General features: G+C 59.7%; 59 protein-coding genes (1 of these 59 running past the window's edge). 20 read left to right on the top strand and 39 right to left on the bottom strand.

What is annotated here, in order from left to right:
- The 28 genes from HMPREF1249_RS06795 to HMPREF1249_RS06650 form a co-directional block, all read right to left on the bottom strand.
- Nucleotides 1-98 carry the start of a DUF3798 domain-containing protein gene (locus HMPREF1249_RS06795; RefSeq protein WP_021776058.1) on the bottom strand. It extends 1,102 nt beyond the left edge of the window, so only the first 98 of its 1,200 coding nucleotides appear in the window; it begins with the start codon at nt 96-98; its stop codon lies beyond the left edge, outside the window.
- 271 nt (nt 99-369) lie between these two features.
- Nucleotides 370-765, bottom strand: coding sequence for a cupin domain-containing protein (locus HMPREF1249_RS06790; RefSeq protein ID WP_021776044.1), 396 nt, complete (start codon nt 763-765; stop codon nt 370-372).
- Complete coding sequence (locus HMPREF1249_RS06785) at nt 762-1,118, bottom strand: carboxymuconolactone decarboxylase family protein (protein ID WP_008521278.1); 357 nt, start codon at nt 1,116-1,118, stop codon at nt 762-764. Before HMPREF1249_RS06785 ends, HMPREF1249_RS06790 begins: the two co-directional genes overlap by 4 nt.
- A gap of 16 nt (nt 1,119-1,134) precedes the next feature.
- Nucleotides 1,135-1,683 (bottom strand): flavodoxin, encoded by a 549-nt coding sequence (locus HMPREF1249_RS06780; RefSeq protein WP_008522937.1) that lies wholly within the window; start codon nt 1,681-1,683, stop codon nt 1,135-1,137.
- Nucleotides 1,680-2,177 carry a flavodoxin gene (locus HMPREF1249_RS06775; protein WP_021776027.1) on the bottom strand — a complete coding sequence of 166 codons (498 nt, stop codon included), beginning with the start codon at nt 2,175-2,177 and terminating at the stop codon, nt 1,680-1,682. Before HMPREF1249_RS06775 ends, HMPREF1249_RS06780 begins: the two co-directional genes overlap by 4 nt.
- A gap of 106 nt (nt 2,178-2,283) precedes the next feature.
- Nucleotides 2,284-2,571, bottom strand: coding sequence for a cyclic nucleotide-binding protein (locus tag HMPREF1249_RS06770; protein WP_231286740.1), 288 nt, complete (start codon nt 2,569-2,571; stop codon nt 2,284-2,286).
- A gap of 83 nt (nt 2,572-2,654) precedes the next feature.
- Nucleotides 2,655-3,545: a LysR family transcriptional regulator gene (locus tag HMPREF1249_RS06765; protein WP_008521286.1), complete on the bottom strand. Its 891-nt coding sequence runs from the start codon at nt 3,543-3,545 to the stop codon at nt 2,655-2,657.
- Between the two features lie 56 nt (nt 3,546-3,601).
- Nucleotides 3,602-4,393 (bottom strand): ABC transporter permease, encoded by a 792-nt coding sequence (locus HMPREF1249_RS06760; RefSeq protein WP_021776038.1) that lies wholly within the window; start codon nt 4,391-4,393, stop codon nt 3,602-3,604.
- Nucleotides 4,390-5,349 carry an ABC transporter permease gene (locus HMPREF1249_RS06755; protein WP_008521288.1) on the bottom strand — a complete coding sequence of 320 codons (960 nt, stop codon included), beginning with the start codon at nt 5,347-5,349 and terminating at the stop codon, nt 4,390-4,392. The genes HMPREF1249_RS06760 and HMPREF1249_RS06755 overlap by 4 nt, the downstream gene beginning before the upstream one ends.
- Nucleotides 5,346-6,104 (bottom strand): ABC transporter ATP-binding protein, encoded by a 759-nt coding sequence (locus HMPREF1249_RS06750; RefSeq protein ID WP_008521289.1) that lies wholly within the window; start codon nt 6,102-6,104, stop codon nt 5,346-5,348. Before HMPREF1249_RS06750 ends, HMPREF1249_RS06755 begins: the two co-directional genes overlap by 4 nt.
- A complete protein-coding gene (locus tag HMPREF1249_RS06745) occupies nt 6,104-6,949 on the bottom strand; it encodes an ABC transporter ATP-binding protein (RefSeq protein ID WP_008522938.1) in 846 nt (281 codons plus the stop codon). The genes HMPREF1249_RS06750 and HMPREF1249_RS06745 overlap by 1 nt, the downstream gene beginning before the upstream one ends.
- 84 nt (nt 6,950-7,033) lie before the next feature.
- Nucleotides 7,034-8,590 carry an ABC transporter substrate-binding protein gene (locus HMPREF1249_RS06740; RefSeq protein WP_008522939.1) on the bottom strand — a complete coding sequence of 519 codons (1,557 nt, stop codon included), beginning with the start codon at nt 8,588-8,590 and terminating at the stop codon, nt 7,034-7,036.
- 373 nt (nt 8,591-8,963) lie between these two features.
- Nucleotides 8,964-9,383, bottom strand: a complete 420-nt coding sequence (locus tag HMPREF1249_RS06735; RefSeq protein WP_021776039.1) for a nuclear transport factor 2 family protein — start codon at nt 9,381-9,383, stop codon at nt 8,964-8,966.
- Between the two features lie 165 nt (nt 9,384-9,548).
- Entirely contained in the window at nt 9,549-10,934 is a 1,386-nt protein-coding gene (locus HMPREF1249_RS06730) for an alanine/glycine:cation symporter family protein (RefSeq protein ID WP_008521295.1), read from the bottom strand.
- A gap of 364 nt (nt 10,935-11,298) precedes the next feature.
- Entirely contained in the window at nt 11,299-12,603 is a 1,305-nt protein-coding gene (grdB, locus tag HMPREF1249_RS06720; RefSeq protein WP_021776026.1) for a glycine reductase complex selenoprotein B, read from the bottom strand.
- Nucleotides 12,604-12,630: 27 nt separating this feature from the next.
- Nucleotides 12,631-13,107, bottom strand: a complete 477-nt coding sequence (grdA, locus tag HMPREF1249_RS06715) for a glycine/sarcosine/betaine reductase complex selenoprotein A (protein ID WP_008522944.1) — start codon at nt 13,105-13,107, stop codon at nt 12,631-12,633.
- Nucleotides 13,108-13,126: 19 nt separating this feature from the next.
- Nucleotides 13,127-14,419: a glycine/sarcosine/betaine reductase component B subunit gene (locus HMPREF1249_RS06705; protein WP_008522946.1), complete on the bottom strand. Its 1,293-nt coding sequence runs from the start codon at nt 14,417-14,419 to the stop codon at nt 13,127-13,129.
- A 144-nt stretch (nt 14,420-14,563) separates the two neighbouring features.
- Nucleotides 14,564-14,965 carry a GrdX family protein gene (locus HMPREF1249_RS06700; protein WP_008521306.1) on the bottom strand — a complete coding sequence of 134 codons (402 nt, stop codon included), beginning with the start codon at nt 14,963-14,965 and terminating at the stop codon, nt 14,564-14,566.
- A gap of 268 nt (nt 14,966-15,233) precedes the next feature.
- Nucleotides 15,234-15,563 carry a thioredoxin family protein gene (locus tag HMPREF1249_RS06695; RefSeq protein WP_008521310.1) on the bottom strand — a complete coding sequence of 110 codons (330 nt, stop codon included), beginning with the start codon at nt 15,561-15,563 and terminating at the stop codon, nt 15,234-15,236.
- A 106-nt stretch (nt 15,564-15,669) separates the two neighbouring features.
- Complete coding sequence (locus HMPREF1249_RS06690) at nt 15,670-17,010, bottom strand: sodium-dependent transporter (protein ID WP_008522947.1); 1,341 nt, start codon at nt 17,008-17,010, stop codon at nt 15,670-15,672.
- A 764-nt stretch (nt 17,011-17,774) separates the two neighbouring features.
- Nucleotides 17,775-18,572, bottom strand: a complete 798-nt coding sequence (locus HMPREF1249_RS06685) for a TIGR00282 family metallophosphoesterase (RefSeq protein ID WP_008521315.1) — start codon at nt 18,570-18,572, stop codon at nt 17,775-17,777.
- A gap of 9 nt (nt 18,573-18,581) precedes the next feature.
- Nucleotides 18,582-20,138, bottom strand: coding sequence for a ribonuclease Y (gene rny / locus HMPREF1249_RS06680; RefSeq protein ID WP_008521316.1), 1,557 nt, complete (start codon nt 20,136-20,138; stop codon nt 18,582-18,584).
- Between the two features lie 213 nt (nt 20,139-20,351).
- The gene (locus HMPREF1249_RS06675) at nt 20,352-20,831 is read right to left on the bottom strand and encodes a regulatory protein RecX (protein WP_008521317.1); all 480 of its coding nucleotides are present in this window, start codon (nt 20,829-20,831) and stop codon (nt 20,352-20,354) included.
- 1 nt (nt 20,832) lies between these two features.
- On the bottom strand, nt 20,833-22,908 hold the full coding sequence (gene recG / locus HMPREF1249_RS06670) for an ATP-dependent DNA helicase RecG (protein ID WP_021776051.1): 2,076 nt from the start codon (nt 22,906-22,908) through the stop codon (nt 20,833-20,835).
- Complete coding sequence (locus tag HMPREF1249_RS06665) at nt 22,905-23,372, bottom strand: DivIVA domain-containing protein (RefSeq protein WP_008521319.1); 468 nt, start codon at nt 23,370-23,372, stop codon at nt 22,905-22,907. Before HMPREF1249_RS06665 ends, recG begins: the two co-directional genes overlap by 4 nt.
- Nucleotides 23,359-23,829 (bottom strand): hypothetical protein, encoded by a 471-nt coding sequence (locus tag HMPREF1249_RS06660; RefSeq protein ID WP_008521320.1) that lies wholly within the window; start codon nt 23,827-23,829, stop codon nt 23,359-23,361. The genes HMPREF1249_RS06665 and HMPREF1249_RS06660 overlap by 14 nt, the downstream gene beginning before the upstream one ends.
- 34 nt (nt 23,830-23,863) lie before the next feature.
- Complete coding sequence (locus tag HMPREF1249_RS06655) at nt 23,864-24,556, bottom strand: YggS family pyridoxal phosphate-dependent enzyme (protein WP_008521321.1); 693 nt, start codon at nt 24,554-24,556, stop codon at nt 23,864-23,866.
- Entirely contained in the window at nt 24,550-25,512 is a 963-nt protein-coding gene (locus tag HMPREF1249_RS06650; protein WP_021776023.1) for a secretion protein HlyD, read from the bottom strand. Before HMPREF1249_RS06650 ends, HMPREF1249_RS06655 begins: the two co-directional genes overlap by 7 nt.
- A 251-nt stretch (nt 25,513-25,763) precedes the next feature.
- On the opposite strand from HMPREF1249_RS06650, the gene HMPREF1249_RS06645 reads away from it, so the two are divergent.
- From HMPREF1249_RS06645 to grdD, 4 genes are all read left to right on the top strand, one after another.
- Complete coding sequence (locus HMPREF1249_RS06645; protein WP_021776049.1) at nt 25,764-27,914, top strand: glutamine synthetase III; 2,151 nt, start codon at nt 25,764-25,766, stop codon at nt 27,912-27,914.
- A gap of 154 nt (nt 27,915-28,068) precedes the next feature.
- Nucleotides 28,069-29,256 carry a methionine gamma-lyase gene (gene megL / locus HMPREF1249_RS06640; protein WP_008521325.1) on the top strand — a complete coding sequence of 396 codons (1,188 nt, stop codon included), beginning with the start codon at nt 28,069-28,071 and terminating at the stop codon, nt 29,254-29,256.
- Between the two features lie 201 nt (nt 29,257-29,457).
- The gene (gene grdC / locus HMPREF1249_RS06635) at nt 29,458-30,978 is read left to right on the top strand and encodes a glycine/sarcosine/betaine reductase complex component C subunit beta (RefSeq protein WP_008521327.1); all 1,521 of its coding nucleotides are present in this window, start codon (nt 29,458-29,460) and stop codon (nt 30,976-30,978) included.
- 14 nt (nt 30,979-30,992) lie between these two features.
- The gene (gene grdD / locus HMPREF1249_RS06630) at nt 30,993-32,147 is read left to right on the top strand and encodes a glycine/sarcosine/betaine reductase complex component C subunit alpha (protein ID WP_008521329.1); all 1,155 of its coding nucleotides are present in this window, start codon (nt 30,993-30,995) and stop codon (nt 32,145-32,147) included.
- A 173-nt stretch (nt 32,148-32,320) separates the two neighbouring features.
- On the opposite strand, the gene HMPREF1249_RS06625 is transcribed toward grdD, so the two are convergent.
- The 11 genes from HMPREF1249_RS06625 to HMPREF1249_RS06580 form a co-directional block, all read right to left on the bottom strand.
- Nucleotides 32,321-32,518 (bottom strand): cold shock domain-containing protein, encoded by a 198-nt coding sequence (locus HMPREF1249_RS06625; RefSeq protein WP_008521330.1) that lies wholly within the window; start codon nt 32,516-32,518, stop codon nt 32,321-32,323.
- Between the two features lie 173 nt (nt 32,519-32,691).
- Nucleotides 32,692-33,033: a YcbK family protein gene (locus tag HMPREF1249_RS06620; RefSeq protein WP_021776037.1), complete on the bottom strand. Its 342-nt coding sequence runs from the start codon at nt 33,031-33,033 to the stop codon at nt 32,692-32,694.
- A 97-nt stretch (nt 33,034-33,130) separates the two neighbouring features.
- The gene (locus tag HMPREF1249_RS07895) at nt 33,131-33,298 is read right to left on the bottom strand and encodes a YvrJ family protein (protein ID WP_008522956.1); all 168 of its coding nucleotides are present in this window, start codon (nt 33,296-33,298) and stop codon (nt 33,131-33,133) included.
- 30 nt (nt 33,299-33,328) lie between these two features.
- Nucleotides 33,329-33,541 (bottom strand): DUF2922 domain-containing protein, encoded by a 213-nt coding sequence (locus tag HMPREF1249_RS06615; RefSeq protein ID WP_008521334.1) that lies wholly within the window; start codon nt 33,539-33,541, stop codon nt 33,329-33,331.
- A 40-nt stretch (nt 33,542-33,581) separates the two neighbouring features.
- Nucleotides 33,582-33,797: a DUF1659 domain-containing protein gene (locus tag HMPREF1249_RS06610; RefSeq protein ID WP_008521336.1), complete on the bottom strand. Its 216-nt coding sequence runs from the start codon at nt 33,795-33,797 to the stop codon at nt 33,582-33,584.
- Between the two features lie 154 nt (nt 33,798-33,951).
- Nucleotides 33,952-34,506, bottom strand: a complete 555-nt coding sequence (locus HMPREF1249_RS06605) for a biotin transporter BioY (RefSeq protein ID WP_008522957.1) — start codon at nt 34,504-34,506, stop codon at nt 33,952-33,954.
- Between the two features lie 135 nt (nt 34,507-34,641).
- On the bottom strand, nt 34,642-35,250 hold the full coding sequence (locus HMPREF1249_RS06600; protein ID WP_021776033.1) for a CD3072 family TudS-related putative desulfidase: 609 nt from the start codon (nt 35,248-35,250) through the stop codon (nt 34,642-34,644).
- Nucleotides 35,251-35,264: 14 nt separating this feature from the next.
- A complete protein-coding gene (locus HMPREF1249_RS06595) occupies nt 35,265-36,545 on the bottom strand; it encodes an ABC transporter substrate-binding protein (RefSeq protein ID WP_021776055.1) in 1,281 nt (426 codons plus the stop codon).
- Nucleotides 36,546-36,604: 59 nt separating this feature from the next.
- Nucleotides 36,605-37,423: a carbohydrate ABC transporter permease gene (locus tag HMPREF1249_RS06590; RefSeq protein ID WP_008522958.1), complete on the bottom strand. Its 819-nt coding sequence runs from the start codon at nt 37,421-37,423 to the stop codon at nt 36,605-36,607.
- 10 nt (nt 37,424-37,433) lie between these two features.
- Nucleotides 37,434-38,306, bottom strand: coding sequence for a carbohydrate ABC transporter permease (locus HMPREF1249_RS06585; protein ID WP_008521341.1), 873 nt, complete (start codon nt 38,304-38,306; stop codon nt 37,434-37,436).
- Nucleotides 38,303-39,334, bottom strand: coding sequence for an ABC transporter ATP-binding protein (locus HMPREF1249_RS06580; protein ID WP_008522959.1), 1,032 nt, complete (start codon nt 39,332-39,334; stop codon nt 38,303-38,305). Before HMPREF1249_RS06580 ends, HMPREF1249_RS06585 begins: the two co-directional genes overlap by 4 nt.
- Nucleotides 39,335-39,572: 238 nt before the next feature.
- Here HMPREF1249_RS06580 and HMPREF1249_RS06575 point away from each other — a divergent pair, with 238 nt between their 5' ends.
- The 16 genes from HMPREF1249_RS06575 (at nt 39,573) to HMPREF1249_RS06505 (ending at nt 55,848) form a co-directional block, all read left to right on the top strand.
- The gene (locus HMPREF1249_RS06575) at nt 39,573-41,741 is read left to right on the top strand and encodes a Tex family protein (RefSeq protein WP_021776030.1); all 2,169 of its coding nucleotides are present in this window, start codon (nt 39,573-39,575) and stop codon (nt 41,739-41,741) included.
- Nucleotides 41,719-42,627: a radical SAM protein gene (locus tag HMPREF1249_RS06570; protein ID WP_008521346.1), complete on the top strand. Its 909-nt coding sequence runs from the start codon at nt 41,719-41,721 to the stop codon at nt 42,625-42,627. The genes HMPREF1249_RS06575 and HMPREF1249_RS06570 overlap by 23 nt, the downstream gene beginning before the upstream one ends.
- Nucleotides 42,624-43,616: a radical SAM protein gene (locus tag HMPREF1249_RS06565; RefSeq protein WP_008521347.1), complete on the top strand. Its 993-nt coding sequence runs from the start codon at nt 42,624-42,626 to the stop codon at nt 43,614-43,616. Before HMPREF1249_RS06570 ends, HMPREF1249_RS06565 begins: the two co-directional genes overlap by 4 nt.
- Complete coding sequence (locus HMPREF1249_RS06560) at nt 43,597-44,151, top strand: lipoate--protein ligase family protein (RefSeq protein WP_021776040.1); 555 nt, start codon at nt 43,597-43,599, stop codon at nt 44,149-44,151. The genes HMPREF1249_RS06565 and HMPREF1249_RS06560 overlap by 20 nt, the downstream gene beginning before the upstream one ends.
- A gap of 12 nt (nt 44,152-44,163) precedes the next feature.
- Nucleotides 44,164-44,424, top strand: a complete 261-nt coding sequence (locus HMPREF1249_RS08120; protein ID WP_021776036.1) for a hypothetical protein — start codon at nt 44,164-44,166, stop codon at nt 44,422-44,424.
- A 422-nt stretch (nt 44,425-44,846) separates the two neighbouring features.
- The gene (locus tag HMPREF1249_RS06555; protein WP_231286741.1) at nt 44,847-46,289 is read left to right on the top strand and encodes an FTR1 family iron permease; all 1,443 of its coding nucleotides are present in this window, start codon (nt 44,847-44,849) and stop codon (nt 46,287-46,289) included.
- Between the two features lie 75 nt (nt 46,290-46,364).
- Nucleotides 46,365-46,970 carry an iron transporter gene (locus tag HMPREF1249_RS06550; protein WP_008521352.1) on the top strand — a complete coding sequence of 202 codons (606 nt, stop codon included), beginning with the start codon at nt 46,365-46,367 and terminating at the stop codon, nt 46,968-46,970.
- Nucleotides 46,971-47,209: 239 nt separating this feature from the next.
- Entirely contained in the window at nt 47,210-48,349 is a 1,140-nt protein-coding gene (locus tag HMPREF1249_RS06545; RefSeq protein ID WP_231366889.1) for a Fe-S-containing protein, read from the top strand.
- A gap of 13 nt (nt 48,350-48,362) precedes the next feature.
- A complete protein-coding gene (locus HMPREF1249_RS06540; RefSeq protein WP_008521354.1) occupies nt 48,363-49,649 on the top strand; it encodes an ABC transporter permease in 1,287 nt (428 codons plus the stop codon).
- Nucleotides 49,639-50,847, top strand: a complete 1,209-nt coding sequence (locus HMPREF1249_RS06535) for an ABC transporter permease (protein WP_008522970.1) — start codon at nt 49,639-49,641, stop codon at nt 50,845-50,847. The genes HMPREF1249_RS06540 and HMPREF1249_RS06535 overlap by 11 nt, the downstream gene beginning before the upstream one ends.
- Nucleotides 50,848-50,849: 2 nt before the next feature.
- Nucleotides 50,850-51,542: an ABC transporter ATP-binding protein gene (locus tag HMPREF1249_RS06530; RefSeq protein ID WP_008522972.1), complete on the top strand. Its 693-nt coding sequence runs from the start codon at nt 50,850-50,852 to the stop codon at nt 51,540-51,542.
- Nucleotides 51,543-51,552: 10 nt separating this feature from the next.
- Complete coding sequence (locus tag HMPREF1249_RS06525) at nt 51,553-51,966, top strand: FMN-binding protein (protein WP_008521357.1); 414 nt, start codon at nt 51,553-51,555, stop codon at nt 51,964-51,966.
- Nucleotides 51,967-52,010: 44 nt separating this feature from the next.
- Nucleotides 52,011-53,213, top strand: a complete 1,203-nt coding sequence (locus HMPREF1249_RS06520) for an ABC transporter permease (RefSeq protein WP_008521358.1) — start codon at nt 52,011-52,013, stop codon at nt 53,211-53,213.
- A gap of 314 nt (nt 53,214-53,527) precedes the next feature.
- Complete coding sequence (locus HMPREF1249_RS06515) at nt 53,528-53,944, top strand: DUF4418 family protein (protein WP_008522974.1); 417 nt, start codon at nt 53,528-53,530, stop codon at nt 53,942-53,944.
- A 103-nt stretch (nt 53,945-54,047) separates the two neighbouring features.
- Nucleotides 54,048-55,151 (top strand): ABC transporter permease, encoded by a 1,104-nt coding sequence (locus HMPREF1249_RS06510; protein ID WP_231366888.1) that lies wholly within the window; start codon nt 54,048-54,050, stop codon nt 55,149-55,151.
- A 1-nt stretch (nt 55,152) separates the two neighbouring features.
- Nucleotides 55,153-55,848, top strand: coding sequence for an ABC transporter ATP-binding protein (locus HMPREF1249_RS06505; RefSeq protein ID WP_008521361.1), 696 nt, complete (start codon nt 55,153-55,155; stop codon nt 55,846-55,848).
- Nucleotides 55,849-55,892: the final 44 nt, after the last annotated feature.

Here is a 55,892-nt window from a genome sequence, read left to right as displayed (position 1 = left end):
CAGATGCCGATATGGTAGGCCGCTTCCTGAGCCGCAAAAGCGCCCGTCCCCCAAACGGATAATCCAGCCAGTGCCAATAACGCTAAACAACGCCTCATCTCTTCCATCCTCCTTCGCGGTCTATGCCGCGGGTTAAATCCGGCAGATGCCGGAAATAAAAGCATGGTTATTATACTATTATTTTATAAGTTGAGGCAGCCAACACCCACACCATCAACTCAAGCGTATAAAACGCGCTGCGCCGGGCTGACGTCCGGTGCAGCGCTGAGGCGAGAGGAAAGAACGGCGGCTTTTCAAATCGCCGCACCCCGGCAAACCCGAGAAGCGACGCATCCTAGCGCAAAACGCCCTGCTCCGCGCTCATGCCTTTTATCCCTTTACGTTACTATACTGCTTTTCGTCCACAGGTTCAAGCCACTGGGTGGACGTTTCTGTTCCGGGAACTTCGATGGCCAAGTGGCAGAACCAACTCGTCCGAGCCGCGCCGTGCCAGTGTTTGACGCCAGCCGGGATAACGACCACGTCGCCGGGGGCAAGCGGCCGAGCCGGTTTTTCCCACTCTTGGTACCAGCCTTTCCCGCTCAAGCACAGAAGAACCTGACCGCCGCCTGAAGACGAGCGGTGAACGTGCCAGTTGTTCCGACAGCCCGGCTCGAACGTGACTTGGGCGATGACCGGTTCCGAGCGCGTCAGCATATTCAGGTACGACTTGCCGATGAAAAACCCGCCGAACGGGTTGACTTCGCCCAACGGGAAGACTCTCATGCCTTCGCAGTCCCTTCATCTTCGCCGGGACGCCAAATATCCTTAGCCAGCCGAAACGCGGCCCACGCCCGAGGCCAGCCGCAATAAAAGGCCATATGGGTCAGAGCGGCGGCGATCTCGCGCCGGCTTACCCCGTTGTCGCGGGCTCTTTGCAGGTGATACTGGAGCGACGAGTCGCTGATCCCGCCCGATACCAGCGCCGTGACTGTCACGAGGCTGCGGTCCCGCGCCGAAAGGTCGGCCTCGTTCGCCCACACCTGTCCGAACAGAACATCGTCGTTCAGCGCGGCAAACTGCGGAGCAAATTCGCCTAGCCCGTCCCGTCCGGCGGTCACTTTTTCCGAACGCGTCATCTTTATTCCTCCGCTTTTATTTCTTATTCAGCCAGTCGGCCACTTTTGCTGCAGCTTCCTGCGCCTGACTCCCGTAGATTTCAAGGCCGTCAAGCACCTGCGCGTTTGGCTCCAGCGCCCTGATCTTTCCGACCGTGTCACAAATCCCCGATCCACTGTGGGTGCAGAACGGGGCGATGACCTTGCCCGACAGGTCGTACTGATCTAAGAAGCTGTAAACGATCATCGGCATGTCACCCCACCAGATAGGATAGCCCAAGTAAATCACGTCGTACTCGCCCAAGTTCTTGATCTCGTTGGCGATCGCCGGACGGGCGGCGGCGTTCTTCTCTTTTTTCGCCAACTCCGTGGCAGCGCCGTATTCGTTCGGGTACGGCTGAACCGGCTCAATTCGAAAGATATCAGCCCCGGTTTGCTTTTGAATTTCCTGAGCGACAGTCTGGGTGTTCCCCGACCGGGAGAAGTAGACCACCAGCCCCTTTTTCCCCTCGGCGGCGCCGGCCGCGCGGCCAAGGCTCACAGAAACCAGAGCCAAAAGAGCCAACGTTAAGAGAACTTTTTTCATTCCTTTGCGCCTCCTTCAGCGGCAAATCCTATTTTTTGAAGCCACGCGCTCAGTTCGCCTTCGGCTCGGGAGCCGCCGTCCTCGTACAGCGCCAGCATTTCGAGGATCTGCCCGGTGCAGAGCTTTTTCACGTCCCGATCGGCGTTGCCTTTGCCCCCGCCGCCATGGGTGAGGAACGGGGCGACGGTCTTCCCTTCCAGACTGTAGCGGTTCAAAAACGTCCTAACTGGCGTCGCGACGGTGCTCCACCAGTTCGGCGAGCCCAAGAAAATCGTGTCGTACTGGCTCAGGTCGCGGTCCAGCGCCTCAATCGGCCTCAGAAAGCCGCGCTGAAGCTCGTCTTTGACGACCCTCGTCAACGCTTCGTATGGCTCGGTGTACGGCGAGACCGGCCGGATTTCTTCCAAATCGGCGCCGGTCAGCTTCTGAAGAATCTGCGCGACCCGACGGGTGTTTGACGACTGAGAAAAATAAACGATGAGGCTTTTCTTCATGATCCTTCCTCCTTCTCTCCGGCGATTTCTCACGAAAAAGCCGACTGTCACTTGCCCCAATACTAAAAGGCGTTTTCCTGATCCCCCAGCCCGCCCCTGAGCCGGTCTAAAAAGGCAAGCTGTCTTTCCTCCTCGCGAACTGCCCGAAGCGTTTCTTCCCGCCGGCTCTCCAGCATGGCGAGACAAAGCGAGCGGCCAGCCCCCCTTCACGGAGACTCCGAGCGTACAACTTAGCTTCGCCCCGGCTGAACCCGGCCTGCAGGAGAAGAGCCTGAACGCCGTCCCCTTCTGAGTCTGGTTCGTCAAGCCCCTCCGGTTTGATATGCCAGCTTTGGAAGTCCTTGACGAGCTCTGCTGGAATGCCGTACCGCTTCAGCGCGTCGGAAGGCTCCATCAGCCCGCCCCCTTCGAAAAAAATGAAGACGCCCCTTTCGGAGCGCCTTCATTCTATGGTCCGGGCTAAGATATGCTAAATGCTTAGTTTTTATCACAAGATATGCTTTTAATGCATTGGTCGGTGAAGTCGATGAACGCCCGCACAGCAGGGGAGAACTGCCGGTCGTTCTTCCACGCCAAAACTGACTGGGCAGTCAGCCGGGGCGAGAGCGGGACAAAACGAAGGCCCTCGTACTGGGCGGCCAACCGAACGGCAATCGCCGCGCCGAGGCCGCTGCGCACCATCACGGCGGCGTTGTAGAGCAGGTTGAAGGTCGTCACGGTTTCCAACCGACTGTACCGGCTTCCGAACCACGCCCGCAGCTCGTTCTGTACAGCCGTCCGGGACGTCACTAGCAGCGGAACCGACGCCAAGTCGTCGGGAGAAACGGCCTCCTGAGCGGCCAACGGCGAGTCGTCGCGGGCCAAGACGCCCCATTCTTCCTGACAGGGTAGCCGGATGAACTCGTACCGGGCGACGTCTACCGGCTCAAGCAGCAGGCCGATGTCAAGAAGCCCTTTTTCGAGCCGGTCTTTAATGTCATCGGCGTTGCCGCTGAACAGCGAGTAACGAACCTGTGGGTTCTGCCGCCTGAATTTGGCCATCAGCACCGACAGGCACGACATGCTCAGTAGCTCGCCGCAGCCGAAAGCGACTTCTCCGGCAATCGTCCGCCGGTCGAGAAGAAAGTCCCGTTTCGTCCGCTCCGCTAGGTCAATCATCTCCTGAGCCCGGCTCTTCAGCAGCAAGCCATCGTCGGTCAGGACGATGCGGTGACTGGTTCGGATGAACAACTTGGCGCCCAGTTCCTCTTCCAGCGCGGCCATCTGACGGGAAAGCGTCGGCTGAGTCACGTGGAGCAGGTCGGCGGCGTGGGTGATATTTTCCTCTTTCGCCACGGCGAGAAAGTATTTCAGCGTTCGCAGTTCCATCTTTTTCCCTCCTCAGCTGAATACTAACACCGATTGGGACGCCGGAAAACTCGGAGCTAAAGGCTTTCGGCGATCCCGTCGCTGAGTGAGCGAAGCGCCAGCAGGGTGAAAAGGATCATCAGCCCGGGCGGCAGCCAAATCCACGGCGAGTCGAGCAACACCGAAAGGGACTGGCCGTCGCTGAGCATCGTCCCCCAGCTGGCGGTAGGCGGCATGATTCCAAGCCCTAAAAAGCTCAGCGACGACTCGGCCAAAACAGCCGACGCGACGGCGTTGGTGATGTTGACCGCCAGAGGGGCCGCCACGTTGGGCAGGATATGGAACGCCGCGATTCGCCAGGACGGGTACCCGCTGACGGACGCGTAGACGAGGTACGGCTCGTGCCGAATGTTGATCGTGGCGGCGCGCATGACCCGGGCGGTCGCAGGCCACGAGATCAGCCCTAAAAGCAGGACCATTTTCCCCGCGCCGCTACCGAAAACGGCCAAGAACACCAGCAGCAGCATCACGTCGGGGAACGACATGAACACGTCGGTAACGCGCATGAGAAACGAGTCGACGAACCCGCCGAGCCAGCCGGACAGCAGGCCGATTGAAACGCCGACGAGCGAACTGACCGTCACTGCGCCGAGCGCAACGCCGCAGCTCACTCGGGCGGCGTAGATGAGCCGGCTCAGCACGTCGCGGCCGATCAGGTCTGTTCCGAGCAAAAACTGAGCCGTCGGGGCCGCTCGGAACGGCCCGACCAAAAGATTGGGGTCGTACGGGGCCAACAGGGGCGCGGCCAGTGCGGCCAGCGATAAAAGCCCGAGAAAGAGGGCGCTGAGCCATATTTTTTTACGTCTCATCGCGGTTCCTCCTCCGAGCCATCCCGATCGACCCAGTGAGTCAGGACGTCCACAGCCCAGTTGGTGAGCACCACGCAGCAAGCCACGACCAAGTTGACGCCCAGAATAACCGGATAATCACGACGGCCGATGGCGTTCATCAAAAGCGTTCCCATGCCGGGCCACTGGAATATTTTTTCGGTAATCGCCGCGCCGCCGACCAGCGACGGGATCTCAAGGCCCAGCAGGGTCAGCAGCGGAACTGTCACGTTGGGAAGACAGTGACGCCACAGTCGTCGCCGCTCGGACAGCCCTCTGGCCCTCGCCGAAGCCATGTAGGGCGACCCTATCGCCTGAGCGGTCAGCGAGCGGACGTACCGCAGCAACCGAGCCAAGACGCCGAACGCGATCACCGTCGCAGGAAGGGCCAAGTGCCGCAGCCGGTCGGCCAGACCGCCGGCCCCGGACAGGTCGTGGGTGCCGCCGCTGGGAAGCCACCCCAGCTTGAGGGTAAACGCCCACAGCAGGATCAGCGCCAACAGAAAGTTAGGCCACCCGAGCCCCACCATGACGAGCCAGTTGGTGACGCGATCGACGGCCCCGCCGGGCCGGCGGGCCGACCAAATCCCCAAGGGCAGGGCGAGAGCGGCCCCGACGGCCAGCCCAACGCCCATGAGCAAGAGAGACGCCTTCATGGCCCGGCCGATCAAGCCCGACACCGGCGCACCGCCCTGAAAGCTGCGGCCCATATCGCCGCGCAGCAGCCGGCCAACCCAGACGACGTAGCGCTCTGCCACGGGCTTATCAAGCCCCAGCGCCTGCCGGCGTCCTTCGAGAAACTCCTGCGTCGCCCTCGGGCCGGTCAGGTAGTCGATCGGGCTGCCAGGAGCCAGAGCCACGATCGAGAAGTTGAGGACCGTCACGCCGAGAAGCAGCAATACCGACGTCCGCAGCCGCCGCCAAAACCATTTATTCATCGCCGAGTCTCCGCGCCGCCTGAGATGCCCAAGGCGCTTTCCAGCAACAGTTTCGTGTACGAGTGGGCCGGATGATCGACCACCTGTTCGCGCTCCCCTTCCTCAATGACGGTTCCGCCGTACATGACCGCGATCCGGCCGCACAAAAAGTCGACCGCCGCCAGATCGTGGGCCACGAACAGGCAGGTCAGCCCGTGGCGCTGCCACAGCTTTTTAATGCAGTTCAGCGTCTGGGCCTGAGCCGGCGCATCAAGCGAGCTGATCGGCTCGTCCAGCACGAGCAGTCGAGGCGTCATCACAAGCGACCGGGCCAGAGCCACCCGTTGGGCCTGACCGCCGGAAAGCTGGCGCGGCTTTCGGTTCCACAGCTCTTCTCCAAGTCCCAGTTCGGTCAGGCTCTCGGCCGCCCGATCGCGGCGCCGACGGCTCGGCAGTTTTGAAAAAAGCGTCAGCGGCTCGGTCACCGCGTCAAGAACCGTCATCGTGGGCGTGAGCGACCGGTGCGGGTTCTGAAAAACGCACTGCACCGCCCACGGCTCCCCCCGGTCGAAGTTCAGCGTCAGAGCTCCCTCGTCGGGCCTCTCAGCGCCCGTCGCCAACCGGCAGAAGGTGGACTTGCCGCAGCCCGACTGGCCGACGAGGCCGGTAACCCGGCCCTCTTCCAGCGTCAAGTTCACGTTCCGCAAGGCCCAAAAGTTCCCGCTTCCCCGCCGGTACAGCTTCCCGACGCCTCGGGCGCTCACTAAAGCGGTCATCAGTTCGCCTCCGTCTCTTGGGACAGCCGCGCCCACGCGTCAACCGGCAGCAGACCGTCCCGGTACTGGCCGACTTTCGGCGCGGCGGCCAACAGCGCCGCCGTGTAGGGATGGGACGGGCTCCTAAAGACGCGGCTCGCCGAGCCGCTCTCAAGTATTTTTCCGCCCCTCATCACCGACACGTCGTCGGCAAACTTACGGCACAGCGCCAGCTGGTGGGTAATGAACAGGCAGGCTGTCCCCAGATCGTCGCGAACCCGGCGCAGAATATCCAGAATCTGACAGGCCACCACCACGTCGAGGGCCGTCGTCGGCTCGTCACACAGCAGGACGCTCGGCCGTCTCATCAGGGCCATGGCGATCATGACCCGCTGAGCCATGCCGCCGGAAAGCCGACCCGGCCGGCCGCGCATGACGCCAGACGGGTCGCTCAGCCCCAGCCCGCCGAGCAGCTTTTCAGCCCCCGTCCAAGCGTCCGCCGTCTTTTCCCCGTCCAAGACGACCGAAGGCTCGATCAGCTGGTCGCCTACGTCCATACGCGGGTTTAACGCCGACCGAGGATCCTGAGGGATCAGCGCGACGGTCCGGCCCCGAACGGCCCGCCACTCTTCCTCTGACGCGCCGCGCATCTCGCGGCCCTGGACGCGCAGCGATGCGCAGGACGCCGAAAGCGGCGGGTCGATCAGCCCCATCAAGGCGGCGGCCGTCATGGACTTCCCGCACCCCGACTCGCCGACCAGAGCGGTAATCCTGCCCCGCCGCAGCGTCAGGCTGACGCCGCCGACCAGCGCGCGGCCAGCCACGTCCTTGACTGTCAAATCCCGAAGAACGAGCACCTCTTCCATCATGCCGCCTCCTTTCGACTCGCTTTCAGCCGCTGAAACGGAGAAAGGGCCGCCGGCAGGCGGCCCTTCGACCCAACGGGTTAATTAGTCCTCTTTCTCCCACTGGTACAGATCGGCGAACATGCCGTAGTCGTGCGGCTGGCCGACCTTCATCTTGTTGCTCACCGCGTACAGGTCCTTGGCGGCGTACAGGGACATCATGGGCATATCGTCCCACAGCAGTTTCTGCAGGTCCGCCGCCTCGGTTTTCAAGGCCGCGTCGTCCGTCTCGGTCATCATCTTGGCGACCAGATCGTCCATCTTCTGGGTAAAGTACCGGTTGTAGTTCCCCTTGGTGATGAAGAACTGCAGGTCGTATGTTGGGTTCAGCGGCACCAGCGTGTCGGCCATGATGATCATGTCGAACGCGCCTTCCTTGGCGCGGCTCATCACCGTCGGGAAGTCGAACTTGAGCATATCGACCTTGACGCCGATCGCCGCGAGGTTGGCCTGAATGACCTGAGCGACCTGCTCGCGAGTCGTGTTGCCGGTCGGCACGGTGAACTCCAGCGACTTGTTGAAGTCAAATCCGGCGTCCTGAAGCATTTTCTTTGCCTTCTGAGGATCGTAGGCCGGCGCCAATTTGGCGTCCCGGTACGGAGAGGCGCTGGTGAAGAAGCTGGCCGTGGGCTCGCCCTGTCCGAGAAGAACCTGCTTCACGATCGTCTCCCGGTCGATCGCGAGGGAGATGGCCTGACGGATCTGGGGGCTCGACAGCCGGTCGTTGTTCAGGAAAAGGAGTTGCACCGTCCCGGGGCCGCCGCTGATCGTGCGGACGTTCTTGAGCGACTTCACCTTTTCGTAGTCGGTGCTGGGAATCATCCCGTTCATCGGGACGTTCATGTCGATATCGCCGGCGGCAAACGCCACTGTCAGTTCGGGGCCCGACATGACCTTGAAGGTCACGCCGTCAACCTTCGGAGCGCCGAGGAAATACCCCTTGTTGGACTTAAGCTTGAGGAAATGATCCTTGTCGAACTGGACGAACGTCATCGGGCCGCTGGTCACTGTCGGGTGAGCCAGCTCGGCTTCTTGCTTGTAAGTCGCCGGGCTGAAATTCTTCCACAGGTGGGCAGGAACCGGCAACAGGGCGCGCAGGATATTGTCGTTGAACATGTTGAACGACATACCCTGCTTGCAGATGAACTCGACCGTGCGGCCGTCAATCTTCTTCACGCCGGTCATTTCGGCGCCCTTCGGCAGCACGCCGTGCTCGTCAAACCCTTCCAGCACGCTGTAATACTGGGTCACCATCGAATTGACCTTCGGGTCGGTCAGAAAGCGAACCGTGAACAGCACATCGTCGGCCGTAATCGGTTGGCCGTCGGTCCACTTGGCGTCCCGAAGGGTCACGCGGAAGTGCTTGCTGTCAATCTCTTGGACCTTCTCGGCCAGCATCGGCTGATAGGTCAGCTTATCGGTCAGAGTGACAAGCGGCGAGTACAGCAGCTCGGCGCACACCGTCGCCATCGAGTCGCCCGGGTCGATCGGGTTCAGATCGCTCGGCGAGTTCGTGACGCCGACGTTTACCGTCGCAGCCATAGCCGCCGTGGCCAGAGTTGCCGCTGCAAAGGTTGAGCAAAGCAGTTTCTTCAGTGTCATGAAACAGTCTCCTTTCCCCTGCCTATTAGATAAATTAAACACATGAACTTTATTCATTTTATCTGCCGTTTTTCCGCCGTCAAGGCGCAGATCAGAGCAAAAGAGTTCAGTATTCTGCTCCTCTGCAGGCGTTTTGAATGAAACCGCAGTGACCTCTCAGGGGAATTCCGCAGCTGGCTCGTTGAGCTACTTAAGAAAATACCTCAAGGCCGCGGACATTTTTATTTTTGTCGGCAGGATATTTTTTTTGTTCGACCTTCCTCCGCTTAAGCAATAAAAAAACAGTAAATCTTTTTTGATTTACCGTTCGTTCAAGGACCCTGTTAGGGCTTTTATTTCATTGTAGGAAGGGGCCGCTTGAAAAAGATCTATCTCAAAACCATTTTATTTTTTCGCCTCTAAACACTGGCCTTGGGCCCTTTTGATACGGATCGTAATTATTCAGGTTACAGCCAAATTCTTTTACTGCCTTTATTTTATTATCTTCGGTCCAAGTGACCAAAGACATGCCGTCAAACTCCTCAACTTTTCCATTACACATCTCGTTTTTAAAGTACCACTCTACGACCATCTGGTCTCCTTGGTGAAAAAATTGAATAATTTTCCAACAGATGACCTTGCCTCGCCTATTCCATTCTTCAAACCACCCCTTCACCGCTGCTCGACTTTCGTATTTCGGGCCCCAACTTTCTGTATAGAGGACGTCTTCACTAAAAATAACGTCTATTCCTAAATCCTGCCCTTTAAGCCACATATCAAACCATAATTGAATTATTTTTTCTCTTTCGTTCATCTCGCGCCTCACCTCAAGGGAAAAAGTTTCCTACCCCGCTTTTCTAGGCCTCTTATTTTGGCTGCAGGAACGCCAAATGACGGTTCGCCGACGCAGAGAGGACGGGAAGGAAAAAGCGCCGGCGAAACCGCCGGCGCTCAGTGAGCAAATTGATTTCAAACTGTCTTAAGCCTTCAGACGGTTCTGCTCGTCGTACTCGTTCAGGCTCTTGGAGACCAACTTGGACAGACCGATCAAGGCGATCAGGTTGGGGAACACCATCAAGCCGTTGAAGAAGTCGGTCAGCTCCCAGACCAGATCCAACGTCATGACAGAGCCGTAGACGATGAAAATCATGACCAGAACGCGGAACGGGAGAAGCCCCTTGGGCCCAAAAAGGTAACGAATGTTCTGCTCGGCGAAGAAATACCACCCGACGATGGTAGAAAACGCGAAGAAGAACATGCACACGGCGATGAACGGCAGGCCCCAGCTGCCAAGACCAAGTTCGAACGCCTTCTGAGTCAGCGCAATACCCTTGAGCACCACGCCGTTGTTGCCAGCCGCGCCGATCGGAAGGGCGCCGGTCACGAAAATGACGAACGCGGTCATGTTCAGGACGAGGAACGTATCGACGAACACGCCCATGATCGCCACAAAGCCTTGGTCGGCCGGGTGCTTCACGTTCGCCACAGCGTGAGCGTGAGGCGTGGACCCCATACCGGCTTCGTTGGAGAACAAACCGCGGGCGACGCCGTAGCGGATGGACTCCTTCACAGTGGCGCCGATCAGACCGCCGGTCGCAGCCGCCGGGTTGAACGCGCCTTCAAAGATCATCTTGAACATCGGACCGATCTGACTCAGATGGGTCACGATGATGTAAAGGCCACCGAGCAGGAACAGACCGGCCATGATCGGGACGACCTTCTCAGTCACAGAGGCGATGCGGCCAAGCCCGCCGAAGAAAATGAACCCGGCAAGGATAGCCACGACGATACCAATGTGAAGCCGACTGATCGACGGGAACGCGTTGTGAATCGCGTCGGCGATCGAGTTGGACTGCACCATGTTGCCGACGCATCCCAGAGCGATGATGATGGCAATGGCGAAGAACCCGGCCAAGAACTTGCTGTGGAGACCTTGGCTGATGTAGTACGCCGGACCGCCGACCACCTGACCGGAAGCGTCCTTGCCCTTGAACGTCTGAGCGAGGACGGCCTCGGCGAAAATCGTGCTCATGCCAAAGAACGCGGCGATCCACATCCAGAAGATAGCTCCCGGACCGCCGGAAGCGATAGCCGTCGCGGCGCCTGCCAAGTTGCCGGTGCCGACCTGCGCGGCGATGGCTGTCGCCAAAGCCTGGAATGAGCTCATGCCGTCCTTGCCGGCCCGCTCGCCGAACAGGTTCAGGCCGCCGAACGTGTTCTTCCACGCAATGTTGAACCGACGAATCTGGACGAACTTCAGCCGCAGGGTGAAGTACAGTCCAGTGCCGCAAAGAAGCGGAATCAGGCAGTACAGTCCCCAGACGTAGCTGTTAATGTTTGTGACGATTGCCGTTAACCTCTCCATAAACTATCACTCCAGTGTTTGAAAGATTTTTGCAGCACTTTCAACGCTTGCCGAGCTTCTCTTTGCTCCTTTCGCACAAGGTGTGAAACTCTTCTCATATAATCTAGCAAAAAATATGAAAAATGTCCACGCCTTTTATGCTTTTTGTCTAATAAATTCGAAAAGCAAAATAAAACGGCTCTCCGCGGCGACAAATTCAGCAGATTGAAGCATTCGGTTTGCGTCACTCAAAGACCGGCGTGCCCGGAAAAACTAGTCTGCCGGGACGCTACTAGCTCTGCCCTCCGCCGTTTGGCCCGAGGGTGTTCTGCAAAAAAAGCCCGCTGCGGTCTGAGCGCAACGGGCTTTAAAACACTGCAAAATACTAGTCGTTGAACACCGTCTGCTCGGTCACTTCGGTTTCCAGGGCCTTGATGGCCTTGTCGACCAAATGACGACGAAGCTTCTTTTCCTCTTCCGGGCTCTTGGTTGGGTCTCCCAGGGGGTGAGGGATTGCCACGGTGGGGATCAGACGGTTAGCGCCAACGCTGAGGGAGATCGGGACGATCGTCAGCATGTGGGCGACAGGAACATCGGCGTTTTCCTCAATAGCTTTGACCATCGTTGCACCGCAACGAGTGCAGGTGCCTCAGGTGGAAGTGAGGATAACGGCGTCAACTTTGCCGTGCAGCTTCTGGCCGATTTCCGTGCCGAAGCGCTTGGCGTTGGCCACGCCGGTGCCGTTGCCGACCGTCGCATAGTAGTAACGGTACAGCTTGCCGATCTTGCCTTCTTTTTCCAGATCGCGGAGCACGTCGACAGGAAGGACGCGGTTGGCGTCCTCGTTGGCGTAGGTCCGGTCATAGCCGCCGTGAGCGCTTTCGTAGGCGCCCTTCAGCGTCATGACGCCGTCGATGTCGTACTCGCCGTAGTTCTGGGCGCTGGACGAAGCGATGTGATCCGGGTTCCCGTTCGGCACGATGCCGCCGGAGGTGACCAGAGCGATAGTGGCGTGAGCCATGTCCTTAACAGCCGGACGAGGCGTCACCCGGTCGAACACGGGCATCTTGTACTCGGTCTCGAACTCCTCGCCCTTCAGCTTCTTGACGAGCATCCGAACGGCGCGCTCGGCACCGACTTCCTCGTAGAACTTGTTCTTGCGGATACCGCGCTCGATGTAGCCCTCAGCTGCCGGCGAACCAAGCTTTTCGCCCTTCAGCTGCTTGAGCAGAATCGCAGCCATCGGAGGAACAGCCTTGCCCATGCCGCGGGCGCTGTCGGCGGCCTTGACGATGTAAATGCTCTTCTTGTACAGGTCGACGCCCGGGTTTTCCTCGTACATGGCGCTCACGACGGGGATGCCCAGCTCCTTGGAAACGGCATCGCAGACGGCGCCGCAGGCGGTGCCGTACCGGCCGGCGTTGAAGGCCGGACCGGCCACGAAGGCGTCGGCGCCGAGCTTTTTCACGGTGTCAAGGACAAATTTGGTGTCGGCGGCCATGTTCTCGGCGAAATGGCTGTCGCCGCAGATGATGGTGGCAACGATGTTAGCCTCGCCCTTAAAGGCGGCATTCAGAGCGGCACCAGGGCCGACAAGACCGTCACGAACTTCCGGAGCGATGTCAGCTTTTTCCTCTCCGCCGATGCCAGCGAAGAACTGGTTGATGTAGTGAACTACTTTGTAAGTCATTCATAGTCCTCCTTCACGTCAAAGGTGCTACAGAGTGTATTGTGAGTACTGTTCGCGAATGCCTTTGACGGCCGCTGCAAGCGCCTCAGGATCAAGAACCATCTCCATCATGGAAATGTTCTCTTCCCAAGCTGCGGGGTCGGCTTCGGCCCGAATTTCCTCTTCAAAAATATCGTAAACGGCAAGTCCCAACGGGACGCCGGCCAACGGTCCTGCATAGGTGGGATCCCCGTTCGTCACGGTCTCGGCGTAAATCTCCGCGCCTTCTGCGTCGGAAGAACCGAAAATCACGACGACGTTTTCCGCACCGTACTTCTCAGCAACGTCTTTAACGCGCTGCTGATTCTGCAGGTCCATGGCTCCAGCTGCCGTTCAGACAAAGCACTCGGTGGCTTCAAATACCACTTCGGCTCCGCTGTTTTTGAAGCAGGCTTCCATCGCCGGAGCCGGGACGCCGTCCCGCTCGCCGAGGAAGACCAGCTTCTTTCCAGCCAGCTTTCCCATGTTTAACCCTCCTTGCTAACTAGAGCGTCTCCGCGCCGTTCTTGGTGAAGCCCAGCTCGCAGGTGGCGCCGGTGATAATCTGAAGCTCGCAGAACAGCGAACCGTCCGGACGAACCGTGTCGACGAAGCCGCCGGCCTGGTTGGCCACGGTACTGATGTCGCCGATGACGTGATCCAGCTTGGGCAGGACGATCGGCTCGTTGGCGTTGCCGGCGGTGACGCAGGCATTGCCGTAAGGCGTCGTGTCAGCCAGAGACTGGGATCCGCCGTCGCGGGCCGCGTACTCGTCGGTGACGAGGACGGTCTTCATGCCGGCCTTTTCGGACTTCCAGCAGTTCAGAACCAAGTCGGCGTCCGGGTTGCCGAAGCCTTCTTCGGAGATGACCACCGCGTCGGCGCCGAGCGTCTTGGCCAGTTTGACCGCGTAGCTGGAGCTGCGCTTCTTGTCGGCCAGCGTGACGTTCTCGTTGGTGATGACCACGCCGATGAAGTTCAGGTCTTTGCCGTGATGCTCGTACAGGCTCTTGATGATCGGGTTGTTCAGGTGGACATAGGTGCTGTTCTTGTCGCAGGCGGACACGCAGTTGCCCGAGCAGATGGCGCCGTCCATGACTTCGGTGGCGTTGATCATCGTCGGGATGACCTTCTTCACGTCCACGCCGTAGACGTACGTGTCGTGTAGCAGGCCCTGAGTCTGGAGCATGTAGATGTACGCCACTTTGGGAAGGTTCGGGTACTCAGCCAGCGCCTCGCGGTACGGCTTGGACTCGTAGGTCTCCACTTTGTCGGCGGCGAATCCGGCTTCCTTGATCTTCTGAGCGATGAAGGTAGCAGTCTTCAGCCCGGCAAGGCGGCAGGATTCCTCGCGGCTGTGCAGCTCCAAGTTCTCAACCGGGTTAAGGACCATGACGATGTTGCAGGTCTGGGAGAACGGAGTGTAAGGAGCTCCAGGGCCAGTCATGTCGACGATGCCTTCCTGAGGAGCGATCAGCCGGCCGGTCGTCAGAACCGCTGCGCCCTCAAGAACGAGGGTCTTGCCCTCGCCGACGGTGTCCACGTCGCCGATCCAGCCGGGGAACACTTCGTTGGTTCCCTCGATCTTGCAGCGAGGCTCAATCGCGTCCTTGACAGGAGCGATACGGATGCTCTCGCCCGGATGGGCCAGTTCCACATCCACAGAGGCAAGCCGCTCGTCGTCCTTAATGTTGTCGATCAGGGCCTGCTTGCAGATGGTCAGAGTGCCGTTCTTCACAGAGAAGGCATCTCCGAACACTACTTTGTTGATTCTTACCTTGTGGAGTTCAAGTTTCAATGTAACTCCCCCCTTCTGGGATTGGCTCTCCTACGGAAAGCCTGCCGAAGATCTCCTCGGCCGCCGACGCTTCCCAACCAAAAAAGCGCTGGCTTTTATTGTCGAGCCTCCCGTCTCAGACCGGAAGGCGGCGAACAACCTCGCTTATCGGTGAAAACCGCATTTAATAAAGGTTTCCTGCATCAGCTCCCGATCGATGGTCTGGTAGTCGTCCAAGAACCGGGGGAAGCAGTTCTGCGGCGTCACGTGAGGCCGGCCGCAGTTAGCGTACACGTCCAAGGCGTTTTCCAACAGATTCAGCCCGTACTCGTCAAACGCCTCTCCCGACCGCCCCTCCCGGAGAAGCAGGGTGCGGAACGGCTGCTGATACGGACGAAAGTTGCCGTACAGCGGGTGGTTCATCAGGTGCCACCCCTTGTGGAGCAGATCGCGGCCAGCGATCAGCACCTTGTTTGAGCAATCGTTCACAAATTGAAGCCGCACGTTGTCGCCTGCAGGGCACTCAATTTTTGGGTTGTTGGTCACCAAAACGTACTGGATTGCCATCTTGCCTCCATGGAACTTCCGCTTTCCAGGCCAGTTCAAGCCTCGCCTTTACAATTCAGCGTCTCTTCGACCCTGAGTAAAACAAAACGGAAAGGAATTAGAACTGTTTCATGAATTTATATTGTCATTATACCCTATCGGCCCAAAATGACCATAGGGGAAAACAGCAAACCGCCTTATTTTTTGCTATCTTTTTTCATCTTTTTGCCTAAAGAAGGTTGGCGTCAAGACATAAAAAAAGCCGGGGCAATCGCCCCGGCAGCTACAATTACATGATCTTGTTGACGTTCGCCTCGATCTGCTCGATGGTTACCGTGTCGCCGGTCAGGCGAAGGTCTTCAACCTCTTTGCCGTCCTTGAAGAACAGGAACGAAGGAAGGCTCATCACCTTGAGGGCCATGGCGACCCGGCGGTTGCCGGAAATGTTGACCTTGCACAGGTCAACCTTGTCGGCCACTTTCTCGGCCAGCTTCTCGACGCTGGGCATCAGGGCAAGGCAGTGCGTGCACTTGGGGCCCCAGAAATCCATGAACATGGGCTTCTTGGCGCTGTTCGCGATCGCTTCTTCAAACGTATCTTTGGTCAGTTCAACGGCCATCGTGTACCATCTCCTCTAAAAAATGGTCGCCGACAGAAAAGGAACTTCCCGTCAACTTTGGTTATTCTAAGCCATAGAACAATTTTTCGTCAATCGGAGAAAAAACTTACCATTTAAGGCCAGTAACGAAGATGACGAGAATGACCGCAGGCGCGACGAAGCGGACGCAGAACAGCCACAGGTTTTTGTGGGTGAAAACCCGCGTCGTACTATCAAGCTCCGGTAGGATATCTTTCGGGATCAGCCAGCCGACGAACAGCGACGTCAGAGCGGCCATGACAGGCATACCGATGTTGTTGGTGATGAAGTCAATAAAGTCGAGGAATCCCTTGCCGGCGATATCGAAAGCGTGGCTTCCAAGGCCGAGAGCAGACGGCACGCCGAGGACGAACACGAGAATCGTCGCGACGACCGTCGCCTTTTTGCGAGACATCTTCATGGTGTCGATCAAGCAGGCCACCGGCACCTCAAGAAGGGAAATTGACGAGGTGATGGCCGCAAAGAAGAACAGGACGAAGAACAGGGTGCTCCAGATCGCGCCGCCGGGCATCTTGGCGAAGATAGACGGCAGGGTGATGAACGTCAGGCCGGGCCCCGAGTTGACCTCAATGGAGAACGCAAACGCCGCGGGGAAAATAACGAATCCGGCGAGGACGGCCACCAGCGTGTCAATCACGCAGACTTGCGCGACCGCCGACGGCAGGTACTCGTCCTTTTTAACGTAGCTGCCGTAGGTGATCATGATTCCCATACCGAGCGACAGGGAGAAGAACGCCTGCCCGATGGCTGCCAAACAACCCTCAAGGGTCAGTTTGGAGAAGTCGGGCAGCATGTAGAACTCAAGCCCCTTGCTCGCTCCCGGCAGGGTGAGAGAGCGAACGATCATCACGAGAAGGATGACGAACAACGCGGGCATCATGACCTTGCAGACCCGCTCGATGCCGCCCTTGATGCCGCCGAAGACGATGAGCGATGTGAGCAACACGAAGATCACGTGGTACAGCAGAACTTGGTTCGGAGAAGAGATAAACGCGCCGAACAAATCTCCTGAATGGCCGGCCGCCGCTTCTCCCATGAGCCCGGAGAGGGATGAGACGATGTACTTAATCGTCCAGCCGCCGATCACCATGTAGTACGAAAGGATAAACGTCCCGATCAGGGTGACGATGACGCCCATGAAGGTGAACTTGCCGCCCTTGTACTGCCGGAATGCAGAAACACAGCTGAGCTGATAGTGCTTTCCAAACGCCATCTCGGTCAGCATGACGGTAAAGCCGATGACGCACACCACGAAAAGATAGAACAGGATGAACGAGGCACCGCCGTACTTACCAGCTACGTATGGAAATCTCCAAATGTTTCCGAGACCAACAGCTGAACCACCGGCCGCCAGAATAAAACCTATCTTGCTTCCCCATTGTTCGCGTGTTCCTGAGTGTTGAGACATAATATCCTCCCCTTCTGACGAAGTTCCTCTGTTTCCCCTTGAGCAATTCAGCGAGTTTAAATTTTCTGAATATATCCAAGATACAGATATTATACCAGTGGAGTTTTTTCTCTGCAACACTTTTTTACTGCAAAGGTTAGCAGTATTTCGCCTGTTGTCTTCATCTGCAAACGCGATTAGCTTCTCGCGCTGGGCCAATCTTTCCGCAGCCTCAGCCTCGACGCCGAGGCCTGCAAAGGTTTGATGGAATAAGCCGCAACAGAACCGCAAGGTGAATGCCGCTTTCAGTACCCAGCCCCGCGCAAGAAGCATCGAGAAATTTTTAACGCAAAGCCGGCAGGTTTCCCCTGCCGGCCTTTTGATTGAAGGCTATTGAACATTCCATGTTGGAAGCGTCATCGTCTTTAAGTATCAGATAAAGAACGTCGGTCTCGACGAATATTTGAGGTCTGTGCGTCGCGACGAGGCCGAGGAGACGAAGATCCTCTTTGCGGCCCCAATCAGGCGGCAACATAACGGAAGAAGCATAATGCAAAAGCCATCAGTATTGTGCGAAGGCTATCAAACACTTCACGCTTTAGACGGCACAGCTCTTTAACGGTCAGACAATGAACGTCGACCGCGACGAATATTTGAGGCCTGTACGTCACGACGAGGCCGAGAAGTCGGAAGCCGTCCCGCAACATAATTGAGCGGCAAGCCACACGAAGGTTAACGCGAAGGCCGGCAGGATTTCTCCTGCCGGCCTTTTAATTGAAAATTATTTAACCCTCTAGGCTTGAGACGTCGCCGTCTTTAACCATCAGGCGAAGGACGTCGGTGGCGACGAGCATTTGAGAGTCGTACGTCACGACGAGACCGCAGAGGCGAAGGTCGTCCTCGGCGACCTGAAAGCGGCTCGGCAGCCCGGTGAGAAATTTGGGCAGGACCGAGTCCCAAGTACAGCCCAGCGAGCTGTCGAACGAGCCGGTCATGCCGGCGTCGGTCTGATACGCGGTCCCGCCTGGCAGAACTGTCTCGTCAGCAGTTGGAACGTGGGTGTGAGTTCCCACGCAGGCGATGGCGCGGCCGTCCAAGTAGTGGCCCATGGCCTTCTTTTCGGACGTGGCCTCGGCGTGAAAATCGACGAAGACCGGCCAGCCGGCCAACGAATCAAGGGCCTGATCGGCTATACGGAACGGGCAGTCCGTCGGGGGCATGAAGACGCGCCCCTGCAGGTTGAGCACCGCCAGTTTTCGGCCGTCTCCCTTGTCAATCCGGGCGATTCCCGTTCCGGGAACCGTCGGCGGGTAGTTGTGCGGCCGAAGGACTCGCGGCTCTTCATCTAAGAACGCATATATTTCCTTCTGATCCCAAATATGATTGCCCGACGTGATGACGTCCACGCCCAAGCTGAAAAACTCCGCGGCGATTTTAGCGGTCAGCCCGTGACCGCCGGCGGCGTTTTCGCCGTTGACGATGGTGAAGTCGGCGCCGTGGGCGCGGCGCAGGGCCGGCAGGGCGTCAGCCAGCAGGCGCCGCCCCGGCGAGCCGACGACGTCGCCGATGAAGATGACTTTCACGGCCGCCGCCTATTTTGCTAGGTCGGACGCGCGGATTTCCTTGATGACGGTCACCTTGATCTGTCCGGGATACTTGAGCTCGTCTTCGATCTTCCGGGCGATGTCGTAGGCCAGCTTGGCGACCGACGCCTCGTCGAGCACCTGCGGGGCCACCATGATTCGGACCTCGCGCCCAGCCTGAATGGCGTAGGCCTTCTGGACGCCCTTGAATGATTTTGCCAGCGTCTCCAGTTTTTCAAGCCGTTTGACGTAGGCGTCCAAGCTCTCGCGCCGGGCGCCCGGCCGAGCCGCGCTGATCGCGTCCGCCGTGGCGACAATGACGTCGTAAATCGACTTGACTTCCATGTCCTCGTGGTGCGCGCCGATGGCGTTGATAACTTCCGGACACTCGCCATACCGTTTGGCCAAGTCGGCACCGATCAGGGCGTGAGGGCCTTCGATCTTGTGGTCCACCGCCTTGCCGATGTCGTGCAGCAGGCCGGCTCGGCGCGCCATTTCCTCGTCGAGCTCCAGCTCGTTGGCGATCATGCCGGACAGGTAGGCCACTTCCAAGCTGTGCTGCAGGGCGTTCTGCCCGTAACTGAACCGATAGCGCAGCTGACCGACTAAATGGACGAGTTCGCTGTGCATCTGCTTGATTCCAAGGTCGAGCACGGCCTGCTCTCCCGCTTCGACGACCGATTCTTCGACGTCCTGTTCGGCCTTGGCGACCAGCTCTTCGATCCGGGCCGGGTGGATTCTCCCGTCAACCACAAGGCGCTCCAAGGCTCGGCGGGCAATTTCACGCCGGATTGGGTCAAAACAGCTGAGGGTGACGGCTTCAGGGGTGTCATCAACGATCAGATCTACGCCTGTGACGGTCTCGAAAGCCCGAATGTTGCGGCCTTCCCGGCCGATAATACGGCCTTTCATCTCGTCGGACGGCAGAGGAACCACGCTGACGGCCACATCGGACGACTGCTCGACGGCGCAGCGCTGAACGGCACTGACGACGATTTCTCTGGCGCGGCGTGCCGCTTCTCTCTGGTACTGCTCTTCCAGTTCCTTCAGCTTGAGACCGATGTCCCGCTGGGCCGACTCTTCCACTTGACGGAGCAGGATTTCCCGCGCGGCGTCCTGGCTGAGGGCGGCGACTTCCTCGAGTTTGGCGCTCTGCTGCTGCTTGAGCTCTTCGGCTTCGGCGAGTTTCTTGTCCAAGTTGTCCAGCCGATTTTTTACTTCTTCTTCCCTTCGGGTGATTTTGTCCAGTTTCTTGTCCAGGTTCTCTTCCTTCTGTTCCAGACGACGCTCCGTCCGGTCAACTTCAAGACGCCGCTCTTTCGCCTCTTTCTCCGCCGCTTGGCGAAGCGAGTACGCCTCGTCCCGGGCGCGGGTCAGCACAGACTGTCTTTCCCTATCCGCATCGAGCCGAGCGTCTTTGACGATCTTTTCCGACTGGGCCTTGGCCTCTTCCATTTGAGCTTTACCGGCGACCTTGACCGCAGTCTTCGACGCAAAGTAGCCGACGGCCCCGCCTGCAATCAGGCCGACGACGGCAAAAAGGATTACTGAAACTGCTGAACTCATTAAAATACCTCTTTTCCATAAATTAAGTTGTTCGTCTCTTCTGTTTAGTTTATTTATCAGAAGAAGAGAAGTAAGCCTGCGCCGGGCAAGCAAGGCGCAGGCTCGGGAATTATCTTAACAGATCTGGTGTATTTTAGCCTTTTTTGCACCAATCGACAACAGAAAAGACCGCGGGATGGGAGCGTTTTCTCGCGTCCCCATCCGGCGGCCTTTTTATTCCTCTTCGTTTTTCTCCCGCAAAGCCGCGCAAATCGCGCCTTTGGCGTCAGTTCCGCTGAACCCGCGGCGAATCAGCCGACCGAAAACTTTTTCCGGCGACAGATTTCTCCCCAGCCAATTAACGGCCAGGGCGCACGCCCGCGCCCGGTCGTCGACGCCCTCTTGTTCCATGGCGTTGGCAACGGTTTCCCGGCGGACGCCCCGAGAGGCCAGTTCGTCAAAAAGGCGGCGCCGTCCCCAGTCCTGCTTGGCCTGAACGAACGCCCGAGCGTAAAAGTCGTCGTCGATTAGCCCGCAGGCTTGGCCTTGCGCGATGAGCTGTTCGGACGTTTGGGGAGGACAGCCCCGCTCGGCAATCCGCCGGCGAATTTCCTTTTCCGTGCGAGGGACGGAGGTCAGGCGAAAGAAGACCGCCGTCCAGTTCGTTTCGTCCGCTTTTTTCCCGCTTTCCTTCGGTCTGCTCGTCGTTCTCATGTTACGCAGTCTCGGCGAGCTCAAGCAGCGTTCCATACCGACGGCGCACCTGCTCCATCAGGCCGTCCGGGACGGTTCCGGCTTGGACCATTTTTCTGGCTGTCTTTTGCGCGTCTTCCATGAGCTGAACGTCCCTCACGAGGTCGGCCACCCGAAAGTCGGTGATCCCGTGCTGGCGGACGCCGCAAAACTCGCCGGGGCCGCGCAGCGACATGTCCAAGTCGGCGATGGTGAACCCATCGTCGGTCCGGCAGAACGCCCGAAGCCGTTCGGCCGACGGGCCACCGGCGTGAGACAGCAGGAAGCACCAGCTCTGACGGTCGCCCCGGCCGACGCGGCCGCGAAGCTGATGAAGCTGGGACAGACCAAACCGTTCGGCGTCCTCGATGACCATCACTGTGGCATTCGGCACGTCGACCCCCACTTCGATGACCGTCGTGGCGGCCAAAAGCGTCAGCCGGCCGGCGGAAAAGTCTTCCATGACGGCCGTTTTTTCGTCCGAGGTCATGCGGCCGTGGAGCATGCCGGTACGTTCGGCGCCAAATCGCGCTTTCAGCTCGGCGAATCGGGCCTCAAGAGCCGCGACCGGCAGCTCTTCGCTCTCCTCGATGATCGGACAGATCCAGTAAACCTGCCGGCCGCCGTCCATCTGCTCTTCGAGCCAGTTCAGCAGGTCGGGCCTCTTGCTCTCGCTCACCCAGCTGGTCCGAATGGGAAGGCGTCCGGCCGGTTTGTGGCGAAGCGTCGACAGGGACAGATCGCCGTAGATCGAAAGCGCCAGCGTTCGGGGAATCGGCGTGGCTGTCATGACAAGCCGGTGCGGCTGACCGCCCGACCGGGCCGACAGGGTGCGCCGCTGCAACACACCGAACCGATGCTGTTCGTCGATGACGACCACGCCCAAGTCGGCGAAGTCGACGCCTTCCTGAACGAGCGCGTGAGTGCCGATCGCCAAGTCGATCGTCCCATCGGCCAGTCCGGTCAGGATCTCTTCTTTTTCGGACTGTTTGAGCCCGCCGGCCAGCAGGGCAGTTTTGACCCCGAGGGGATCAAGCCAGCGGCGCACGGTCATCCAGTGCTGGAAGGCCAGAACCTGCGTCGGCGCCATGAGGACGGCCTGTTTCCCAGACTCGACGGCCCGAAGCATGGCAAGAAGTGCCACGGCGGTTTTGCCCGAACCGACGTCGCCTTGAAGGAGCCTGTTCATCCCCGCCGGGTTCATCAGGTCCTCGTCAATTTCTGCGGTCGCCCGGCGCTGGTCATCGGTCAGGCTGAAGCCGAGGCGGTCGAGAAACGCCTGACGGAGCGGACGAGCCAGCCCGTCCAGCCGAGGGGCTCTTGCTTCTTTGTCGCTTCCGGCCCGGCGGAGCGCCAAGCCGATCTGAAGCCACAAGAACTCCTCAAACGCCAGCCTCGTTCGGGCGGCCAGCCACCCGGAGCGGGACGTCGGCCGGTGCATTTGGAGCACGGCGGTCTTGGCGTCCGGCCAGCCGCGCTCGCTGATCAAGCTTTCCGGCAGGGTTTCGGTCAGCTGGGAGACGCCAAAATCGACGGCTCGTGACACCAGTTCGCGAAGCCACCAGTCGGGGAGCTGAGCCGTTCCGGGGTAAATCGGCAGAATGGTCCCGATGATCGTCGGCTCCTGCCCTCCGCGGAGAACTTCAAGCTCCGGGTTAATCAGCTCCACCCGGTTTCCGCGCCGATTGACCTTCCCCCACAGGGCGAGTTCGGTCCCGGCTTGAAGCGCCCGCTCAAGCCCCGGACGGCCGAACCAGAGCGCGCCGGCGACCGATTGGCCGTCGCTCAGGCTGGCCCGAAGCATTGACACGCCCTTTTTGGGCGAGCGAAGCCGTGACCAGGACAGGACGACGGCCCGGAAAGCCCCCTGCGCGTCGTGAACTGCTGACGCTAAGGGGACGAGAGTGCGCCGGTCCTCGTACCGCCGCGGGAAAAAATAAAGCAGGTCTTCGATCGAAAAAAGCCCCAGACGGCCAAGGGCGTCCGCTCGAGCGGAACCGACGCCCTTTAAATCCGTCAGGGGACTTCGTAAGCTCAGTTCTTGCAGCTTGGATTTCACAAAGAGACACTCTGCTCGGAGAGCAGACGGGAGAAGCTCTCAACGAGCGCCCGACAGTCCGAAAGCAGCTCGTCACGCCGGTTGGTCAGCACGCGAACCTGCTCGGCGAGCCTTGCGGCCTGCTCCTGAGACTGGCCGATGATCTGCTGCGCCTTGGCTCTGGCGTCGGCGACGATTTGCTCGGACTGGGGGGCTGGCGAGCTGACCGGCCGAGGGGCCGACAGGGCTTCCTTCAGCGACCGCTTCAGGTCTTCCAGTTCAGCGGCTGCGCTGCTGCCGGACAGCTGGTCTTCCAGCTCGGCGTTGCGCCGCTGGGCTTCGGCGAGAAGCTCGGCGTACGCCTGAAGCGAGTCGGCGACACGGTCGAGAAAATCGTCCACTTGGTCTCGGTTGTATCCGCTGATGGAACGGCCAAAGACGACGCTGGCCGCCTCATTAGCCTTCATCAGCTCAACGGGCTGCATAGACGGCTCCGTCGATGTCAGGCACCCACTCTTCTACGACGCCCTGAGCAGAACAGAAGAGGAACGTAGCCGAGCTGATCCGGAACACGCCGTACTGCCATTTGCGGGCCTGATCTACCAGCTCGTCAAGGACACCCTGCGCGGCAATCGGCTCGGCGCCGTGGAAGTCAACCAGCACAATCTGGCCGGAGCGAATCGCTTCCAGCAGGTTGTCGGCCATCGCCGCCACGTTGTCACCCCGCACCAAAATAACCGGGACGCTTTCGCTCTCCACTTTGTTCTGCGGCGCTTTGTTTTCGCCTTCGTAGGGCGGAAGGTCTTTCGTCAGCCGCCGGCGTTCCTGCCCGGCAGCTCCTTCCTCCTGCTGCTGCCATTGCCGGCGCTTCTGTGCCCGGTACGACTGGGACCCGGCGTTCTCACCGTTCATTCCGAAAAGCTCTTTAATCTTCTCCAGCATCGTTTTTCCTCCTCAATACCTTCGCTCCCGCCGGTCAGCGGGCTCCGAAAATTGCCGTCCCGACGCGAACCATGGTACTGCCTTCTTCTATAGCAAGCTCGTAATCTCCCGACATTCCCATGGACAGCACGGGAAGCGAAAGCCCGGTACGTTTCCGAAGGCCCTCCGCGCAGTCTCGAAGAGCGGCAAATGACCGCCGAATCTGGTCTTTGTCGTCGGTCAGAGGGCCGACGGTCATCAGTCCCTGCCAGTCGAGCCGGCCGCACTGAACCAGCGCGTCAGCGATGATCGGCGCGTCGGCGAGCGCGCAGCCGCTTTTTGACTCCTCAAGCGACGTGTTCACCTCAAGGAGAACCGGACGCCTGACGCCCAATTCGGCCGCGATATCCTGCAGCCGTTGGGCCAGCTTGACGCTGTCGACGCTTTGGATAGAGTGGAACAGCTCCAGCGCCTTGCGCGCCTTATTCCGCTGGAGCTGGCCTATCAGGTGCCACTTGACCGGCGGCAGGCCGGCAGGCCACGCGGGGATCTTTTCCATTCCCTCCTGAACCCTGTTCTCGCCCAAGTCGGTGATCAACCCAGTCTGAACAGCTCGAATGATCATATCAAGAGGCTTCGTCTTTGACACGGCAACCAGCGTGACGTCGCCCCGCTTCCTGCCGCTGCGGGCCGCTGCCTGAGAAATCCTATCGAGCACTTCGCCGATTCGTTCCTCAAACGTCACCATACTTCGACTCTCCTCTCCTCCGCTGACGCGCCGTCCAAGACCAGCGGGTTCCCCAGCTGAAGGCCGCCGGAGATGAAAAAGCGCCCGTCGCCCAAGGGCCAGCCGGTCACTTGGATGAAGACAATTCTGTTCCCGTTCACCTCGTAAACGCCCCAATGCCCTTGGCGCATGACGACGGACGATTCGGGGACGAGATATCCAGAGGTCTCGCCGGCGCATATGAGCAGACGAAGCCGCCGGCTCCGAGTCATCCACAGCGGAAACATTGGCAGCTCCACCGCCACTTTAGCCATCAGGTCGCTCACCGGCAGGACGACCCGAACGTCTGCCTGCCAACGGGATCCGTTCGGCTCAAAACGTATCGTTACCTTTGATTTTTTCAGCGCGGCGCTCATGAAGTCGGTCGTCTGGACGTAAAAAAGCGCCCGAAGCCGTTGAGGCAGCGGGAGCAGTTTTCCGACGATGCTTCCCGCGGCGACCTCGCTGAAATTTTCAACCTGCTTAGGCTCAGGCACTTCGGGAAACGCCGCGGTGCCCGGCCACAGGTTCTGGTAGCTCCAGTTCCCTTCCATGCCGTCAGTCCACGGGAGAAAGAACCCTCTGCCGGGGGATTTAAGGTTAAACGTTTGGCCTCCGGACAGCAGGGTCGCTACGACTTCTCCAGCGACGACTGCCGCGCCGGCTCCCCCGCTGGTCAACTGAACAGCCCCGTCGCGGGGTGACTTCAGAAGCTGCTCCTGCCACAAAAGCAGCGCGTCAACCGACTGCTGCTGTTCGTACACCCACGGCTGAGGAAAGGTCACCGGCGGCAGCTGAACGTCCTGCGTCGCCCGAAGCCAACCCCAGTACGCCCACGCGGCGCAGCCAAAAACGAAGCTGACAGCGACAAGACGGCATACTTTTCTCAGCCTGCCGGGACGGCCTTCCTCTTCATGCGTTTCGGTTCGCCGCTCCACTGGCACTCCCCCTTACTCGTGCTATTTTATCATTCTTTCTTCCTATTCGTCTTTTTGTCGGTCATTCCTTCGTTCTGACGTTTTTTCGTCGATTTCTGCTTCGCTTTTGGCCGACAGAGGACACACAAAAAACTACTCAAAACTAATTTTTAGCGAGTGATTTTTATTATTTTTTGCTTTTACTCTTGCCATCACTGTCAAAATGGAGTATAAACGTGAAATCTTGCAGAACATCTGAAGGAGTTGATCGTATGGGCGCAACATCTACACCGATGGAAATTTTCAACGCTCACGTTTTTGACTTGGACAAGATGAAAAACTACATGCCCCAAGAGGCGTTCAAGAAGCTGGTCAACGCCATTGAAGGCGGGACACAGCTTGACAACGACGTGGCTGAGGCTGCCGCCTGCGCCATGCGCGAGTGGGCTCTCAGCATGGGCGCTACCCATTATACTCACTGGTTCCAGCCCCGCACGGAGGCGACGGCTGAAAAACACATGGCGTTCCTCTCGTATGACGACGACGCCAAGCCGTTTTACTCGTTCTCAGGCAAACAGCTCATCAGCAGCGAACCGGACGCGTCGTCGTTCCCGTCCGGCGGCATGCGCTCCACCTTTGAGGCCCGCGGCTACTGCGCGTGGGATCCGTCGAGCCCGGCGTTCCTCCTGATGAGCCACAAGGGCGGCACGCTCTGCATTCCTTCCGTTTTCATCTCCTACGACGGCACGCCGCTGGACATGAAGACCCCGCTGATAAAAAGCATCGACGCAGTGACGAACCAAGCGCTCCGGCTGCTTAAGATGTTCGGCAACCGGTCGGTCAAGTCCGTGCAGGTCACGGTGGGCGCCGAACAGGAGTACTTCCTGCTGGACGCCGATACCGCCGCCCGCCGGCCTGACCTGACGATCTGCAGCCGGGCCCTGATCGGCCAGCCGTCCCCGAAGGCGCAGAACGTGGAAGCTCACTACTTCGGTTCGATTCACCCGCGTATTCTTTCCTTTATGGAAGACGTGGAGCGGGACATGTACCGGCTCGGAACGGTCATCATGACCCGCCACAACGAGGCGGCGCCCTGCCAGTTTGAGTTTGCGCCCCTGCCGTCGGAAGCCAACCGAGGCTGCGACCAGAACCACATGCTGATGGAAGTGATGCGCCGAATGGCCCGGCGGCACGGCCTGAAGCTCATCTTCCACGAGAAGCCGTTCAACGGCACCAACGGGAGCGGCAAGCACCTGAACTTCTCGCTGAGGGACAGCGAAGGGCGCAACCTGCTCAAGCCGTCGTCCAATCGGGCGCGGAATATTCAGTTCCTCACCTTCCTTTCCGCGTTCCTGATCGGCATGGCTCGGAACGGAAGCCTTCTGCGGGCGTCCATCGCCTCGGCAGGCAACATGCACCGGCTCGGCGGACACGAAGCGCCTCCGGCGATCATGACCGCCTACTTGGGGTCGTTCTTGACCGACGTGCTGAACCGAATCGCCTCCGGCGGCGACGACCTGCAGGAGTCCGAGGCCGATCATCTGCTCGACTTGGGGCTCACCCGTCTTCCTCAGCTGGCCGGCGACTCGACCGACCGCAACAGGACGTCCCCTGTGGCCTTCACGGGAAACAAGTGGGAGTTCCGCGGCGTCGGTGCCCCTCAGGCCCTCGCCGGGCCTCTGACCGCCTGCTTGGCCCTGTGGGCCGAAGGGCTCGACGCGATGGCGACGGTCATCAGCAATCGGATGTCCGACGGCGCCACCGTTCAGGAAGCCGCCCTTTCGGCGATCCGCTTGGCTGCCGACGAAAGCGAAGCCTGCCGATTTGACGGCAACGGCTACGCCGCCGACTGGCCGGAGAAAGCCCGTCAGCGCGGCCTGCCGGTGAAAGAGACCACCATCGAGGCGCTTGACTCGTACTTGGAGCCAGCCAACTTGGCGCTGCTGTCCAAGCTCGGAATCATGGACGAGCGGGAAGTCCGGGCCTACCACGCCATTCGGGTTGAACAGTACGTTCAGTCTCTCACCGTGGAGGTTTCCGTGCTGATCACCATGATGAGGGAAGGCGTCCTGCCGGCAGTGGCCCGCCAGATATCGCTTCTCCAGTCAGCGCGGCCCGGCGTGTCCGCCGCGCCCAAGCGGGTGCAGGCCAAGTGGGACGACGAGAGCGAAAAGCTCGCGGCCTGCTGGGCGGATATCGCCGAGCAGACCGACGCCCTCGAGGCCCTGAAGGCTCGGCTCCCCGGCCTGCCAGCCCTCGAAGCGGCGGACGTCCTGACCGACCAAGCCCTTCCTATTATGGAAGAACTCCGCCGGCTGGCCAACTTCGCCGAGTCGCGGGTCAGCGCCGACCTGTGGCCCTACCCGACGACGAGAGAACTTTTCTCCGCAACGGCGACGACGCCCCAGCAAGCCAGACAGTAAACCGACGACGGCACGCCTCCCAGGAGGCGTGCCGTTTTTGCCGCTCTGACAGGCGAATATGTTATAATAATAACAAGCATTTTCGGGACGGCTTACGCGCTGCGAGGGACGCGGGTAAGCCGACCCGTCATCTTTTGTAAAGGAGAGGATTCGCATGGGCATGAAAGTTCCTGGGTTTGCCACACAATCTATCCACGCTGGGGCAGAGAAAAACGGTTTCGGCTCGCTGGCCGTTCCAATTTACGAGACGTCCACGTTCATTTTCGACTCGGCCGAGCAGGGCGGACGCCGTTTTGCTCTGGAAGAAGAAGGCTTCATCTACACCCGACTGGGCAACCCGACAACGGCCACCCTGGAACGGCGCGTTGCCGCTCTTGAGGGCGGCGACGAGGCCATCGCCACATCGAGCGGCATGGGCGCCATCGCGTCGGTCTTCTGGGCGCTGCTCAAAGCCGGCGATCACGTGGTCACCGACTCGTGCCTTTACGGCTGCACCTTCGCCCTTCTGGAACACTCTCTGACGCGCTTTGGCGTTGAAGTGTCGTTCGTCGACACGGCGAACTTGGAAGAAGTCCGCGCCGCCATGAAGCCCAACACCCGCATGGTGTACCTTGAGACGCCGGCGAACCCGAACCTGAAGATCGTCGACATCGCCGCCGTCTCGAAGATCGCCCACAGCCATGAGAACGTCGTCCTTGTGGTAGACAACACGTTCGCCACGCCGTACCTTCAGCGGCCGCTGGAGCTTGGAGCCGACGTGGTCGTCCACTCGGCGACCAAGTACCTGAACGGCCACGGCGACGTCATCGCCGGGCTCGTCGTCACCAACAAAGAACTGGCCTCCCCGATCCGCTGGGTCGGATTGAAAGACTGCACCGGCGCCGTGCTGGGACCGCAGGAAGCCTTCCTCATTATCCGCGGGCTGAAGACCCTGCCGATCCGCATGGAGCGCCACTGCGCCAACGCCAAATTGGTGGCCGAGTTCTTGGACAAGCACCCGAAGGTCGCCAAGGTCTACTACCCCGGCTTGGCGTCCCACGAGGGCCACGACATCGCAGCTAAGGAGATGAAGGACTTCGGCGCCATGATCTCCTTTGAACTGAAGGGCGGCGTCGAAGAAGGCCGCACCCTGATGAACAGCGTTAAGGTCTGCTCGCTGGCCGTCTCGCTGGGCGACACGGAGACGCTGATTCAGCACCCCGCCTCGATGACCCACTCTCCCTACTCGCCGGAAGAGCGGCACGCCGCTGGGATCACCGACGGCCTCGTCCGTCTGTCGGTTGGCCTTGAGGACCCTGAGGACATCATCGCCGACTTGGACGCCGCGTTGGCAAAAATTTAAGACCTGATAAAAAAGCTGGCCCTAAGCTTAGGGCCAGCTTTTTGTGTTTGCCGACGGAACAGGCAAGATAACAAAAAATCAGATGAGTCATAAATACCGCTTTCCTTGCGAAAGATTTCATTTATAATGAAACATCGGCAGCAAGAAATGTTCAGCCGTTTAAGACTGTCAACAAAAGCCTATGAGGAGGTTGTTTGTCGAATGTCGAGAGTTGCCATCAAGGGTTCCGCCTACTGCTTGGAGCACGTTCCTGGGCTGGGGTTCCACTACGGGAACACGCCGTACACCGCCGGCGAAGGAGAGAAAGAGTATCTCGCCGCTCTGCCGAAGCACCTGCAGACCTACGAGGAAGCGAAGGACTACGCTCCCAACCAAGTCTACATCGGCGCCATGCCCATCGACGCGCTGGAGTCCCAGCCGAAGCCGATGTACGAGAACCGCATTGCCAACGCGCCCCGCTTCGGCCGCTACGGCGAAATCATGCCTGAGGACGAGTTCCTTGGGCTGATGGATATCTGCGACGTGTTTGACCTGGTCTGGCTCGAGAAGGGCTATGCCGCCGAGGTCAAGACCAAGCTGGAGGCCCATGAGCTGATCACCGACGCCATGGTGGCCCGCCTTGAAGCCGGTCACGACGCCGAAGAAATCGCCAAGGAGACGTCTGAGCACTCCGCCCTGCCACTCTATCTGGGCGACCGGGTTGTGGGCTGCGTCCGTTCCGGCCACAGCGTCGACGAGAACCTGTTTCCCCACGTGCTGATGGAGAACATCGCCAGCAAGGCCGGCAGCGTTCTGACCCTGCTCCACCTGCTCAAGAACACCGGAATGAAGCCCGAGGACGTGGACTTCCTCATCGAGTGCTCCGAAGAGGCTGCAGGCGACGCCTGCCAGCGCGGCGGCGGCAACTTCGCCAAGGCCATCGCCGAGATCGCCGGCTGCCCGAACGCTTCCGGCTGCGATATCCGCGGGTTCTGCGCCGGCCCGGTCAACGCCATGATCGCCGCCGCTTCCCAGGTGGCTGCTGGCACGCGCAAAAACGTGATCGTCATCGCCGGCGGCGCCATCCCGAAGCTCTACATGAACAGCCGCGACCACGTCAAAAAGGGCATGCCCGCCCTTGAGGACTGCCTTGGCTCGTTCGCCGTCCTTCTGACCCCGCCGGACGGCCACAGCGCGGAAATGCGCCTTGACTGCCTCGGCAAGCACACCGTCGGCGCCGGCGCCGCTCCTCAGGCCATCACTCAGGTTCTGACCTGGGATCCGCTTCAGAAAGCCGGCCTGACCTACAACGACGTCGACAAGTTCGGCGCTGAGCTTCACATTCCTGAAATCACCGAGCCGGCCGGCGCCGGCAACGTGCCGCTGGCCAACATCAAGATGATCGCCGCTCTGGCCGTCATGAAGAAGGCCGTCGAGAAGAAGGACATGATGAACTTCGTCAAGGAAAAGGGCCTGCCGGGCTTCGCCCACACGCAGGGCCATATCCCCGCCGGCGCCCCCTTCATCGGACAGGCCGCCGACATGATCACCGAGGGCAAGATCAACCGGGCGATGATCATCGGCAAGGGATCTCTGTTCCTCGCCCGTCTGACCAACCTAGCCGACGGCGCGTCGTTCATCATCGAAAAGCCGGCAGCCGCTGAAACCGCCGTTTCTAAGGACGACATCAAGAGCACCCTGCTGGAGGCTCTGAGCGAGCTGGCCACCTCCCTCACGAAGTAAGGAGGTCACGACGAATGTCTGACGTTCGCAAACTCATCGGCGAGGCTCTCGCCGAAGTCATCGAATCGGCCAAAAGCGGCGGCCCCTGCGTTAAAGTAGGCCTTCAGGCCTGCGGCAGCGAGCACGGCCCGATGGAAACCGTTCGGGCGGCCAAATTGGCGATGGAACAGAACCGGGGGCTGAAAGTCGTCATGATCGGCCCCAAGAAGGTCGAAGGGTACGACGACCTCGAGTGGATCGAAACTCCCGACACGGAAGTTGACCTTGAAAAGGCCATGGACGACGCGATGGGCTCGGGCCGCGTGGCTGGAATCGTGGCCATGCACCACCCGTTCCCCATGGGCGTCACCACCATCGGCCGGGTTTTCACCCCCGCATTGGGCCGGGATATGATCGTCGCTTCGACGACCGGCACCAGCGCCATCAACCGGGTCGAGGCCATGATCCGCAACACCGTTCTGGGCATTGCAGTCGCCAAGTCGATCGGCAAGACGAACCCCACAGTCGGCATTTTAAACGTCGAAGGCGCCCAGCTGGTCTTCAAGGCCCTCAAAAAGCTTCAGGAAGCCGGCTACCCCATCACCTTCGGCGAAAGCAAGCGGGCTGACGGCGGCTCGGTTCTCCGGGGCAACGACATCCTTCAGGGCGTTGTCGACATCTGCGTCTGCGACACTCTGACCGGCAACGTGCTGATGAAGATGTTCTCGTCGTTCTCCACCGGCGGTTCCTTCGAGGCCACTGGCTGGGGCTACGGCCCGTCGGCCGGCGAGGGCTGGAAGCACGTGGTCAACATCATCTCCCGCGCCAGCGGCGCGCCGGTCATCGCCAACGCGCTGGCCTACTGCGGCGCCGCCGCTTCCGGCAAGCTGCCCGAGCTGGTCGCCCAGGAAATGGCCGCCGCGAAGAACGCCGGTTTGGACGACGTGATCGCCTCCTTCCTTCCCAAGCCTCAGGCCGCCGCGGAGGAAATCAAGGCGCCTGCCGCCGAACCCACCGACGAGGAGATTCACGGCGTCGACGTGCTGGCTATTGAGGACGCGGTGCGCGAGCTCTGGAAAAACGGCATCTACGCCGAAAGCTCCATGGGCTGCACCGGCCCGGTCGTCAAGCTGAACAAGAAAAACGAGGAGAAGGCCAAGGAAATCCTCAAGGCCGCCTCTTTCATCTAGTCTGAACGAACAAAAAAGAGGCCGGACGGCAAAAGCCGTCCGGCCTCTTTTTAATGAACAAAAATGTGGACGCAAGGGGAGAAACAAAGGCATCAAAACAAAAAAACGCGGGTTCTTTTCGGACATCCGAAAAGAACCCGCCGATAGTTCAGCTTCTTGGGCTCACGCGGAGCTTAGAGCTTCACCACATTCGCGGCCTGAGGACCCTTCTCGCCCTCAACCACGTCGAACTCAACCGAGTCGTTCTCGTCCAGGGACTTGTAGCCGGTCATATTGATCGCGCTGAAGTGAACGAAAACGTCCTTACCCTCTTCAGTGGTGATGAAGCCGTAGCCTTTCGTTGCATTGAACCACTTGACAGTGCCTTTCATTACGCGTGTGCCTCCAAAAAATAAATATTGCCTCTCGCGGTGCAAGAAGCTGTGACTTGCGTCACTGGAAGAATTATCCTTTATTTACCCTTAAAAGTCAATCTTGGATTTATTTTTATGCAAAACGAGCGAACCGATTGGTTCGCTCGTCGTCTGGCGGTCCCCGGCGAGGACTACACTCCAAGGTGAACATATCCTTTTCCCTGATACGGCAAAATCTGATTAAAGCCGCACTCTTCCGCAGCCCGGCAGATGGCCCTCAGCAATCCTGAGTCAGCGGCGACGTCAACAGCCCGGCCTCGTAAATGCCGGCTGCGGGGAACGCCGCCCACGGCCCTGTTGTGGCTGGGACACCGAGTTCCGCTCGTGATGCGCAGGGGGCCGACGCGCTCCCACAGCTTTTTTACCGCCGCGTCCAGCTCCGGCGCCGTCAGGTCGAGCCCGCAGCACGGGCAGGCGGGCGATACGGCCAGTGCCGCGCTTTTCGACATGCCGTCAGAAATTACCAGAGTCATCGTTGTTCCTCCTTTTTCCTCCCGTCGTCGGGAACTCCGCCGCTCTCGAGCAGCCGCCCCATCAGGACGAAAATCATCGCTAGAATCTGACGCTCTCTTACTCCCACCTGCCGTCACCTCCCCTTCTCAGAGAGGCTATCGCCCTCTGAAGCTCGTTAATGGCCTCGGTCAGCGTTTCCAGTTTCCGTTCCGTGCGCACTAAAAGCCACGCCGCCACGGCGACTGCAAAGCCGTTTTGAAGCCATCCGGTCATCGACTCGTCCACATCGCGCCTCCTTTCTCTTCAACTCCTGCCTTACGCCAGCAGGTCCGTGACGTTCCGGGCGATCACTTCCGCCTTCAGCAAGCCGGAAGGCCCTTGAACGAACGCCGCCTTCTGAGCCACGACAGTTTCCATTGCCGTTCTGACGGCCGCCTTGTCCAGCCCCGACTTAGGGGACGGCAGCGTGATGGTCATCTGGCTCTCGTCAGGCCGGCTGAACGCCAGCCGCAGTGACTTCGTCTCCATACGTTTCACCTCCTTTCGTCATCTCTCACTCGCACCTCGCCTACTCAATCACCGACGTGTCATGCCGGATCAGGCTCACGACTTCCGGCTCGATCAGAGCGCCCAGAGCGGAACCGATCGCTGACAGAGAGTCAGCGGTCGCGTTTCCAGCAATACCGTTGACAGACGACGTGCGGTACTTGGGCTGCCCCGAAGGAGTCGTCCCAGCAGCAGTCTGCAGCTGGAGCACGCTCTTGCGGAATACCTGAGTTGCCATGTTTTCACCTCCTCGTTTATGATGACAGTATGTTATCATTTGCCGATTTACTTGTCAATATGGCCGAAAAAATAAATACTTTAAGTAATTTGGGCGCGTAAAAAGAGCTCACCCGAAGGCCGTCAGGCATTGGGAGAGCTCTTTATAATTGGGTCTATTTCGACTGGCCCGCAGCAGCGCTGAGACGGCGGTTCACCGCACAGCCAAGCAGGGACAGGACGACGCATTTCACCGAGTCCATCGGAAGGAAGATCAGGCAGCCGGCTGTTAAAGCCTTCGCGAACGGCATGGCCACGCCGTTGACATGGTTCATGACAAACCAGAGCCAAGGCACGCCGCAGATGTAAAGGACCGCGAGCCCTGCAAAGCTCGCCAGCAGGCAGCGCACGAAGCTGCGGCTCCCGCCTGCCAGAAGGCCGATCGTGAACGCGCAGGCGATGAAGCCTAAGATAAACCCGAAGGTGGGATGGGCGAAACTCCCCGGGCCGCCGCCGAAGCTGAAGACAGGAGCCCCAGCTAGGCCGACCAGCGCGTAAACAACAATAGCCAGAGCGCCGTCGCGGGCCCCCAGCATCAGGCCGGCAAGCCCAACGAAAAAGAACTGCAGCGTGAACGGAACAGGCCCCAACGGAACGACGATCCGTCCGCCGACCGCGCACAGCGCCGCAAAAAGAGCAATTAGCACCATTGAACGAGCTTTCAACCGCATCGCTCCCTTTTTTAAGATAGACCCATTATGCCGACGCGGCCGCTTTATGTCAACTATTATTATAGTTTAAGTTTACAATTTATTAATTTTGGCGAGATAAAAGGCCTGCCGCCCAGAAGGGCGGCAGGCTGTGTATCAGTCTTTTTCCCGCTCGTCTTCCGTCCGACAGGCGGACAGAAGGCGTTTTTTGACCGAGCTCCATCGGCACGTGGACGGCTTTTCCGAGTCCACGCCGGTCATCGGCAGGGGCGACAGGCCGCGGCGGCTCCACTCTTCCTGAAGGGTCCGAATGAAAACCCCCGGGCCGGGAACGGCCCGGCACCCGCGAACCGACCGGCTGATCGCCTCCGGGTCGGAAATGACGCCGCCCAGATAGCCGATGCAGGTTTTCGTCACCCCGCAGGTCGGGCTGCCCTCGACGCCGACGACGCCCAGCACGGTGACACCGTTTTTTATGTCGTCCTCCAGTTGATCCAAAACCGGTTCCAACAGGGCACGGCAGTGTCGCCTGTAGGCCGGCGTGTCGTACTGGTCGCGCGTCTGCCCCCACCGGCGGCGTCCGGCAAAGGTCGTCTCCGGACAGGGCAGCTGAACGATCCCCCAGCCTTCTTTAATGAGCGGGAGGACCAACTCTTTCAGCGCGCCCGAATAGGATCCGTACCCGTCGACTTTGGCGCAGACGTTGAGAAGGCAGTGAGCCAGCACGACGTAGCCGGTTCGCTCGGGAAGCGCGGCCCTTTTCATTGCCGTTCCTCCGATTAGAACGCCTTGCGCGCCTCGAGGATTTCCTTCCACGCCTGAGCAGCCGCGTCGTCAAGTGCCTGCTTGATGGGCTTGTTCTCCAGCAGGATGGCGTCGAGAGCCTTGGACATATTGTCGTGGATGGCGTAGCCGTTGACGATCCGAGGATCGATGAAGCCGTTCTCAAACGCCGGCAGGGCGGCCAGCTTGCCCGGGTCTTCCTTCTCGGCAAAAGCCTTGAACTTGTCGCTCTTGAGGATCTGCCAGCTCAGCGGCAGATAGCCGGAGCGGGTTCCCCACTCCCACTGATTTTCGGGCTTCAGGAAGAACTTGAGGAACCGAAACGCCGCCTGACGGTCGGCTTCCGGGCAGGTGTTGAAGATGGCCACGTTGGTGCCGGAGAACAGGCTGGCGCTTCTGACGTCCTTCGGAAGCGGGGCCGCGCCGTATTCGATGCCGCCGGCCTTGCAGGCTTCGTTGATGTTGGGAAGCTGGGACATCTGGGTGATGCCCATCGCAGCTTCACCGCGGCCGAACGGGCCGGTGATGTACTTCTCTTCTCTGGCAATACGGGCGTAGCCGTTGCGGATCAGGCCGACCAAGAACTCGTAGGCTTTGACGCCCGGTTCCTCGTTGAAGGTGATCTTGTCGTTAGCCTCGTCGTACACGTGCCCGCCGGCCTGCTCGACCCACTGGCTGCCGTCGATCATAACCGACTGGTTGAACGCCAGCCCGTAGACCTTGTGTTCCGGGTCGGTCAGGGCCTTGGCCGCCGCTTCCAGCTCGGCCCACGTGGTCGGGACGGCAATGTGCTTGTCGGCCAACATCTTCTTATTGTACAGAAGGAGGAAGGTTCCCTTGTTGAACGGCAGGGCGTAATGCTTGCCGTCCCAGACGCTGGACTCGCGGAGAAATTCCGGAATGTCGGCCAGCTCTTCTTTGGTGAAGCCGTTTTTGGGATCGGCCATCATGTCGTCCAGCGGCTGAGCAAATCCGTTCAGCACGTAGGAGACGAGACGGTTGTTGTAAATCATCGCCAGAGCCGGCATGTTGTTCGCCTTGGCCGCGCCTTCCAGCTTGGCGAACAGATCCCGGTAGTGCCCTTGGAACACGAGCTCCACGTTGTACTCGTCCTGAGCGTTGAACTTGGCGGCGATGTCCTTCAAAACCGCCTCGTTCTCGCCGGTCATGGCGTGCCAGAACTGAATCGTCTTGCCGCCTTCCTTGGCCCACGCGCCGGCGGAGAACAGCCCGACCGCCGCTAAAACGACGCCTACTCCAGACAAAAACTTCTTCAACCTGATGACCTCCTGTAGAGTGCAAGATATCGTAACCCTTCCGTCGCCGAAAGGAGAAACTACCCTTTTGTTCCGGCCCTATCCACCGCCCGGAGAAAGTTCTTTTGAAACAGAAGATACAGCCCGATGATCGGCAGAATAATGACCGTCGCGGTCGCCATCAGAAGGTGGTACCGTATGCCCGCCTCGTTGGTGAAGACTGACAGGGCGACAGGCAGCGTCCGCATTTGGGGAAGATCAGTGACGATGAGCGGCCAGAGGAACTCGTTCCAGCTCAAAATGACCCGCAACAGCCCGATCGTTACCAGAGCGGGCCGAGCCAGCGGAACCATGATCTGGAAGAGAAACCGAATGTTCGAGCAGCCGTCAATCCGGGCGGCATTGTACAGGCTTTCCGGAACGGACAAGAAATACTGGCGCAGCAGGAAAATGCAGAACGCGCTGGCCGTCCACGGCAGAATAAGCGCCGTGTAGGTGTTCACCAGCCCCATCTTGGACAGGGTGACGTAGTTGGGGATCAGCAGCGCTTCGCCCGGAATCATCATCGTGGCCACGCAGAGGGCGAACAGGACGTCCCGACCGAAAAAGTGAAGCCGCGAAAAGCCAAACGCGGCGAAAATCGTCGTGACGAGCGTCCCAGCAGTCACGCAGACGGTGACGAAAAAGCTGTTGAACAGGTACGTCCACAGCGGAATTTCCTTCGCCACCTGCAAATAGTTTTCCCAGTGAAAGACCTGAGGGATAAAAATTGGCGGCATGGCGAACGCCTCGCCGGGCGTCTTGAGGGACGTGGATATCATCCAGACGAACGGCAGAAGGGTCAGAAACGCGCCAAGCAGCAGCACCGCGTACATTAAAAAGAGTCCCAGTCGTCTCATGGCCCGGCTCCTAATAGTGAACCCGCCGGCGGCCAATCCTGAACTGAATCAGGTTGCACGCCGAGATGACGGCGAAAAGCACCAGCACCGCCGCCGAGGCGATGCCGTAGTGGTGCTGGTTGTAGAACTTCTCGTAAACGTAGTACACCAACGTCATGCCGCAGCTCGACGGGCCGACGCTGTTTCGGAACAGCGTGTAGGACAGGTCGAACATCTTAAAGCACTGAATGGCCGATATGACGCTCACAAAAAGAAGCGTTGGTGAAAGGAGCGGCAGCGTCACGTACCAAGTTCGCTGCAGAAATCCGGCGCCGTCCAGAGCGGCCGAACGGCTGTACTGCTCGTCAATCGTCTGAAGTCCCGTCAGAAATATCAGCACGTTGTAGCCCGTGCTCTTCCACACGCCCAAGATGACGAGGGCCCACCGCGCCCAGTCGGGATCCTCAAGCCACGCCCTCGGGCTGATCCCGACCGACTCCAACAGGAAGTTGAGAAGCCCGTGGGTCGAGTGAAACATCCAGTTCCACACCAAAGCGACGGCCACCGACGAGGTGACAAACGGGAGAAAGTAGACGGTCTGAAACAGCCGCCGCAGGCGGGCCGGTCCGTTGAGAGCCAGAGCGATTCCCAGCCCGAACAGCACCGACAGCGGCAGCGTGAACCCGACGTAAAACAGGGTGTTGCGAACCGCCTTCCAGAAGTCCGGATCGTTCCACAGGTAAACGTAGTTGCTCAGTCCGCGCTCGAACACCGCGTCGCGGAAGTAGTTGTACCGGGCGTAAAAGCTCATATCCACAGTGCGCCCCGCGGGGTACAGGGTAAAAATCCCCAGCACGGCCAACGCCGGCAGAATCCAGAGCAGGCCGTAAAGGAACTTTTTCATCTCCTGTCCTCCCCAGCTCGGGCGCCGGACGAATCGAAAAAGTACGGCTCGTTTTTCAGAACGACGCCTTGTGTCGTCCCAACCGCCGGAACGCTGGCGCTGGACGTCAGAGCCGTCAGAGTCGACGAGAGGCACCGCACCCGGACCAAGCACTCCCGGCCGAGAATTTCCGCGCTGACGACCGTTCCCGAAAGGGGCGCGTCAGGGCAAAGCTCCAACATGTGAGGCCGAATGACCGCCGTGGCAGCCCGGGCCGGAAGGGCGCGGGGCTTCCACAAAAGGCCCAACTCGGCCGAACTGGTTTCAAGGACGTTGGCCGGCGGGTTGGAGAAAAACCGGGCCGTGAAGAGGTTGCGCGGCGCCATGTAAAGCTCTTTGGGCGTCCCCTCCTGCTGAAGCCGCCCGGCGTCCAGCAGGACGATTCGATCCGACAGGCTGAGCGCCTCTTCCTGGTCGTGGGTCACAAACAGCGCAGTAATGCCCGCCTCCTGTTGGATACGGCGAATTTCTTGGCGCATCTGAACCCGCAGGGCAGCGTCGAGGTTGGAAAGCGGCTCGTCCATCAGCAGCAGATCCGGCCCCTTCACGAGGGCCCGCGAGATGGCGACCCGCTGCTGCTGACCGCCTGAAAGCTGGGACGGCTTGCGGTCCAGCAGGTCGCCGATACGGGTCAGGCCGGCGATTTCCTTCACCGCGCGCTCTATGTCCCGGCGGCTTCGACGCTGAATCTTCAGCGGGAAAGCGATGTTGTCAAAAGCGGTCATGTGAGGGTAAAGGGCGTAGTTCTGAAAGACCATGCCCACGTTGCGCTTTTCGGGCGGCAAATCCTGAATCATCCGCTCGCCAAACCGAATATCGCCTGAGGCAGGCTTCAAGAATCCGGCCAAGGCGTTCAGCACCGTCGTTTTTCCCGACCCGCTGGGGCCCAAAAGCGATAGCAGACTCCCGGACGGAACGCGGAACGAAAGGTCCTCCACCACAGTTTTTCCGTCGTACCCGACCGAAAGATTGGATACCGTCAGATCCATCGTCGTCCTCCCATGTCCCTAAACAACTTTTTATGAATAAATATAATAATAATGCTTTATATTATTGAAGTCAACGCTCCTGCTGCTTCAAGCCTCCGCGCGAATGGCCCTCTTTCCTGCGTCGGCTGCCCCTGCGGCTCCTCGCCCGGCCCCGGCTCCGGCTGGACAGGTTAAAAGCGGCACGCTAAGATGTTAGCCGGAACGAGCTTCACAGAACCAATCAGGAGGGATTCAAGAAGTGAACCTTTTTACCCCGCAAATCGCCCGGGAACTCCAGCTCGCCCCTCAGGCAGTCGAAGCGGTCGCACAGCTGCTTGACGAGGGGGCGACCGTTCCTTTCATCGCCCGATACCGCAAGGAAAAGACCGGCAACTTGGATGAAGTCGCCATCACGGCCATTCGCGACGGCCTCGCCAAAGCGGCCGAGCTGGCGAGCCGCAAGGACGCCATCCTCAAGTCGCTGGCCGAGCGGAACCTGCTGACCGACGAGCTGAAAGCGGCCGTCGAAGGGGCGTCCACAATGACCGCCCTCGAGGACACTTACCTTCCCTACCGGCCCAAGCGGCGCACCCGCGCCACAGCCGCCCGGGAAGCGGGACTTGAGCCGCTGGCACGCCTCCTGTTCGCCCAAGGGGAAGACGACCCGCAGGCCGCCGCAGCGGCCTTTGTCAGCGAAGAAAAGGGCGTGGCCGACGTCGAAGCTGCCCTGTCAGGCGCCCGGGACATCATCGCCGAGTGGATCAGCGAAGACGTCAAGGCCCGACAGGAAATGCGCGGCGTTTTCGTCCGGTTCGGCCGGTGCGAGTCCACGGTCGTGGAGGCGAAAAAGGACGAGCCGGAAGCGGCGACGTACCAAGACTATTTCGACTGGTCGGACTCTCTTCGGTCCGTGCCGTCGCATCGCCTGCTGGCCGCCCTGCGCGGCGAGCGGGAGGGGTATCTGAGCGTGAGGATCAGGCCGAGCGACCAGGTGGCCCTGCTGACCCTTCGCCGGCTGTTCATCAAAGGCGAAGGCGCCGCGAGCGGTCAAGTCACGGCCGCTATTGAGGACAGCTACAAGCGCCTTCTGGGACCGTCGATGGAGAACGAGGCCCGGGCCATGCTCAAAAAACGCGCTGACACCGAGGCCATCGCGATTTTCGCCCGCAACCTGCGCCAGCTTCTCATGGCGTCGCCGTTCGGAGCCCGAGCTGTTCTGGCCGTCGACCCGGGCGTGCGCACCGGCTGCAAGGTCGTCGCGCTCGACGCGACCGGCGCCCTGTTGGCTCACGACGTGATTTTCATTCAGCGGGGGGCGGATCAGCTCGAAAAGGCCGCGGCGATTATCCGGCAGCTGATATCAAAGCACTCGCCGCTCGCCGTAGCGGTCGGCAACGGGACTGCCAGCCGAGATACGGTCGACTTCCTGAACGGACTGTCCCTCGATATCCCAGTCCTTGTGGTGAGCGAGAGCGGCGCGTCGGTCTACTCGGCGTCAGAAGAGGCCCGAAAGGAACTTCCCGACCAGGACGTGACGGTCCGCGGCGCCGTGTCGATCGGCCGCCGGCTGATGGACCCGCTGGCCGAGCTGGTCAAAATCGACCCGAAGGCCATCGGCGTGGGGCAATACCAGCACGACGTAGACCAAAAGCAACTCCGCGAGTCGCTGGACGACACGGTGATCTCGTGCGTCAACTCGGTTGGCGTGGACCTGAACACCGCCAGCCCGCGGCTGCTCTCCTACGTCTCCGGTCTGTCGGACAAGCTGGCCCGCGGCATTGTGGCCCACAGGGAAGCCAACGGTCCGTTCACGAGCCGAAGCGCCCTGCTGGATGTTCCTCGTTTAGGGCCGAAGACGTACCAACAGGCGGCGGGTTTCCTGCGGGTGCGGAACTCGATCAACCCGCTGGACGCCAGCGCCGTTCACCCGGAGAACTACAAGCTGGTGGGCCAGATGGCCAGCGACTGCGGCTGCACCGTCTCCGAGCTGATGAAGGACCGGAGCAAGCGAGAGATGATCGACGTGAACAAGTACGTCTCCGGTGACGTGGGCCTTCCCACCCTGAACGACATCATGGCCGAGCTGGAAAAGCCCGGGCGGGATCCCCGGCCCGCGATGGTCTTTTTCGCTTTCGACCCGTCGGTCAAAACGATGAAGGACCTCAAAACCGGCATGACTCTGCCCGGACTCGTCAGCAACGTCACGGCGTTCGGCGCGTTTGTTGACGTGGGAGTTCACACCGACGGGCTCGTCCACGTCAGCCAGATGGGCCGGCCGGTCAAGGACCCGTCGCAGCTGCTTCACCCCGGTCAGGCCGTGAGCGTCACGGTGCTTGACGTGGACTTGAAGCGCAACCGAATTTCCTTGGCCCTCGCCAAGACGAAGAAAGACTGTCCCAAAAACGATGCCCCGACTGACGCCCGCTGAGCTCATCAGCCTGTCGGCTTCGGCTCAGGAAGCGGTTCACGCCGCGTGGGAAACGGCGCGGCGGCACTTTCCACCCCTGCTGGTCTGCGACCGGCCGTCAGGAACACTGTCGGTTTCCGTCACCGGGACAACCTGCGCCCTCAACTGCGCCCACTGTGGCGGCCACTACCTCGAAGGGATGACGCCGGTTTCTAGGCTTGAAAGCGAGCTGTCCCGGGGGACTTATACCAGCTGCCTGATCTCCGGCGGCTGCACCCCGGCTGGTAAGGTGGAAGTCGCCCAGCGCGCCGAGCTGATCGCCGGGCTGAAAGCCCGGGGATTTAAAATCAACGTCCACGCCGGGCTGATCACCCAGGAAGAAATCGACGTGCTGGCGCCTTTGGCTGACGCGGTGTCGTTCGACATGGTCACCGACGAACAGACCATTCGGGACGTTTTCGGTCTGTCCCGAACCGGCAGCGACTACGTCAATACCTATAAGGCCTTGCGGAAAAGCGGCGCCAACGTGGTGCCCCACGTGTGCATCGGCCTGTGGGGCGGCGTTGTCCGCGGCGAGTTCGACGCACTGGAAACGCTGGCGCGTCTTGGTGCGCCCGGCGTCGTCTTCATCGTCCTGATTCCCACGCCCGGCACGGCGTTCGCCGACCGCCAGCCGCCCCGGCTGGAAGACGTGGCGGCCGTCTTAGTCCGCGCTCGGGAACTTTTCCCCGACAAGCCGCTCAACTTGGGCTGCATGAGGCCCAAAGGGCGCTACCGGGCCGAGCTGGACATGCTGGCCGTGGGCTCGGGCATCAACAGGATCGTCAACCCTACCGGCCCGGCACTCGAACTTGCCCATCGTCTGGGGTTGGAACTGATCGAACGAAAGGAGTGCTGCGTGCTGTGAGGATTCGCCTTTCTATCGGCACGGCCGCCGCCCTCGGCCTAGCGCAGCTCAAGACGGACGCCCCGACCACGACGGCGTACCTGATGGATATCGGCGGGCGCTGCGCTTACAACTGCGCCTTCTGCGCCCAAGCCCGAACCGCCACAGGCGGTGACGACAGGCTTTCCCGCGTCATTTGGCCAGCCTTTGAGTTGGCCGACGTGGTCGGCCCGCTCCGGATTGCCGCCGACGAGGGACGAATCATGCGGGCCTGCATTCAAGTCACCATGAACACTGGATCGTTCCAGCGCACTCTCGACATTCTCGACGCGGTAGCGCCGATTCTCTCCCTGCCGGTCAGCGTGTCCACCAACATACAGGCGGTCTCGCAGGTTCAAACCCTTTTCGCCCACGGAGCGGCGCGAGTGAGCATCGCCCTCGACGCGGCCACCCAGCCGCTTCACGATCGGGTCAAAGGAACGGGCTACAAGCACAAGATGGAGCTTCTAACCGAGTGCGCCGACCGCTACCCCGGCCGAATCTCGACCCACTTCATCGTCGGACTGGGCGAAAGCGAAGAAGACGTGATTCGGGCGATTGCCGCCATGTACGACCGACACGTCACGGTGGGCCTGTTCGCCTTTACCCCGCTCAAAGGAACTCGTATGGCCGACGCGCTGCCGCCTGAAGCGGGGACGTACCGGCGCGTCCAGCTGGCCAACTGGCTGATGAAGTTCCGCGGCGCCCGACCTGACGCCATGACGTTCCAAGACGGCCGGCTCGTGAGCCTCGGGAGCTGGCACGACGAAGCCCTGAAAGTCGCCCTGACCGGCGAGCCGTTCCGCACAGCCGGGTGCAAAAACTGCAACCGACCGTACTACAACGAGAACCCCGGACACGGCGTGATGTACAACTACCCGCGGGCGCTCAAAGCCGCAGAAGCCCTGAACGCCGCGAAAGAAACCGGCCTATTTTCGGGAGGTCTGAACGATGAAATGGAGATACGTTGACACCGGCACGTCGACCGGCGCGTGGAACATGGCCGCTGACGAGGCGATCATGCGCCATTGTGCGGCCGGCCTTGTGCCGCCGACCCTGCGCTTTTACCGCTGGTCTCCGGCGACTCTCACGCTGGGCTACTTCCAGCGGGCGGAGCGGGACGTGGACTTTGACGCCTGCCGCCGTCAGGGCATCGACGTGGTGCGCCGCCTCACCGGCGGCCGGGCCGTCCTGCACGATCACGAGCTCACCTACAGCATTATCATGGCCAAGGCGAACTGCCCCCTGCCCGAAAGCGTCACCGAGTCGTACCGAATCCTTTCGCGGGGGCTTGCCGAAGGCTTTCGGATTTTGAACCTGCCCGTGGCAATGACCCGCCCTGCTCCAAGAGCCGGCAAACTAGGCAGCTCGGGAGCGTGCTTTGACGCCCTTTCCGCTTGGGAATTAGCCGCCGACGGCAAAAAAATCGTCGGGAGCGCCCAAGCGCGGCGCTACGACGCGCTGGTTCAGCACGGCTCAATTCTGAACGACTTGGAGGCGGACTAAACTTTTTCGACCATGAAGGACGCCGATCCGCTGCGGCTCGCCCGGGCCAAGGAGACGTTCCTCGACAAAGCCACCAGCATCCGCCACCTGTTAGGTCATCCCCTTGAAATGGCCGACCTGATTTCCGCCTTCAAAGAGGGTTTTTTCCTCGCCCTCGGCCGAGACCTGAACGCCGAGTTTGAAGAGTCCCCGCTGACGCCCGGCGAACTGGAAATGACCGAACGGCTGGCCGCCGAAAAGTACCAGTCCGACGAGTGGAACATGATACGATAAGCGAGAAAATGCCGCCCTAACGGGCGGCGTTTTTTGTAACTGACAGCCCCCCAAAGCGGGCAGGAGCAAAGCTGGGCAAGTTACTTTTTTGTAGCAAAAAACTCTTAAGAGCAGACAGTCTGTTGATTAGCTTGATGAGCAAGGAGAAAAAGCCTCCCGAGAATATCAGATTTTGCCCTCAAACATTCCCCCAGCCCTCTTGACAGCTTAATTAGCAGTGCTAAACTTAGCATCATCAAATTAGCAGTTCTAAACTATCGGCTCGTGGTTTCTGGGCGCATCAAAAGGGCGTCCAGCATACGAAGCCTGTCGGGCCTGGAATTCAGCACTGGTGGAACATTCAGCATAGGAACATCCTCTCTGCGGTTTGTTTCAGCGGTGCCGAGAACTGAACGGCACGTCCGGGATAAGGAGACGGCATGATGCGGGAAAAGAGTATTTTTTGGCGCAGGTGGTCTTTCGGACTGTTAGTGCTGGCTGTCCTCTTCGTTCTCTTCTCAACGGCTCAGGACGCCTCGGCTGCAAAGAAGAAGAAATACGACTCGTGGAAAGACGTGGCCGCGGACATGGCCATTCAGTTCACCCAAGCCCGCGAAAACGTCGAAAAGGGCGACTACAAGGCGGCGTACAAGAACATGAACGACGCCTATTTCGGACACTACGAAATTCAGGGCTTCGAGAAGAACGTCATGTACGCCATTTCGCGCGACCGGGTCAACCTGATCGAAGGCAGATTCGCGGCAATTAAGCACGTTCTGCTGGGCAACAACAACTCAATGGACAAGGCAGCGCTGATCAGCGAGATTGAGGCGCTGAAGGTCAAGGTCTACAAGGACGCGATGGTGCTTGACGGCGATGCTTCGAGCACCGATCCAGACAGCATCGGCGAGGCCGTATACGGCGAGGCGGGAAAGCCCGCTGCTGTCACCGCGGCTGGGACGGAAGGGAAAACGGAGACCGTTGCGAAGACCGCCGAACCCGCGGAGCAGACGGCACAAACTGCGCCGGCCGCATCGGCTGCTGCCCCGACGGCGCCGAAGAAAGCACCTGTCAACAGGGATTGGGTGACGTTCCTGACTGCTTTCGGCCTGCTGATCCGCGAAGGTCTTGAAGCTATCCTCGTCATCGTCGCCATCGTGGCGTACCTGATAAAGACGAACAACAGCTCAATGCTCAAGAGCGTCTACTGGGGTTGCTTCGCGGCGATTCTGGCCAGCGCGGCTTTGGCGTGGGTCCTTGAGTACATGATGGGCGACGCCAGCGGCGTGGCGCGGGAGCTGCTCGAGGGCTGGACCATGTTCCTCGCCGTGGCGGTCCTGTTCTACGTGAGCAACTGGATGCTTTCCAAGGCAGACACAGAGCGCTGGGAAAGCTACATCGGCGGCAAGGTCCAACAGTCCATCGACAAGAAGAGCCAGTGGACGCTGATTTTCGCCGCGTTCATCGCCGTCATGCGCGAAGGCGCCGAGCTGATCCTGTTCTACAAGGCGGCATTTACCGACGGCATGGACAACACGACCTACATCGTTTACGGCATCGTCGCCGGAGCGGCCGTGTTGGTCGCCGTGTGGATCGCGTTCCGTTACTTCAGCGTCAAGCTGCCTCTGAAGCCTTTCTTCCTATTTACCAGCATCCTTCTTTTCCTGATGTGCATTTCCTTCATGGGCAAGGGAGTCCTTGAGCTCACAGAGGCCGACGTGATCACCGGCCGGACGGTTATCCCGTCGATGAACGGCTTCTCCATCGACATTCTGAACATCTACGACCGGGCCGAGACGCTGATTCCTCAGGTCATGATTCTCATCGCGTCGCTGTGGATTACCCTGCCCCACATGTTCCGGAAGAAGGATAAGGGCAACAAGTAGCTTTCACCTTTTGGAAGATTCCGCATGAGCGGAACTTTAATAGCAACATCATTTTATTTTCAGGGAGGTTTTTTGATGAAAAAGTCGTTTGTTGCGTTGCTTTCATGCTTTGCCGCTTTGGTTTTTGGCGCCTGCGCCATCGCTGCTCCTGCTGCTCCCGTTGCTGACAAGCCCGGCGAGAGCGGATTCGTTGAGATCCCCATCGGCGAGGAGCAGCAGGTCGGTCCGTACAACGTCGCAGCCGTGTATTTCCAGGCCGTTGATATGTACCCCGCTGGCAAGAACCCGTCCCGCGAGGAGTCCGATATGCACCTGGAAGCCGATATTCACCTGCAGCCTGAATCTGCCGCCCTGTACGGCTTCGGCAACGGCGAAAACATTTGGCCGCCCTATCTGACGGTGAAGTACGAGATCCTCAACAAGAAGAAGGACGTCGTGATGTCTGGCTCCTTCATGCCGATGAACGCTGATGACGGCCCGCACTACGGCGCCAACATCAAGAAGGGCCTCAAGGTCGGCACCTACACGCTGCGCCTGACCATCAACCCGCCCACGGATTACCTCTTCCACACTGACCCGGAGACCGGCGTGCCCGCAAAGGAAAACGCAAAGGATTTCTTCAAGTCCTACACCTGCGAGTTCGATTGGAAGTACACTGCTGAGCAGCTTCAGAACCGCTAAGCCATCAGCGTAAGCGTTAAAGAGTCTATATGTTCACACGGCGGGGAGCTGCTTTTCCTGAAATGGCAGGCAGCGCCCCGCTTTAGCTGTTTTTAGATCGGGGGCGCAGTCCCATTTTTAAATATCTTGTCGCGGTCACAGACCAGCTTGCTTCTCTCTCGTTTTTGACCGGCTTGATTCTCAGCTTCTCCCTGAAGGACAGAGAAAAAACTGGCCGCCTCTTTGCGTGGGCGGGCATCGTGGTCGGCCTTCTTGTCGGCGGCGTCCTGTTTGGCGTGCGCGCGCACGACCCAAAGGGCATGAACATCGCTCTGATACAGCTCAACCGCTGGCTTGTGGTGGCTGTCGCCGCGGCAGCCGGAACCGCGTTCCTCTGGTCACTGATCTCTCTGTTTCCCCGCCGAGTCTCCGGGATCTGGAAGTCGTTGGGAATCCTGCTGTTCGCCGTTCTCACGGCAGTAGCGTTTACCTATCTGATTCCGCCGGTCATTCAATTCACGCAGGAATTTGTCTACTTCGGCGAAAGCGGCATCAGCACGAAGGCGCTGCTGCGGGCCATCGGTTTCGCGCTCGGCCTTTTCCTCTGCCTGCTGCTGGCGCTCAGCTCCTTTAAAGTCCACCGAGCTCTCAGCCCTCGCGGCGCCGTCCTTTTCCTTGCCCTTTCTTCCCTGCTGTTCTTCGCTGAGTACGGCGTTCGAGCGGTCGCCTCGCTGCAGCGGCTGAAGGTCATTCCGCTGTCCGACTTCGTCTTCTCGATCATGGAATGGGGCGACGCGTTTGAAAACTCCTTCCTCTTCGCCCAGTTGGCCGTCGGTCTGGTCATGCTCCTGTGGGTCATCGCGAGCCACAGGCACCCGACCGGCGAGTTCCCCAACCGCGCCCTGCTCCGCAAGGAAAAAGCCCGGCTCCGCGGCTGCCGCCGCTGGTCTTGGGGGCTGCTCCTGTGGGGCGCGCTGGTCCTGACAACGGCCACCGTCCTTCGTTATTTTGACACTCGGCCGCCGGCAGAAGTCCAGCCGGAGGCTTACGAAATGCATGACGGGATCATTCAAATTGAGCTTGCTAAGGTTTCTGACGGCCACCTTCACAAGTTCTCATACGTCACGCCGAACGGCTATGACGTACGCTTCCTCGTCGTGAAGAAGCCTGCCGGCAACGCTTACGGCGTCGGATTGGACGCCTGCGAGATCTGCGGCATCGCCGGCTACTTTGAGCGGGGCGACGAAGTGATCTGCCGCCGGTGCGACGTGGTCATGAACAAGAACACAATCGGTTTTAAGGGCGGCTGCAACCCAATTCCTTTCCCCTATGACGTCAACTCGGGCCGGATCTACATCGACGTGAAGGAACTCGAGCGTCAAGAGAAGCGATTCAGATAGGAGGCGAGAGCTGATGTTCTGGAGAATGATTATGCAGACGCTGATCCGTCAAAAGAGCAAAATGCTGATGATCGCCTTCACTGTCGTCCTCGGCGTGTCACTGTCGACGGCCATGATGGACGTGATGCTCGGCGTTGGCGATAAGGTCAACCGAGAGCTGAAGGTCTACGGCGCCAACATCACGGTGCGCCACAAGGACGCCGCTCTGATGAACGACCTTTACGGGCTCCACGAGGGGCTCGGCGTGACGGATAAGTTCCTTTACGAAGAGGACGTCCTGAAGCTGAAGACGATCTTCTGGGGCTTCAACATCATCGACTTTGCCCCGCTTCTGACAGGCCGGGCCGACGTGGACGGCGCCGGAGAGGTTTCGGTCATCGGGACGTGGATGGAAAAGCACGCCCAGCTGAACACAGGCGAAGAGGTCAACACAGGCCTGCGCCCGCTGCGCAACTGGTGGCAGATTAGCCTGAAAGGCGACTGGATCGGCGAAAAAGACGACGGATTCGTCATGCTCGGCAGCGCCTTGGCCGCCCGGCTGAAAGCCGACGTCGGGTCAACGCTGACTTTAGTCAATAACGGCGTGACCAAGAAGGTCACGGTCAAGGGGATCTTCACCGACGGCGGGCCGGCAGACGGCCGGGTCTTCGGCACGCTCAAAATGGTTCAGGAGCTGATGAACCTTCCGGGCAAGGTCTCAAGCATTGAGGTTTCCGCTCTCACCACGCCAGACAACGACTTGGCCCGCAAGGCCTCTCAGGATTTCAAGAGCCTGACGCCTGAAGAGTACGAAACGTGGTACTGCACCGCCTACGTCAGCGCCATATGCCATCAGATTCAGGAAGTCATCCGCGACGGCGTGGCCCGCCCGGTTCGGCAGGTCGCCGAGTCAGAAGGGACGATCCTCAACAAGACGACGCTGCTGATGATCCTGATCACGATCCTCAGCGCCATCGGTTCGGCGCTGGCCATTTCCAACCTGATAACCGCCAGCGTGATCGAGCGAAGTCAGGAACTTGGCCTGCTGAAGGCCCTTGGAGCGCATAACTACCAGATCGTCCTGCTGGTGCTCGCTGAGGTCATGCTGACCAACTTATTCGGCGGCGTGGTAGGTTACGGGCTCGGAATCGGCTTCGCTCAGATCATCGGGCAGACCGTGTTCGGCTCCTACATCGAGATCGCCCAGATGGTCGTTGTGATTGTGGCTGTGATCCTCTTCTTTGTTACGCTGTTCGGCAGTATTCCGGCGATTCGCTATCTGCTGAACCTGAAACCTACGGAGGTCCTCCATGGCAAATAGAAGACAGAAGATGTACCTCAAGATGGTGACCAGTTCGCTGATCCGACGCGCCTCCCGGCTGATTATCGCCGTGCTGGCCATCGCCATCGGCGCCACCATCCTGTCAGGCCTGGTGACGATCTACTACGATATTCCCCGTCAGCTGGGACGCGAGTTCCGATCATATGGCGCCAACCTGCTGATCCTCCCGAAGGGCGATACCAAAATAAGCCGTGATGATCTCGTGCAGCTTCGCAGCCTGATCGGCAGCGACCGTATCGTGGGAATGGCGCCCTACCGCTATCAGACGGTGAAAATCAACGAACACCCCTATATCATCGCCGGCACAGACCTGCCGGAGGCAAAGAAAAATAGCCCGTTCTGGTACGTCGAAGGCTCTTGGGGAAATGCCGACGAGCCTGACAAGGTCATGGTCGGCAAGGAAATTGCCAAAACGCTGAACCTGTCGCTAGGCGATACCTTTACCGTGCTGGGAGTGAAGTACGGCAAGCACGCTGAGGCGTCGGGCCAGAACCTTTCCGCCGTGGAGAACCAGGAACGCGACGAGGGCGACCAGAACTTCTCCAAGAAGCTGTCCGTCTGCGGCATCGTCACCACCGGCGGCGCTGAAGAGGGCTTCATCTTCGCCGACGTCAACATGCTCGACAGCCTGATCGGCGACAGCTTTCACGGCGACGTGGTTGAGTGCAGCGTCGTCGCCGACGGCGAACAGATGGAGAAGCTCACTGGGACGCTGCAGGCAAAGATGTCTGACATTCAGCCCCGCTCGGTGCGGCGCTTGACCCAATCGCAGGATATCGTGCTGGGCAAGCTGCAGGCTTTGGTGCTGCTTGTCACCGTCGTCGTCCTGATTATCACCATGATCTCGGTCTACACGACCATGATGGCCATGGTGGCCGAGCGGCGGCGCGAAATCGCCTTAAAGAAAGCTCTCGGAGCTGAGAACCGGCTCGTCATGGGCGAACTGCTCGGCGAGGGCGCCTTTTTAGGCCTGATCGGCAGCGCCTTCGGCGTGTTCCTCGGGTTTGAATTTGCCCAGCGCGTCAGCCTGAACGTCTTCGGCCGGGCCATTAACTTCCCGTGGCCTATCATCCCCATTACCATCGCTGTCTTCATCGCGATCACCGTGCTCGCCTCAATCCTTCCCGTGCGCCGGGTAATGGACATTCACCCTGCCATTGTGCTCAGAGGAGAATAAAAGTGGCTACGATTCTTGAAATGAAGAACGTCTCAAAGATTTACGGCGACCTGCACGCCCTGTCGCACATCAACCTGAACGTGAACGAGGGCGACTGGGTGTCCATCATGGGGCCGTCCGGCTCGGGCAAGACGACCATGCTCAACATCATCGGCTGCATGGACACGCCCTCGGAAGGAAGCGTGGTTCTTGACGGCGTCGACATCAGCCGCGAGAACGCCAACAACCTGACCAAGATCCGCCGGGACAAGATAGGCCTGATCTTCCAGCAGTTCCACCTGATCAGCTACCTGTCCGCGCTGGAAAACGTCATGGTCGCTCAGTACTACCACAGCATGCCCGACAAGGACGAGGCCATGGAAGTGCTTGAGAAGGTCGGCCTTGGCCGCCGGGCTCATCACCTGCCCGCTCAGCTTTCGGGCGGCGAGCAGCAGCGCGTCTGCATCGCCCGCGCCCTGATCAACTCGCCTCGGCTGCTCCTCGGCGACGAGCCGACGGGCAACTTGGACGAGGAGAACGAGCGCATGGTGGTCGACATTTTCCGCCGCCTGCACAGCGAAGGAGCCACCATCATCGTGGTCACCCACGACCCGGAAGTGGGCGACGTGGCTCAGCGCAAGATCGTCCTCGAATACGGCAAAATTGTGCAGGACATAGACCAGCGCGCCAACTTCAGCGGCGTACTCAAAGTTTAGGAGGCCCAGCATGAAAAAAGTTTGGATTTCCATCGTCGCTTTGGTCGTAGTCCTCGCCGTTGTCTTCGCCCTGAAGGGGGGCATTTCCGGCAAAACCTACCGGGACGGCACCTACGAGGGCGCGTACGAGTCAAGCGACGGGCAGCGCACCAGCGTCACGCTGACCATTAAGGACAACAAAATCGTCGACTGCAAGCTGGACGCCCGCGACGCCTTGGGCAACGTCAAAGACGAGAACTACGGCAAGGGCGGGACGGCCGAGGATTTCCGGCGAGCCCAGCTTTCCGTGCGGGAGATGAAGAAATACCCCGACATGCTGCTCGAAACGCAGGATATCGACAAGATGGACGCCCTTTCCGGCGCGACGGTCACCTTTAAGGCGATGCAGATTGCGGTCCACGAGGCGCTGAAAAAGGCGAGGTAGGGCGTGAAGGATTTTATTTGTTTGGTCCGCAGGACGTTGCTCGAATGACCGCGGCCCTTGGAATTTTCAGCATCGCAAAAAAGAACATTCGGCGGCGGCCTTGGCGGAGTTTCTGCCTGACGGCGACCGTTCTGCTCCTCTCCTGCTTCCTCTTCGCGGGGACAGCGCTGACAGTCAGCCTTGCCCGCGGCGCCCAGAGCATGGGCGACCGCCTTGGAGCGGACATTATGGTCGTCCCAGCCGGCTTTGACCCGCATATCGACGATATTATCCTTTCGGGCAGGCCGTCGAGTTTTTACCTTCCTCACGACGTCATGGAACGGCTGAGCGCGATAGAAGGCATCGACCGGATGACGCCGCAGACGTTTCTTGCGACGCTCCGGGCTTCGTGCTGCTCCTACCCGCTCCAGCTGGTCGGCATCGACTACCAGACGGACTTTCTCATCAAGCCGTGGCTGAACGAGACGCTGCGGCGGGACCTGAAAAAGGGCGAGGCCATCCTTGGACACCGCGTTTCGGGCGAGCCGGGCGACACGCTCCACTTCTTCGGCGTCGACTTGAAAATCGCCGGCCGCCTGGAACAGACCGGCATGGGGTTCGACGCCACCGTCTTCATGACCCGCGAGACCATCGCGGACTTAGCAAAGGCGGCGGAGAAAATTTTTCAGCACCCGCTCAGCAAGGACGGCAGCCTGATTTCTACCGTCATGCTGAAGCTTCGGCCGGGGTACGACTCGGTCGCCGTGGCGCAGAAAATCAACGCCCAGCTGAACGACAGCGATATTTTCGCGCTGTTCAGCAAGAAGTTCGTGAACAGCATTACATCGTCGCTCACGCTGGTGTCGTGGATGATCCGCGGAGCCGTCGGCCTGATCTGGCTTCTAGCAGTGTTTATCATCGCGCTGCTCTTCTCCGTGACGGTCAACGAGCGAAAAACTGAGTTGGGCGTGCTTCGGGCCATCGGTGCGAGCAGGGGCAAACTGCTGCGGCTGGTACTGGCCGAAGCCTTTTTGATCAGCTTTTACGGCGCGACGACCGGCGCGGCTCTCGGCGCTTTGATCGTTGCCCTCGTCAGTCCAGCTGTGACGGCGGCGCTGAAACTGCCGTTCCTTCTGCCGTCCTTCGGCTCTTTAGCCGTCTTGCTTCTCGGCGCGGTCGCCGCGTCGGTGCTCACCGGCGTTTTCGGGGCAACTTTTTCCGCGCGCCAAGCCGCCAAGACGGACATTTACGAGACGCTTCGATCGTGATTCGCCAATCGAAGTGACTCCCTTTTTAACAAACAGCAACAAACCAAATCAAAACAAATAAAAACAATGCTTCGTTTTAATGGAAACGAGCCGATTTGCGTCAGCTCGCGCCGCTGCTGATTTTGCCGCGGCGCCTACGCGTTCCGGCGGGAATTTATTGGTGAAAAGAGGCGCCTGACGGACGAGGGGTCCTAAAAGTTACGACAGGGCGCCGCAAGACAGAGAGGGCTGTCCTTGCTTACAATGATGCTAAACGTTTCTTCTTTCAGCCAGCGCGCTGAAAATATCTCTCTCTTCTGAGGAGGATGGTTCAAATGCACAAGAAGCTCTCTCTGCTCCTTCTGGTTCTCGGAGTGATCCTCGCTTTGGCCTCGTTCGTCCTGTTCCCCATCTGCTCCAAGCTGATGGCTAACGGCGGGCACATGAAATGCTGGTATTCGGGGATCTTCGTCACCGTCATGGGCGGAGTTGTCGTCCTGTCGTCGCTGATCTCTTTGACCGGCCGCCTTCTGCCGCTGTGGTACATCGTTTCCGGCGCAGCCGCTTTGCTGTGCTGGCTGGTGCCGAGAGGGATCGTCAAAGTCGCCGGCGACGGCTGGGCCTGCGGCCTCTGCGGGAACCCCGAAATGGCCTGCCATGCGACCGCCGTTAAAGTGGACTGGATCGCCGGGGCAATCGTCCTCTTCTGCGTCATCGGGCTCCTGACCAGCTTTGTCCGCGGCAATCGGTAATATGATTCGGCTTACTCCCTTGGGGATCGCCCTGAAAAACATCCGGCGATCCCCTCGGCGTAGCCTGTGCCTGATTTTAACGGTACTGCTTCTGAGTTTCTTTATGTTCGCCGGATCTGTCGCGTTTTTCGCCATGTCCGACGGCATGAAGAGCGTGTCAGATCGGCTTGGCGCCGACCTGATCGTCGTTCCTATGGACTACACCGCCAAGGTTGAGAACTTGCTTCTCACCGGGGCTCCGAGCACGTTTTTCCTTCCTAAGGACGCAGAAGAACAGCTGAAACGTTTTAGCGACGTCATCGAAGCCTCGACGCCGCAGGTTTTCTTGGCCACTCTCAGCGCGTCCTGCTGTGCCTCCCCGCTTCAACTGATGGGAATTGACAGCAAGACTGACTTTCTCATCAAGCCGTGGCTCGTCTCCTCCACATCCCGAGAGCTGGAGGACGGGCAAATTATCGTTGGCAACAACGTCAACGCGGAAACAGGCGGCACGCTGAAGTTCTTTAACCGCCCCTACACGGTGGCCGGCAAGCTCGCCAAAACCGGCATGGGCTTTGACGACTCGGTCTTTATGACCCGGAATACGCTCTGTCAGGCTGCCGTTGACGCCAGTTTCCTGCTCAACTCGCCGTTGGCAAAGGATAAGTCGCTGGTATCCGCCGTGATGGTCCGCCTCAAGCCGGGACAAGACGCCGCTGACCTCGCTATGGACATGAACCGAGCCCTGAACCGCGGCGGCCTGTACATCATGTGCAGCCACAGCTTCATCAATGGCATGAGTGTGACGCTTCGGGGCGCGGCCAAATTCGCCCTGTGGGGCGGCGCGATTCTCTGGCTTTTGGCTGCCTGCGTGATCTCGCTGCTCTTTTCAGTCAGCCTGAACGAGCGCCGCTCTGAAATGGCCATGCTGCGGACCGTCGGTGCCAGCAGCAGCCAGCTGACCTGCATGATTTTGGACGAAGTGCTGATTTTGTGCCTTGAAGGAGCCGTTTTAGGTCTTTTGCTCGGCGCTTTTGCGGCCACCCTGAGCGCGCCGCGTGCCGCAGAGGCCCTCAAACTGCCTTTTTTGCTGCCCCAGCTCAGCGTCCTCCTATTGATCGCGGGAGCGACCGTGCTCCTTTCGGTTTTGACCGGACTGCTTGCAGCGTACCGCGCTGCCCGGCGAGTCAGCAAAGCCGATATTTACTCTACGCTGAGGGGGAACTAAATTGACGCCTATACTGAATCTGAAGGATCTGTGCAAGGAATACACCCGCGGCGGAGGGAAGTTTTTTGCCGTCGACCACGTCTCGCTGACCGTCGAGCCCGGCGACTACGTGAACATCATCGGCCGTTCCGGCGGCGGCAAGTCGACGCTGCTGAACATCGCGGCGGGGATGCTTGCCGCCAGTTCCGGCACGGTAGAGCTGAACGGCGTGAGCCTTGCGGGCAAGAAGGACGCAGAGCTTTCCAGAATCCGCAACGAGCAGATTGGATTTATCCCCCAAGGCGCCTCCGCCCTGCCCAACCTGACCGTGCTGGAAAACGTGCTCCTTCCCTTTTGTCTCTACCCGCGGGGCGGCGACGGAGAAGGCTCGGCCCGACTGCTTCTGGAGCGTTTCGGTATTGAGAACATGGCCGATGCCTACCCGAGCGAGCTTTCCGGCGGCGAGTTGCGGCGCGCGCTCATTGCCCGCGCGTTGGTCAACCACCCGCAGCTCCTCATCGCCGACGAACCCACGTCCGACTTGGACGTCGAGTCGACTCAAGGCATCATGGAAGAGTTTTCCCGGCTGAACGCCGAGGGCATGACGATCCTGATCGTCTCCCACGACTTGGACACGCTGCGGTACGGCAAGCGCGTCTACAGCATGTCCGAGGGAAAACTGACCGAGGGCAACCTGTTCGCACCGCTCTCCAACTAGACAAAATAACAATTAGACAAATAACAAAGGCGCTGCTCAAAAAA

This window comes from Jonquetella sp. BV3C21, assembly GCF_000468895.1.
Taxonomy (GTDB): Bacteria; Synergistota; Synergistia; order Synergistales; family Dethiosulfovibrionaceae; genus Jonquetella; species Jonquetella anthropi.
The sequence above is the reverse complement of the archived record's forward strand: the minus strand, read 5'-3'. Positions and strand labels throughout refer to the sequence as shown.

Excerpts from the sequence above, each read along its gene's own strand:
- HMPREF1249_RS06790 (WP_021776044.1), bottom strand. The coding sequence starts at position 765 with ATGAGAGTCTTCCCGTTGGGCGAAGTCAACCCGTTCGGCGGGTTTTTC.
- HMPREF1249_RS06785 (WP_008521278.1), bottom strand. The coding sequence starts at position 1,118 with ATGACGCGTTCGGAAAAAGTGACCGCCGGACGGGACGGGCTAGGCGAA.
- HMPREF1249_RS06780 (WP_008522937.1), bottom strand. The coding sequence starts at position 1,683 with ATGAAAAAAGTTCTCTTAACGTTGGCTCTTTTGGCTCTGGTTTCTGTG.
- HMPREF1249_RS06775 (WP_021776027.1), bottom strand. The coding sequence starts at position 2,177 with ATGAAGAAAAGCCTCATCGTTTATTTTTCTCAGTCGTCAAACACCCGT.
- HMPREF1249_RS06770 (WP_231286740.1), bottom strand. The coding sequence starts at position 2,571 with ATGGAGCCTTCCGACGCGCTGAAGCGGTACGGCATTCCAGCAGAGCTC.
- HMPREF1249_RS06765 (WP_008521286.1), bottom strand. The coding sequence starts at position 3,545 with ATGGAACTGCGAACGCTGAAATACTTTCTCGCCGTGGCGAAAGAGGAA.
- HMPREF1249_RS06760 (WP_021776038.1), bottom strand. The coding sequence starts at position 4,393 with ATGAGACGTAAAAAAATATGGCTCAGCGCCCTCTTTCTCGGGCTTTTA.
- HMPREF1249_RS06755 (WP_008521288.1), bottom strand. The coding sequence starts at position 5,349 with ATGAATAAATGGTTTTGGCGGCGGCTGCGGACGTCGGTATTGCTGCTT.
- HMPREF1249_RS06750 (WP_008521289.1), bottom strand. The coding sequence starts at position 6,104 with ATGACCGCTTTAGTGAGCGCCCGAGGCGTCGGGAAGCTGTACCGGCGG.
- HMPREF1249_RS06745 (WP_008522938.1), bottom strand. The coding sequence starts at position 6,949 with ATGGAAGAGGTGCTCGTTCTTCGGGATTTGACAGTCAAGGACGTGGCT.
- HMPREF1249_RS06740 (WP_008522939.1), bottom strand. The coding sequence starts at position 8,590 with ATGACACTGAAGAAACTGCTTTGCTCAACCTTTGCAGCGGCAACTCTG.
- HMPREF1249_RS06735 (WP_021776039.1), bottom strand. The coding sequence starts at position 9,383 with ATGAACGAAAGAGAAAAAATAATTCAATTATGGTTTGATATGTGGCTT.
- HMPREF1249_RS06730 (WP_008521295.1), bottom strand. The coding sequence starts at position 10,934 with ATGGAGAGGTTAACGGCAATCGTCACAAACATTAACAGCTACGTCTGG.
- HMPREF1249_RS06700 (WP_008521306.1), bottom strand. The coding sequence starts at position 14,965 with ATGGCAATCCAGTACGTTTTGGTGACCAACAACCCAAAAATTGAGTGC.
- HMPREF1249_RS06695 (WP_008521310.1), bottom strand. The coding sequence starts at position 15,563 with ATGGCCGTTGAACTGACCAAAGATACGTTTGAAGAAGCGATCGCGAAC.
- HMPREF1249_RS06690 (WP_008522947.1), bottom strand. The coding sequence starts at position 17,010 with ATGTCTCAACACTCAGGAACACGCGAACAATGGGGAAGCAAGATAGGT.
- rny (WP_008521316.1), bottom strand. The coding sequence starts at position 20,138 with ATGAGTTCAGCAGTTTCAGTAATCCTTTTTGCCGTCGTCGGCCTGATT.
- HMPREF1249_RS06675 (WP_008521317.1), bottom strand. The coding sequence starts at position 20,831 with ATGAGAACGACGAGCAGACCGAAGGAAAGCGGGAAAAAAGCGGACGAA.
- HMPREF1249_RS06665 (WP_008521319.1), bottom strand. The coding sequence starts at position 23,372 with ATGCAGCCCGTTGAGCTGATGAAGGCTAATGAGGCGGCCAGCGTCGTC.
- HMPREF1249_RS06660 (WP_008521320.1), bottom strand. The coding sequence starts at position 23,829 with ATGCTGGAGAAGATTAAAGAGCTTTTCGGAATGAACGGTGAGAACGCC.
- HMPREF1249_RS06655 (WP_008521321.1), bottom strand. The coding sequence starts at position 24,556 with ATGGTGACGTTTGAGGAACGAATCGGCGAAGTGCTCGATAGGATTTCT.
- HMPREF1249_RS06645 (WP_021776049.1), top strand. The coding sequence starts at position 25,764 with ATGGGCGCAACATCTACACCGATGGAAATTTTCAACGCTCACGTTTTT.
- megL (WP_008521325.1), top strand. The coding sequence starts at position 28,069 with ATGGGCATGAAAGTTCCTGGGTTTGCCACACAATCTATCCACGCTGGG.
- grdC (WP_008521327.1), top strand. The coding sequence starts at position 29,458 with ATGTCGAGAGTTGCCATCAAGGGTTCCGCCTACTGCTTGGAGCACGTT.
- grdD (WP_008521329.1), top strand. The coding sequence starts at position 30,993 with ATGTCTGACGTTCGCAAACTCATCGGCGAGGCTCTCGCCGAAGTCATC.
- HMPREF1249_RS06625 (WP_008521330.1), bottom strand. The coding sequence starts at position 32,518 with ATGAAAGGCACTGTCAAGTGGTTCAATGCAACGAAAGGCTACGGCTTC.
- HMPREF1249_RS06620 (WP_021776037.1), bottom strand. The coding sequence starts at position 33,033 with ATGACTCTGGTAATTTCTGACGGCATGTCGAAAAGCGCGGCACTGGCC.
- HMPREF1249_RS06615 (WP_008521334.1), bottom strand. The coding sequence starts at position 33,541 with ATGGAGACGAAGTCACTGCGGCTGGCGTTCAGCCGGCCTGACGAGAGC.
- HMPREF1249_RS06610 (WP_008521336.1), bottom strand. The coding sequence starts at position 33,797 with ATGGCAACTCAGGTATTCCGCAAGAGCGTGCTCCAGCTGCAGACTGCT.
- HMPREF1249_RS06605 (WP_008522957.1), bottom strand. The coding sequence starts at position 34,506 with ATGCGGTTGAAAGCTCGTTCAATGGTGCTAATTGCTCTTTTTGCGGCG.
- HMPREF1249_RS06600 (WP_021776033.1), bottom strand. The coding sequence starts at position 35,250 with ATGAAAAGGGCCGCGCTTCCCGAGCGAACCGGCTACGTCGTGCTGGCT.
- HMPREF1249_RS06590 (WP_008522958.1), bottom strand. The coding sequence starts at position 37,423 with ATGAGACGACTGGGACTCTTTTTAATGTACGCGGTGCTGCTGCTTGGC.
- HMPREF1249_RS06585 (WP_008521341.1), bottom strand. The coding sequence starts at position 38,306 with ATGAAAAAGTTCCTTTACGGCCTGCTCTGGATTCTGCCGGCGTTGGCC.
- HMPREF1249_RS06580 (WP_008522959.1), bottom strand. The coding sequence starts at position 39,334 with ATGGATCTGACGGTATCCAATCTTTCGGTCGGGTACGACGGAAAAACT.
- HMPREF1249_RS06570 (WP_008521346.1), top strand. The coding sequence starts at position 41,719 with ATGCCCCGACTGACGCCCGCTGAGCTCATCAGCCTGTCGGCTTCGGCT.
- HMPREF1249_RS06560 (WP_021776040.1), top strand. The coding sequence starts at position 43,597 with ATGAAATGGAGATACGTTGACACCGGCACGTCGACCGGCGCGTGGAAC.
- HMPREF1249_RS08120 (WP_021776036.1), top strand. The coding sequence starts at position 44,164 with ATGAAGGACGCCGATCCGCTGCGGCTCGCCCGGGCCAAGGAGACGTTC.
- HMPREF1249_RS06555 (WP_231286741.1), top strand. The coding sequence starts at position 44,847 with ATGCGGGAAAAGAGTATTTTTTGGCGCAGGTGGTCTTTCGGACTGTTA.
- HMPREF1249_RS06550 (WP_008521352.1), top strand. The coding sequence starts at position 46,365 with ATGAAAAAGTCGTTTGTTGCGTTGCTTTCATGCTTTGCCGCTTTGGTT.
- HMPREF1249_RS06540 (WP_008521354.1), top strand. The coding sequence starts at position 48,363 with ATGTTCTGGAGAATGATTATGCAGACGCTGATCCGTCAAAAGAGCAAA.
- HMPREF1249_RS06535 (WP_008522970.1), top strand. The coding sequence starts at position 49,639 with ATGGCAAATAGAAGACAGAAGATGTACCTCAAGATGGTGACCAGTTCG.
- HMPREF1249_RS06525 (WP_008521357.1), top strand. The coding sequence starts at position 51,553 with ATGAAAAAAGTTTGGATTTCCATCGTCGCTTTGGTCGTAGTCCTCGCC.
- HMPREF1249_RS06520 (WP_008521358.1), top strand. The coding sequence starts at position 52,011 with ATGACCGCGGCCCTTGGAATTTTCAGCATCGCAAAAAAGAACATTCGG.
- HMPREF1249_RS06515 (WP_008522974.1), top strand. The coding sequence starts at position 53,528 with ATGCACAAGAAGCTCTCTCTGCTCCTTCTGGTTCTCGGAGTGATCCTC.
- HMPREF1249_RS06510 (WP_231366888.1), top strand. The coding sequence starts at position 54,048 with ATGTTCGCCGGATCTGTCGCGTTTTTCGCCATGTCCGACGGCATGAAG.